The sequence below is a fragment of the Neotamlana laminarinivorans genome, assembly GCF_020523925.1.
GTDB classification, from domain to species: Bacteria; Bacteroidota; Bacteroidia; order Flavobacteriales; family Flavobacteriaceae; genus Neotamlana; species Neotamlana laminarinivorans.
In genome coordinates this window covers 115,343-173,013 of sequence record NZ_JAJAPW010000003.1, presented here as the reverse complement: position 1 = coordinate 173,013, position 57,671 = coordinate 115,343, and the positions used below count along the sequence as shown (strand labels likewise).

Annotated in this window: 47 protein-coding genes (2 of these 47 running past the window's edge); 26 read left to right on the top strand and 21 right to left on the bottom strand. The window is 32.2% G+C overall.

Annotated elements, in window-relative coordinates; all coding sequences use genetic code 11:
- Nucleotides 1–320, top strand: partial view of a VOC family protein gene (locus LG649_RS07485; RefSeq protein ID WP_226542884.1) — the 3' portion only. The gene continues 193 nt to the left of window position 1, outside the view; the window shows 320 of its 513 coding nt (coding positions 194–513); the start codon falls outside the window, past its left edge; its stop codon occupies nucleotides 318–320.
- Nucleotides 321–401: 81 nt separating this feature from the next.
- Here LG649_RS07485 and LG649_RS07480 read toward each other — a convergent pair whose 3' ends face one another.
- Nucleotides 402–2,645, bottom strand: a complete 2,244-nt coding sequence (locus tag LG649_RS07480; protein WP_226542882.1) for a TonB-dependent receptor — start codon at nucleotides 2,643–2,645, stop codon at nucleotides 402–404.
- A gap of 187 nt (nucleotides 2,646–2,832) precedes the next feature.
- Here LG649_RS07480 and LG649_RS07475 point away from each other — a divergent pair, with 187 nt between their 5' ends.
- Complete coding sequence (locus tag LG649_RS07475) at nucleotides 2,833–4,008, top strand: LETM1-related biofilm-associated protein (protein ID WP_226542880.1); 1,176 nt, start codon at nucleotides 2,833–2,835, stop codon at nucleotides 4,006–4,008.
- Nucleotides 4,009–4,023: 15 nt separating this feature from the next.
- On the opposite strand, the gene LG649_RS07470 is transcribed toward LG649_RS07475, so the two are convergent.
- Together LG649_RS07470 and LG649_RS07465 are read right to left on the bottom strand one after the other, a co-directional pair.
- Nucleotides 4,024–4,782, bottom strand: coding sequence for a helix-turn-helix domain-containing protein (locus LG649_RS07470; protein ID WP_226542879.1), 759 nt, complete (start codon nucleotides 4,780–4,782; stop codon nucleotides 4,024–4,026).
- Between the two features lie 48 nt (nucleotides 4,783–4,830).
- Nucleotides 4,831–5,979, bottom strand: a complete 1,149-nt coding sequence (locus tag LG649_RS07465; RefSeq protein WP_226542877.1) for an MFS transporter — start codon at nucleotides 5,977–5,979, stop codon at nucleotides 4,831–4,833.
- A 162-nt stretch (nucleotides 5,980–6,141) separates the two neighbouring features.
- Here LG649_RS07465 and LG649_RS07460 point away from each other — a divergent pair, with 162 nt between their 5' ends.
- Together LG649_RS07460 and LG649_RS07455 are read left to right on the top strand one after the other, a co-directional pair.
- On the top strand, nucleotides 6,142–6,960 hold the full coding sequence (locus LG649_RS07460; RefSeq protein WP_226542875.1) for an AraC family transcriptional regulator: 819 nt from the start codon (nucleotides 6,142–6,144) through the stop codon (nucleotides 6,958–6,960).
- 76 nt (nucleotides 6,961–7,036) lie between these two features.
- Entirely contained in the window at nucleotides 7,037–9,505 is a 2,469-nt protein-coding gene (locus LG649_RS07455) for an outer membrane beta-barrel family protein (RefSeq protein WP_226542873.1), read from the top strand.
- Between the two features lie 73 nt (nucleotides 9,506–9,578).
- On the opposite strand, the gene LG649_RS07450 is transcribed toward LG649_RS07455, so the two are convergent.
- The 10 genes from LG649_RS07450 to LG649_RS07405 form a co-directional block, all read right to left on the bottom strand.
- Nucleotides 9,579–10,664, bottom strand: coding sequence for a hypothetical protein (locus LG649_RS07450; RefSeq protein WP_226542872.1), 1,086 nt, complete (start codon nucleotides 10,662–10,664; stop codon nucleotides 9,579–9,581).
- A 106-nt stretch (nucleotides 10,665–10,770) separates the two neighbouring features.
- Entirely contained in the window at nucleotides 10,771–11,517 is a 747-nt protein-coding gene (locus LG649_RS07445; protein WP_226542871.1) for a hypothetical protein, read from the bottom strand.
- Entirely contained in the window at nucleotides 11,504–12,082 is a 579-nt protein-coding gene (locus tag LG649_RS07440) for an RNA polymerase sigma factor (protein WP_226542870.1), read from the bottom strand. Before LG649_RS07440 ends, LG649_RS07445 begins: the two co-directional genes overlap by 14 nt.
- Before the next feature lie 230 nt (nucleotides 12,083–12,312).
- Entirely contained in the window at nucleotides 12,313–15,309 is a 2,997-nt protein-coding gene (gene secDF, locus LG649_RS07435; RefSeq protein WP_226542869.1) for a protein translocase subunit SecDF, read from the bottom strand.
- A gap of 97 nt (nucleotides 15,310–15,406) precedes the next feature.
- Entirely contained in the window at nucleotides 15,407–16,018 is a 612-nt protein-coding gene (locus LG649_RS07430) for a hypothetical protein (protein ID WP_226542868.1), read from the bottom strand.
- A gap of 75 nt (nucleotides 16,019–16,093) precedes the next feature.
- On the bottom strand, nucleotides 16,094–17,020 hold the full coding sequence (locus LG649_RS07425; protein WP_226542867.1) for a malate dehydrogenase: 927 nt from the start codon (nucleotides 17,018–17,020) through the stop codon (nucleotides 16,094–16,096).
- A gap of 177 nt (nucleotides 17,021–17,197) precedes the next feature.
- Nucleotides 17,198–18,229: a DUF6588 family protein gene (locus LG649_RS07420; RefSeq protein ID WP_226542866.1), complete on the bottom strand. Its 1,032-nt coding sequence runs from the start codon at nucleotides 18,227–18,229 to the stop codon at nucleotides 17,198–17,200.
- Nucleotides 18,230–18,334: 105 nt separating this feature from the next.
- Entirely contained in the window at nucleotides 18,335–20,884 is a 2,550-nt protein-coding gene (locus tag LG649_RS07415) for a TonB-dependent receptor (RefSeq protein ID WP_226542865.1), read from the bottom strand.
- Entirely contained in the window at nucleotides 20,871–21,785 is a 915-nt protein-coding gene (locus LG649_RS07410; RefSeq protein ID WP_226542864.1) for a FecR family protein, read from the bottom strand. Before LG649_RS07410 ends, LG649_RS07415 begins: the two co-directional genes overlap by 14 nt.
- A gap of 68 nt (nucleotides 21,786–21,853) precedes the next feature.
- Entirely contained in the window at nucleotides 21,854–22,375 is a 522-nt protein-coding gene (locus tag LG649_RS07405; RefSeq protein ID WP_226542863.1) for an RNA polymerase sigma factor, read from the bottom strand.
- A gap of 202 nt (nucleotides 22,376–22,577) precedes the next feature.
- Here LG649_RS07405 and LG649_RS07400 point away from each other — a divergent pair, with 202 nt between their 5' ends.
- The 4 genes from LG649_RS07400 to LG649_RS07385 all read left to right on the top strand — a co-directional run bounded on the left by LG649_RS07400 (nucleotide 22,578) and on the right by LG649_RS07385 (nucleotide 25,670).
- A complete protein-coding gene (locus tag LG649_RS07400; RefSeq protein ID WP_226542862.1) occupies nucleotides 22,578–23,636 on the top strand; it encodes a hypothetical protein in 1,059 nt (352 codons plus the stop codon).
- A 64-nt stretch (nucleotides 23,637–23,700) separates the two neighbouring features.
- Nucleotides 23,701–24,486: a membrane metalloprotease gene (locus LG649_RS07395; RefSeq protein WP_226542861.1), complete on the top strand. Its 786-nt coding sequence runs from the start codon at nucleotides 23,701–23,703 to the stop codon at nucleotides 24,484–24,486.
- A gap of 33 nt (nucleotides 24,487–24,519) precedes the next feature.
- On the top strand, nucleotides 24,520–25,110 hold the full coding sequence (locus LG649_RS07390) for a porin family protein (protein WP_226542860.1): 591 nt from the start codon (nucleotides 24,520–24,522) through the stop codon (nucleotides 25,108–25,110).
- Between the two features lie 95 nt (nucleotides 25,111–25,205).
- A complete protein-coding gene (locus LG649_RS07385; protein ID WP_226542859.1) occupies nucleotides 25,206–25,670 on the top strand; it encodes a hypothetical protein in 465 nt (154 codons plus the stop codon).
- A gap of 123 nt (nucleotides 25,671–25,793) precedes the next feature.
- Here the strand turns inward: LG649_RS07385 and gyrB are convergent, their stop codons facing one another.
- Nucleotides 25,794–27,746, bottom strand: coding sequence for a DNA topoisomerase (ATP-hydrolyzing) subunit B (gene gyrB / locus LG649_RS07380; RefSeq protein WP_226542858.1), 1,953 nt, complete (start codon nucleotides 27,744–27,746; stop codon nucleotides 25,794–25,796).
- A gap of 608 nt (nucleotides 27,747–28,354) precedes the next feature.
- On the opposite strand from gyrB, the gene LG649_RS07375 reads away from it, so the two are divergent.
- The 6 genes from LG649_RS07375 (at nucleotide 28,355) to LG649_RS07350 (ending at nucleotide 36,309) form a co-directional block, all read left to right on the top strand.
- On the top strand, nucleotides 28,355–28,621 hold the full coding sequence (locus tag LG649_RS07375; RefSeq protein ID WP_226542857.1) for an Asp-tRNA(Asn)/Glu-tRNA(Gln) amidotransferase subunit GatC: 267 nt from the start codon (nucleotides 28,355–28,357) through the stop codon (nucleotides 28,619–28,621).
- Between the two features lie 2 nt (nucleotides 28,622–28,623).
- A complete protein-coding gene (locus LG649_RS07370) occupies nucleotides 28,624–30,024 on the top strand; it encodes an amidase family protein (protein WP_226542856.1) in 1,401 nt (466 codons plus the stop codon).
- The gene (gene gatB/aspS, locus LG649_RS07365; RefSeq protein WP_226542855.1) at nucleotides 30,024–33,368 is read left to right on the top strand and encodes a bifunctional amidotransferase subunit GatB/aspartate--tRNA ligase AspS; all 3,345 of its coding nucleotides are present in this window, start codon (nucleotides 30,024–30,026) and stop codon (nucleotides 33,366–33,368) included. Before LG649_RS07370 ends, gatB/aspS begins: the two co-directional genes overlap by 1 nt.
- Nucleotides 33,369–33,580: 212 nt before the next feature.
- Nucleotides 33,581–34,372: an aspartate dehydrogenase domain-containing protein gene (locus LG649_RS07360; protein ID WP_226542854.1), complete on the top strand. Its 792-nt coding sequence runs from the start codon at nucleotides 33,581–33,583 to the stop codon at nucleotides 34,370–34,372.
- Between the two features lie 45 nt (nucleotides 34,373–34,417).
- On the top strand, nucleotides 34,418–35,692 hold the full coding sequence (locus LG649_RS07355) for a YCF48-related protein (RefSeq protein ID WP_226542852.1): 1,275 nt from the start codon (nucleotides 34,418–34,420) through the stop codon (nucleotides 35,690–35,692).
- Nucleotides 35,693–35,784: 92 nt separating this feature from the next.
- Entirely contained in the window at nucleotides 35,785–36,309 is a 525-nt protein-coding gene (locus LG649_RS07350) for a DUF2911 domain-containing protein (protein ID WP_226542850.1), read from the top strand.
- Nucleotides 36,310–36,399: 90 nt separating this feature from the next.
- On the opposite strand, the gene LG649_RS07345 is transcribed toward LG649_RS07350, so the two are convergent.
- Entirely contained in the window at nucleotides 36,400–37,095 is a 696-nt protein-coding gene (locus LG649_RS07345) for a DUF547 domain-containing protein (RefSeq protein ID WP_226542849.1), read from the bottom strand.
- 453 nt (nucleotides 37,096–37,548) lie between these two features.
- Nucleotides 37,549–38,178 carry a 7-carboxy-7-deazaguanine synthase QueE gene (locus LG649_RS07340; RefSeq protein ID WP_226542847.1) on the bottom strand — a complete coding sequence of 210 codons (630 nt, stop codon included), beginning with the start codon at nucleotides 38,176–38,178 and terminating at the stop codon, nucleotides 37,549–37,551.
- Between the two features lie 156 nt (nucleotides 38,179–38,334).
- Here LG649_RS07340 and LG649_RS07335 point away from each other — a divergent pair, with 156 nt between their 5' ends.
- The 6 genes from LG649_RS07335 to LG649_RS07310 all read left to right on the top strand — a co-directional run bounded on the left by LG649_RS07335 (nucleotide 38,335) and on the right by LG649_RS07310 (nucleotide 43,996).
- Nucleotides 38,335–39,879, top strand: a complete 1,545-nt coding sequence (locus tag LG649_RS07335; protein WP_226542845.1) for a helicase HerA-like domain-containing protein — start codon at nucleotides 38,335–38,337, stop codon at nucleotides 39,877–39,879.
- Nucleotides 39,880–39,920: 41 nt separating this feature from the next.
- Nucleotides 39,921–40,472: a hypothetical protein gene (locus tag LG649_RS07330; RefSeq protein WP_226542843.1), complete on the top strand. Its 552-nt coding sequence runs from the start codon at nucleotides 39,921–39,923 to the stop codon at nucleotides 40,470–40,472.
- A 14-nt stretch (nucleotides 40,473–40,486) separates the two neighbouring features.
- A complete protein-coding gene (locus tag LG649_RS07325; RefSeq protein WP_226542841.1) occupies nucleotides 40,487–40,852 on the top strand; it encodes a cupin domain-containing protein in 366 nt (121 codons plus the stop codon).
- A 1-nt stretch (nucleotide 40,853) separates the two neighbouring features.
- Nucleotides 40,854–41,693 (top strand): alpha/beta fold hydrolase, encoded by an 840-nt coding sequence (locus LG649_RS07320; protein ID WP_226542839.1) that lies wholly within the window; start codon nucleotides 40,854–40,856, stop codon nucleotides 41,691–41,693.
- Nucleotides 41,694–41,696: 3 nt separating this feature from the next.
- On the top strand, nucleotides 41,697–42,458 hold the full coding sequence (gene rluF, locus LG649_RS07315) for a 23S rRNA pseudouridine(2604) synthase RluF (protein WP_226542837.1): 762 nt from the start codon (nucleotides 41,697–41,699) through the stop codon (nucleotides 42,456–42,458).
- A gap of 152 nt (nucleotides 42,459–42,610) precedes the next feature.
- The gene (locus LG649_RS07310; RefSeq protein WP_226542835.1) at nucleotides 42,611–43,996 is read left to right on the top strand and encodes a glycoside hydrolase family 71/99-like protein; all 1,386 of its coding nucleotides are present in this window, start codon (nucleotides 42,611–42,613) and stop codon (nucleotides 43,994–43,996) included.
- Nucleotides 43,997–44,000: 4 nt separating this feature from the next.
- Here the strand turns inward: LG649_RS07310 and folD are convergent, their stop codons facing one another.
- Together folD and ffh are read right to left on the bottom strand one after the other, a co-directional pair.
- Entirely contained in the window at nucleotides 44,001–44,876 is an 876-nt protein-coding gene (gene folD, locus LG649_RS07305; protein WP_226542833.1) for a bifunctional methylenetetrahydrofolate dehydrogenase/methenyltetrahydrofolate cyclohydrolase FolD, read from the bottom strand.
- 118 nt (nucleotides 44,877–44,994) lie between these two features.
- Nucleotides 44,995–46,323 (bottom strand): signal recognition particle protein, encoded by a 1,329-nt coding sequence (gene ffh, locus LG649_RS07300; RefSeq protein ID WP_226542831.1) that lies wholly within the window; start codon nucleotides 46,321–46,323, stop codon nucleotides 44,995–44,997.
- Nucleotides 46,324–46,634: 311 nt separating this feature from the next.
- Here ffh and LG649_RS07295 point away from each other — a divergent pair, with 311 nt between their 5' ends.
- The 3 genes from LG649_RS07295 to LG649_RS07285 are packed head-to-tail and all read left to right on the top strand — an operon-like array spanning nucleotide 46,635 to nucleotide 50,674.
- Entirely contained in the window at nucleotides 46,635–48,275 is a 1,641-nt protein-coding gene (locus LG649_RS07295) for a DUF1800 family protein (RefSeq protein WP_226542829.1), read from the top strand.
- Nucleotides 48,276–48,278: 3 nt separating this feature from the next.
- The gene (locus tag LG649_RS07290; protein WP_226542827.1) at nucleotides 48,279–49,907 is read left to right on the top strand and encodes a DUF1501 domain-containing protein; all 1,629 of its coding nucleotides are present in this window, start codon (nucleotides 48,279–48,281) and stop codon (nucleotides 49,905–49,907) included.
- 11 nt (nucleotides 49,908–49,918) lie between these two features.
- Nucleotides 49,919–50,674, top strand: coding sequence for an NHL repeat-containing protein (locus tag LG649_RS07285; protein WP_226542825.1), 756 nt, complete (start codon nucleotides 49,919–49,921; stop codon nucleotides 50,672–50,674).
- Nucleotides 50,675–50,687: 13 nt separating this feature from the next.
- On the opposite strand, the gene argS is transcribed toward LG649_RS07285, so the two are convergent.
- On the bottom strand, nucleotides 50,688–52,469 hold the full coding sequence (gene argS, locus LG649_RS07280) for an arginine--tRNA ligase (protein ID WP_226542823.1): 1,782 nt from the start codon (nucleotides 52,467–52,469) through the stop codon (nucleotides 50,688–50,690).
- Between the two features lie 437 nt (nucleotides 52,470–52,906).
- Here argS and LG649_RS07275 point away from each other — a divergent pair, with 437 nt between their 5' ends.
- On the top strand, nucleotides 52,907–54,988 hold the full coding sequence (locus LG649_RS07275; protein WP_226542821.1) for a tetratricopeptide repeat-containing sensor histidine kinase: 2,082 nt from the start codon (nucleotides 52,907–52,909) through the stop codon (nucleotides 54,986–54,988).
- Between the two features lie 7 nt (nucleotides 54,989–54,995).
- Here LG649_RS07275 and ctlX read toward each other — a convergent pair whose 3' ends face one another.
- A complete protein-coding gene (gene ctlX / locus LG649_RS07270) occupies nucleotides 54,996–55,922 on the bottom strand; it encodes a citrulline utilization hydrolase CtlX (RefSeq protein ID WP_226542819.1) in 927 nt (308 codons plus the stop codon).
- A 191-nt stretch (nucleotides 55,923–56,113) separates the two neighbouring features.
- On the opposite strand from ctlX, the gene LG649_RS07265 reads away from it, so the two are divergent.
- Nucleotides 56,114–57,028 (top strand): helix-turn-helix domain-containing protein, encoded by a 915-nt coding sequence (locus tag LG649_RS07265; RefSeq protein WP_226542817.1) that lies wholly within the window; start codon nucleotides 56,114–56,116, stop codon nucleotides 57,026–57,028.
- Nucleotides 57,029–57,196: 168 nt separating this feature from the next.
- Nucleotides 57,197–57,604: a nuclear transport factor 2 family protein gene (locus tag LG649_RS07260; RefSeq protein WP_226542815.1), complete on the top strand. Its 408-nt coding sequence runs from the start codon at nucleotides 57,197–57,199 to the stop codon at nucleotides 57,602–57,604.
- Nucleotides 57,605–57,618: 14 nt separating this feature from the next.
- On the opposite strand, the gene LG649_RS07255 is transcribed toward LG649_RS07260, so the two are convergent.
- A protein-coding gene (locus tag LG649_RS07255) for a polyprenyl synthetase family protein (protein ID WP_226542813.1) crosses the window boundary here: on the bottom strand, nucleotides 57,619–57,671 show its end. Its footprint extends 925 nt past the window's final position; only the last 53 of its 978 coding nucleotides appear in the window; its start codon lies beyond the right edge, outside the window; its stop codon occupies nucleotides 57,619–57,621.

Genomic DNA, 57,671 nt, shown 5'->3' with positions numbered 1-57,671 from the left:
CTTTTGAAATAGCACATTTAGCAACATCAGATGGCATTGGTGTTGAATTATTCTCATTTCCACATGGCGTAAAAGAAGCACCTGAGTTTAATCCGTTTAATACTGGATTATTTCATTTTTGTGTACAAGATCCCGATATTGAAGCTTTAATTGAAAAAATTAAAGAATACGGCGGTAAGCAACGTATGCCTATTAGAGAATATTATCCTGAAGACAAACCGTTTAAAATGTGTTATGTAGAAGACCCTTTTGGTATTGTTTTCGAAATTTATACACATAGCTACGAATTAACATATTCTAGCGGTGCTTACACTAAATAGAAAGGTAAAACAAAAAAGCGTTGGTGTAAAACCAACGCTTTTATATTATAAAAACCTAAAAAAATAATATAGGTGTATTTTTTAAAATCTGTAAGACGCAGTTGCCTTTAAGTTAAAAGGTGTACCAGGAGTAAAATGAATTTCTTCAACCGAGTTTACTTCGTTTTGTAAACGCGATTCTGTAGCAAATTGTGTTTCGTTCCACTCTACATCAAATATATTTTCTACAGCTATTCCAAACGTAAAATTATTAATAGCATAATTCGCATTAAAATCGGTTACAAAATAACCATCGGCTACTATACTATTATCTTCATTTGCCGGTCTATCATCAATAAACCTGTAACGTAATCCTCCTGAAAATCCTTTTAAATTATTAACTGCTAAGCCTCCTGCCATTGTAAAACTAGGAGCTAAAGGAATATAATTTTCACCGTCAGGATCTTCTGTACTTCTTGCGTGAGTTAACGTAGCATCTGTATCTAGAAACAACCAATTGGTTAATTGATAACGCATACCTAAATCTAAACCATAACGTTCTGTTTTTCCACTTGGTTCTACAATTCCTGCATCGCCTACATAAACAAACTCTTGTTCTAAAAACAAATACCAAAGCGCACTGTTTACAACGAGCTTAGAAAAAGGTTTCCAGATTGTTCCTAAATCTGTACCATATGCACGCGGTAAAATATCTTCACCAGTATTACTAACAACTACTCTAGCATCGTTAGAGTGAAAGCCTAATCCTGTTTTTAAATACAACTGCAAATTATTGTTTGCATTATAAAAGAAATTAAGTTTTGGACTAACAATAGCTTTGGTTTCGGCTTCGGCAGAATAGGTTTCCGATAACTTATCGGTATATAAAAACTTAAAATAATCTAAACGTAAAGCTGGAGCAATTGTAAATTTGCCTATTTCAAAATCGGCATTAACATAAGCCGCTGCATTAGTTTGATTGATATCGCCTAACTGAATATTTTCTAAGGTTGTAACTCGATTTAAAGTATGCGACAATTCTGTATCTGTAGTAGCATCATACCTTAATGAAACTCCTGAAGTTAATTTTAATTCTGTACTACCTAAAAAGGTATTATAAATAAGTTCGGAGTTTAACCCAAAAATATCGCGATCTTCCTTTTGTTTTATTTGATCGCCGTTATCTGGATCTTCTAAAAAAAATGTAAAATTTGAATATAGCTCGAATGCATAGTGCGAATAAAAGGCATTAGTTTTTATTGTTCTATTGTTTGATACTTGTTTGTTGTATTCTACATTTAAATTGGTGCGTTGTGTTGTACCTCCTTCGGTATCATCTATAGCTCCAAAACGAGATATATTACCATTATCTACTTCACGCTGTGGTATTTGCCCAGAAGCATCCCATCGGCTTGTGAAGTGTGAAGCTGTTAGCGTAAGCTTATCATTATCTGGCGTGAAAATTACATATTTACCAAATAAATTTACTCTATTAAAATTTTGTGGTGAATCGAAAGGCCCATCGCTTTCTAAATATTCAACCGCAACAAAAGCATTTTTATTTTTTTCGTTTCCTAATAAATCTATCATACCTAAAGTTCTGAAGGTATTAAATTGCCCGATACCAAATGTTACCTCACTACTTTTTAAATAATCTTTGGTAGAAAAATCAACATAACCAGCAGTAGTAAAATCGCCTTCTTTTGCATAATATGGTCCTTTACCAAAATCTATTTTATTAACGGTTTCTGGTATTAAAAAATGTAAATCTGCATACCCTTGTCCGTGGGCATGAGACACCATATTTACCGGCATTCCATCAACCGAAATTGAAATATCTGTACCATGATCTATATCAAATCCTCTTAAAAAAATTTGTTCGGCTTTTCCGCCTCCTGCATGTTGGCCTATAAATAAACCGGGGACTTTACGTAACACATCTTGCGACGAGTTTACAGGGTTTGTACTTAAATCTAACCTAGAAATTGTGCTTAAGGCATTAACCTGCTCTTCTACAATCATTTCATCTAACTTAAATATTTTTTCTTGTAATATTATTTCTATCTTATCAAGATTATAGTCTGGTGTTAATTTTATTATTTTGGTTTGGTAGCCTAACAAACCTATTTTTAAAGAATCGCCTGTTTTTGTTTTTTCTAGAATAAAAACGCCACTTTCTGAGGTATGAGCATGTGCTTTACTACTTAAATTGTAAACATAAACAGATTCTAGTGGTTGGTTTATATCGTTTTTAACAATACCTTTTGTTTGCTGCGAAAAAGCTTCACTGAACATTAATAAAAACGCATAACAAATTAGTTGTACTACTCGGTTTAATAATTTCATTAAATATTGATTGATTAATATTGGTTTTGGTCAAAAGTACTTTCTAGTAATTTTTATTTCAAACATTTAGTTTTTTTTAACTTACTTTTAGCTTCATAAACTTTTGATGCTTTTTTAAAATAAAACTTGCGGAAGCTATAATTCAAAATATTACATTTATACTTTCATAACATTTCAACATAATTACATGAACCCATCGGCTTCTGGTTGGATAAAAAAACTGCTTAAAATTTGTGGTAACACTAGTTCACTTTTTAAGTTAAGTGATGACGCGCTATATAAAAACCTTAGATCATCTGGATTTATTTATGGCAGTAATTTATATGTTATTGAGCATATTATAGAAAAGGGTGATTTAACCGAAGAAGAAATTTGTAAAATAAATTTATGTTTAGCCTTACTCTATACTCATAAAAAAGCCAATATTGAAAATGATTTTGTAGAAAGTGTTATAGATTTTTACAACAGCATAAACGAAACTAAAACCTCTTTTTTTAGAATATTATTAAGTGAAAAAAAAACTACGGAACAACTTGAAAAAATATTCCATAAGCGTATTCAAATAGACACAAATATTTTAACCAAAAACTTTAAATATTTTATTGTTAATGCCTTACTTTTTATTGATGTTTTGGCCTATAAACGCTATTTAGAAAACAAAACAATTTCAACAGATTACCTAACCAAAATCGAAGCTTCAATAGCGTCTATTTCGTTAAATGTTTTAAACTCTAAAGCAGAAAAAAATCAATACGACGAGAGTTTAATTCGCCTTTTCGAATCGTCATTACGCTATTTTAACGAAGAAACTAACGATTACAAACACGCTATATCTCATATAAATACTTCTTTAGAAAAACAATATATGATTGATTTAGCTTGTATGGCAACCTGGACAGATAAAGTTATTGATATACAAGAACAAAAATTTTTAATTTCACTTAGAAAAGATTTAAATCTTGAAAAAGATATTTTAAAAGAATCTATTATAACCATAAACTCCTTTTACACTCAAAATAAAAACAATATTGCCTTATTAAGCTCGAAAAATTTGGTTAAAAGTTTTTACGATAATTCTAGCAAAATGGTAACTAAACTTATTTCTAGAAACAGAAAACGCTTATACCAAGAATTATTAGACAGTAAAGAACTTATGGTTTTGCTTACCCAATCTACAATTCGAGATTTAACCAAAGAGGAACAAAAAAAGGTACAAGAACAACTTTTAGATATTTTTAAAAGCATACCAAGTTTAGCTATTTTTTTACTACCAGGCGGCGCTATTTTACTCCCATTAGTTGTAAAATTTATTCCTAAACTATTACCTTCTGCTTTTGATGAAAATAGAATTGAAGATGAATAATTAACTCATATTTTTTTATTCTGAAGCTTTAAAACTTGATGGACTTACACCCACATTTTGTTTAAAAAAACGAGAGAAGCTACTTAAAGAATCAAAACCTAGTTTAAAGGCCAACTCTTTAGTTGTGATATTGCTTTTTACTAACATGCGTTTGGCTTCGGTAACCTGTCGTTGTTTAATTATTTGTACGGCGGTAAGATTTAATTTTTCTTTTAAAATTTGATTTAAACGCTTTACACTTACTCCTATTTGGTTGGCATAAAATTCGGCATTGGTTTCTTGCAAAAAATGCGTTTCCATAAGTTCAAGAAAAGTAAATACTCGATTCTGATTTAAATCTTGTTCTAAAAAATTATTGTTTTGGTAACGTATTAAATGTAAAAGCAACACCTTTAAAAGCGTTTTTAGCATAATGTATGATGCTGTTTCGCTATAAAACTCCTGCTTCAAAAGAAAAACAACTTTATTTATTTGCTCAATTTTATCAGCTTCACCTATAATAAAATCTGGATATTTATTAAAAAGCGACATCACATCTAAAGCGTATTCAATATCGTCTTCATCAATTAAATCACGCTCAAAATTTAACAAAAAACCTTTATTAGCTTGAAATACTTCAGCTTTAAAAACTTCATTTAATGGTTTAAAATGAATAATCAATTTGCGGTCTTCAAACTCAAAATAAATACCCATAGAGTTTCCTGAGAGTAAATCGTTATTACTTTCAAAATTTTCTGTTAACAGAATTTTATTTTCCCAACTAGGTAATGGCATTTACTTTAAGGCTTTAAAAGCTCAAAAGTAAAAAGAATTTAATCAAGTTTATTTTTTAGCAACATTTCTAAACATAATAAACATGGCACTTGCTATTATTAAAGCTAACCCAACAGCAACAGCAACAGCATAAATAGCTTTATAGTCGTGCGATACATATTCTATAAACGTCGATAAAAATTGCCCACCAAAAACGCCCATTGAAAATAAACCTAAATTTTTGCCTTGTGTTTTCGCTGTGCTTGCCTCAACCATCATGTGGTTTAACAACGGAATGGTAAAACCAAAGCCTACACCAATAAAAATAACAGTTAAAGCTAAAAATGGAATACTAGCGGTTGTTGCTAATACCAAGTAACCTAGCATAAAAAATAGAAACCCTAAAACTACTGTTTTACCATCGCCTAAAAGTTTTACCATTCGTGGCATTTGGCTTGCTGTTATAATTGCAATTAACGAAATTGAAGCCATAAAATAACCTGTTACAGACTCTGTAAAATCAAATGTTTCTGGTAAATATAATGGTAAGGTTACAAAACCAACAAAAAACAACATCATGGCTAAAAGCGATGCTATAAAAATTAGTTTAACTCTGTATTTATTAGTTTCAAGCGAATCGGTAAAAACTTTTTCTGTACTGTTAGTTACATTTGGTTGTGGCAAAGTCCTCAATACAAATACCAAACACAATAGCGCAATTAAGTATATATAGAACGGAAATTGCCAGTTTATTTCTCCTAAAATTCCGCCAATAGCTAAAAAAACTACGCCGCCTAATTCTATGGCCATACCTTGCCATGCAATCATTTTCATCCTAGTTTCTCCGGTAAAACAATCGGCTATATAACCCGTTATCGAAACTTGAACTGCCACTGTTGCGCCACCTAGTAAAATTCTATCTAAAATTAAAATATAATCGTTGCTAATAAACGCACCAACTACACCTAAAATAGCGTAAGGCACCAAACCTAAACTTAATAATTTTAAGCTGCCTAACTTGGGTAATAATCTCCCAATTAAAGGAGCAAATAAAACCACGCCTAACGATGGCAATGTAATTAACCAACTGGGTGAAAACCCTAAATTTCTATGTTCTACAATGCCCGATAATGCTGGCGCAATTACTGTGCCTACCATTATGGTTAAACTACTTACTAATAGTATTGTAAATATGCCGAAGTTTGTTATCTTTTTCATACTGCAAAATTGCCGTATTAAATACAGAAGCACTTTTCAAATTTTCTAAAATGCTTGACTAAAATGGAAATGCATATTTTACATTAATAAAACATTAAGAATAAATTTAAAACCGCATCGCTATCTTTACCATTTTGATTTTAATTTCATCATCTTTTAATTATGCCGGCACCAGAAAACATTGTAATAAAAAATAAAATTTCGTCGCACGAATTTTTAAAAGTTGAACCTTTCGATGTTTCTAAACGCTACACAAAACCTCATAAACACAATAAATATTTAGAATTGGTATTTTTTACCCAAGGAAGCGGGCAACACTATCTCGATTTAAAGGCTTTAGAAATTAAACCCCCAGTAACATTTTTAATTCATAAAGACCAAGTTCACCATTGGAATATTACCACCAAGCCAGAAGGTTATGTTATTATTATAAAACAATCTTTTTTAGAACATATCTTAGACACATCCATTCAAGTTGATCTTAATAAATTAAAAGATTCAGAAAAAATTGATATCTCGAGCAACGACAATGTTTTACCAATGCTCTTTAAAGCATTATGTTTAGAAATGAAACAAAACAATGCTAATACCGAAGTTATTGAAAGTACGTTAAAAGCCATTCTTGCCAAATTAATTTATTATACAAACCATAAAACTTCCACAAATAATCAAGGGCTTGAACAACAATTTTTGCAGCTACTAACAGCAACCTTAAAAAATAGTGTAAACTATTATGCCAAAAAACTTAATACATCTCCCCAAAATTTAAATGCAGTTTGCAAAAAAGCGTTCGAAAAATCGGCTTCTGATATTATTGCAGAATTTATAACAAAAGAAATTAAACGTCAGTTAATATACACTTCTAAAAATGTAAGTGACATTGCTTTCGATTTGGGTTTTAACGACACCTCTAACTTTACAAAATTTTTTAAAAGACATACCAATTTAACTCCATTACAGTTTAAAAAAAGGACATTTTAATTTTTACCATTTATTTTTCAAATACACCAAAAAAAGAGAAAGAAGTCCTGTAAATTGCGCTCTCAAATTAAAACATATGAAAGCCAAACAAAACACCTTACTCTTACTACTAACCCTATTAACCTGTTCCGTTTCTTTTTCCCAAATTACAGGCAAAATAGTAGACGAAAACAATGCGCCGTTAGAATACGCCACTGTTGCTCTATACAACCAAAACAATCAAGAATTAATAACTGGTGTTATTACCGATTTAAATGGTGTTTTTAAAATTGAAAACATAAAAAAAGGCAGCTATTACCTGGAAGCTTCATTTATTGGTTACCAAGTAAAAGCCATAAAAAATATTGAAATTTCAAATGCAACAAAAAACTTAGGCACTATAAAACTAAGCTTAGGAAACAACCTAAACGAAATTGTAGTAGAAGCCGAACGTGCTGCAGTTGTTAATAAAATAGACCGACAAGTTTTTGATGCTCAAAAGTTTAAAAACGCTCAAGGCGGAAGTGGTATAGATGTTATTAAAAACTTACCATCGGTTAGCATAGATGGACAAGGTGATATTAGCGTACGCGGAAGCTCTGGGTTTGTGGTTTTACTAAACGGTAAACCCGTTCAAGGGAATGCCAGTTCGCTAATTGCTCAATTACCTGCAAATGCCATAGAACGTGTTGAAGTGATTACAGCTCCATCGGCAAAATACGATCCTGAGGGTAAAGCAGGTATTTTAAATATAATTACTAAAAAAGGCGCTACAAATGGCGCTTATGGACAAATAAACCTTAAAAGTGGTTTTCCTTCTATTGAAACCTACGACAACGACAAATACCACCAACGTTACGGGCTAGACGCTACTTATAATATTCAAAATGAAAAATGGAATATTTCCTTAGGTGCTAGTTACCAGCGTAACGACCTTGGCGGAAGACGCGAAGGTGATGTTTTTACCATTATTGATAACATTAAAACGCAATTCCCATCGACTGGCGAACGTAGTTTTGATGAAGAAAATTATAGCGGACGTTTTACTGTCGATTTTACTCCAGACAGCACAAACGTATTTTCATTAGGCTTTTTCGCTGGTAAACGCAACAAAGCACGTTTGGCAGATATTGTGTATTTTGATAATCATGCTGTTGATTTAGATGATGAAACTAACCGACTTTACACCTTCCAATACTTTAATCACAACCTTCGAGAACGTAACAGCGATTTTGCTTTAGGAAGTTTCGATTACAAGCATACATTTAAAAACACCGCCCAATTATCTACTTCATTTTTATATGAATACACCCTTTTAGGCGGACCAACTGTAAATCAGAATTTAGGATTTCCAGATAACTCAATTCTATATCAAGATGAATACAACACCAACGACAACCCGCTTAACGGTATTCGTTTTCAAATTGATTACAGTTTTAAACCTTTTAAATTAGGCGCTTTAGAAACAGGTTATCAATACCGAAATTTAGACCATACTGGCGATTTTGTTTACGAAAGAAGAACCGATTTTAATGATGATTTTGCATTGGTTCCAGAGTTTTCGAGCGAAGTAAATTTACAACGTTCTATACATTCGGTTTATACTCAATTTACTGGACAACAAAACAAATGGAGTTATAGCGCTGGCGCCCGAATTGAAGTTATGGACAGAACTTTAGAGCTAAAAGACAAAGCAGGAACCATTGATGAAACCTATAATTACGATTTCACAAAACTATATCCTTCGGCATCATTGCAATACGAAATTAACTATAAAACCAATATAAAAGCAGCTTACAGCAAGCGTGTAGAACGTACAACAACCTTTAAAATGAATCCGTTCCCAGAACGCGAGCACTCTGAAACTTTAGAACAAGGTGACCCAGAACTTAAACCAGAATTTATAGATTTAGTAGAACTTGGTATTACTAAAAAAATAAAAGGTGGTAACTCTATTTTCGCGACAGGTTATTATCGCTCGGTAAAAAACTTGGTAAATCGTGTAAATACGGTTTATAACGATACCATTTTAAATAGAATTTATTCCAATGTTGGTAATGCAAAAGCCGTAGGCCTTGAAATTGGTGCACAATTAAAACCCACAAAAAACTTTAACGCTTTTATAGGCGCAAACGTTTATAATTACAACATTGATGGTGAATTTGATGCGATGCCAGTAGATAGCGATGCCACCATGTATTCTGTAAACTTAAACACAACTTACAAATTCTGGGAGAATGCTTCGTTGCAATTTACTTTTAATTATTTATCTGAAAGAATAACAGCTCAAGGTGAAGATTCGCGTTATTACTCACCTAACTTAACATTTCAAAAATCGTTTTTAAACGATAGATTAACCGCCACTTTACAATGGCAAAATATAGATATGGGCTTGCTCGACACAAACGAACAACGTATAACCACCTACAGAGCAGGCGAATTTTACACCACCACAAATTACATTTACGAAGTCGATATGGTTTTACTAAACCTGTCTTACACCTTTAAAAATGGCAAAAACAAATCTAAATTTATAGATAGTGAATTTGGTAAACGCGAGTTTTAAATTCAATTGACTTTAAAAAAAAAGCTGCCTTAGCAAGTGCTGATTAAACACTTACAAGACAGCTTTTTTTATTTTAATTAATATCAAACCTAACACCTAACGAAATGTTGTTTTGACTAATAACTTGATCGTTAAAAATTGGAGACAAATCGTATTTTGCATAAAACGCTAAATCATCAAAACCAATATAAGCGCTTAAACCGTAAACTAATTTGGTGGTATTAAAATTACCTTTTTGTTTCTCTTTTTTGTTGTCACCGTCAAGGTCGTACTTCAATTTTTGTCGAGCACCAATATTAAATCCGCCATAACCACCAATTCCGAATTTTAATTTATTGGTAGTAGAATATCTAAAATAATCGTCTTTTTCTATTTTTTTTGAAGGCCCAAATTCAAAATGTATTGGAGCAACAAAATTATAAACTGTTAGTTTAGATTTGTCAAGTTCATAGGCAAATTCCTCTAGTACAATGTTACCGTTTTGATTTACAAAATATTGATTTCCTTCAGGTTTTAAACCATTCATTTGTACAGAAAGTCCATATTTTAACCTTAAAAAATTAGTGTTTTTAAACACACGTGTTTTCCACGCCCAACCAATTTCGAAAAAACGTGAACCTCCTATTTTGTATGGTGAATCGTTAAGGCTTTCACCATCAATAAGCGCATTATTTTGTCCAAAAGCAATGACCAAATCGTTAGATGTTCGTTTATCATAAATTCTAGGTTTATCATTACTTGGCTTTCCTACATAAACTAAATCGTCGCTAGTGTTTTCATCTGTGCCAATTCTAAGAATATTAATTTCATCGTCATGTATTTTTACACCATAATCGTTGTCATTTCTTGCCAGTAAATCTATTTTACTATCTACAATAGCCATTCTGCTTTCTATATTTAAAGCATGTTTTTTTGCAGCTTCTTTTTTTAAGGTTTCAGCCTCTGTATTGGTAATTTCTCCTTTTTCTAGTTTAATATTTATAGCTTCAACTTTAGCTTTTAACAATGCACGTTCTTGTTCTTGAACTTTATTTTTCTCTAGTTTTAAAGCTTCAATTTTAATTTGATTTGACGACACCTGAGTACTGTCTTGCGCATTAATTAATTGCGCACTTAACCATAGCGCCAAAAACGCTAAACATTTTGTAATAGTTTGCATAACTGTTCGTTTTTTGAAAATACTGAAGTCATTTCAGTATCTAATTATTGATTTAATTTGATTGAATTTAACTTGTAATAATTATAATTTTCGCTTTCGCTTAAATTTATTCGTTACGTTGGGCAACTGCAGTTTTTACCGTAACGTAACTATCTTTTATAGCCTCAAAAACACGCATTCTAAACGTTTGATCTAATTCTGCTTCAACGTCTTGAAGCAAACTATTAGCATCTACAACACCAGTTTCGCTATTTATTAATTTACTTAATTGTATATCTCGTTGTGCTTGTTTTAAAAGCGCATCAATATCGGCTTCTGTAACTTGTTGGGACTCATTTAATATTTTTATTTGAGCTACAACTGTTTGTATTTTTTGTTCTTCAAAACTTAATAATGCCTTCGGTTGTATTGGTGTTATTGTTTTTATTTCATCAATAGAATCCACTTTCGCGACAGCTGTATTTGTCACTTTAGTTAAAATAGCTGGCTTTAGCTTTTTAACTTTCTGTGCTTTTTTTACGTATTTTTTATTTACTGGTTCCTCTTTATTGTCATTATCCACAATAACTTCATCATCTATTTTTTCGAGCTGTAATTCTTCTTGCTGTGTTACAATTTCTATTGTTTCATCATCAATTTTAACTCCTGTTCCTGTATTAAAAAACTGAGTTGTTATTAATGCTACACCTACCAAACTAGCGGCAACACCCAACCACCAATACAGTTTTTTATTGGTTTGTTTTTCTTCTTTCTCTAAACGATTTGAAAGCTTTTCCCAAGCATTAACCGATGGCTGTAAACTGCGCTTTTCTAGCTTGTTTTTAAACTCCTCTTCATATTTATATGGCGCCATAACTTGTAGTATTATTAATTTTTAAAATTTTGTCTTGAAGCATTTTTCGTGCTTTAAATAATTGCGATTTTGAAGTGCCCAACGAAATATTTAATAACTCTGCTATTTCTTGATGCTTATACCCTTCAATGGCATACATTATAAATACTATTTTGTAACCTTCTGGCAATTCGTCAATTAATTCTTGAATTTGACTGACTTCTATATTTGTATTTATATTATTTTCGGAATTATCATGAATTCCCATATCATCAACCGAAAATTCTACCTTTTTTTGCTGTCTTAAAAAAGAAATGGCTTGCCTAATCATTATTTTACGAATCCATCCTTCAAAACTACCTTGGTTTTTAAAGTTTGATAAATTGGTGAACACTTTAAAAAATCCGTCGAGCATAACACTTTCGGCATGCTGTAAATCTTTTACATAATAACGACAAACGCTTAACATTTTTGGCGCATACAATTCAAACAAAACATGCTGTGCCTCACGATTATTTTTAATCGCTCCCTTAATAAGCTGATTTTCGTTTTTATGTAATTGTATAACTTTCAAAAAAGGTTTCATTTCGCTTTCTATTTATACAGACGCTATTTTTTTTAAAAAGGTTGCTTGGTACTTAATTTTTTTTTTGAATTTAATCATTATTTATTTTAAATGAGGAAATAAGAGCTTGAAGATTGATTGGTTCTCGATACAATTCCTCGTACCTCAGAATCACTCGAACAAACAAATATAACTCCATAAAAAAAGCCCATCATTTTCATGACGGGCTTTCTCTTATAAAGAAAAATAAATTATTCTTTTTTCTTCTTTTTATCTTCTAGTTTTTGAACCGTATCGTACATTATTGGCGTTGCAATAAATAATGATGAATATGTACCAACAATAACACCAACAATTAATGCAAACATAAATCCTCTAATAGAATCTCCTCCAAAAATAAAGATTGCTAATAACACCACTAAAGTAGTAAGCGATGTATTTAAAGTTCTGCTTAATGTACTGCTTAACGATGAGTTTACAACTTTTTCGAACTTCCAGTTTGTATGCTCGTTAAAGAATTCACGAATTCTATCAAACACAACCACGGTATCGTTTAACGAATAACCTATTACCGTTAAAATTGCTGCTATAAACGACTGATCTATTTCCATACTAAATGGCATAAACTTGTATGTTAACGAGAATACACCAAGTACAATTAAAACATCGTGGAATACAGCAACTACTGCTCCTAATGAATATTGCCACTTTTTAAAACGGAATAAAATATATAGGAATACTACAATTAAAGAACCTAAAATTGCCCAGAATGATGCTTGTTTAATATCATCGGCAATAGTTGGGCTTACTTTGTAATACTTCATTAATCCTACCGATTTTTCGGTCGATTCATTAATAAAATCTTCGTAAGAAACACCATTTAAGTATGGTTGTAAATTAGTATAAAGTGTTTTTCTTAAAGCTTCGTCTACCTCTGCTCCAGTTTCGTTTACTTTATATTTTGTTGTAATTTTTAATTGATTAGCATCACCAAAAGTTTTAGCATCTGCACTACCAAAAACATCTGGTTGCGATAATAAATTTGTAATTTCTGAAGCGCTTACATCTTGAGAAAAACGTACTTGGTAAGTTCTTCCTCCAACAAAATCTACACCTTGATCTAAACCATTTGTAAATAAAGCACCTAAACTTACAATAATAAAAGCTCCTGAAGCTATAAATGCAATTTTACGTTTCTTTAAAAATTCAATATTTATATTTCTAAATAAGTTTTTAGTAATACCCGTAGCAAACTCTAATTTACCGCCTTTGTTTGCATACCAATCTATTAATAAACGTGTAATAAAGATTGCTGTGAATAATGATGTACCAATACCAATTAATAATGTAGTTGCAAAACCTTTAATTGGACCTGTACCAAATACAAATAAAATTAAAGCTGTTAAACCAGTAGTAATGTTAGCATCTAAAATTGAAGATAATGCATTACTAAATCCGTCTTGAATAGCTTCTTTTTGTCCTTTTCCTTTGGTTAATTCTTCTCGAATACGTTCAAAAATAAGTACGTTCGCATCAACCGACATACCAATGGTTAAAACAATACCAGCAATACCAGGTAAAGTTAATACAGCACCTATTCCAGATAAGATTCCGAAAATTAACAGAATGTTTAATAACATTGCTATATCTGCAAAACCACCAGCTTTTCCATAGTAAAAAATCATCCAAATTAATACTAATGCTAAAGCAATTAGGAATGACGTTGTACCACTATCTATAGCTTCTTGCCCTAAAGATGGCCCGACAACTTCACTTTGAATAATATCTGCAGAAGCTGGTAATTTACCAGCACGCAAAACGTTTGCTAAATCTATCGCTTCGTTTAATGTAAAGCTTCCTGATATTGATGAGTTTCCTCCTGCAATTGGTCCTGTAGTTACACCTGGTGCAGAATACACAACATTATCTAATACAATGGCAATTTGACTTTGATTAGCATAAGCATTACCTGTCATTTCTTCCCAGATTTTAGCCCCCTTTGCATTCATTTGCATAGAAACTTCTGGTTTACCTGTTGCACCAAACTCGTTACGAGCATCTACAACTACTGCGCCACTTAATTGTGGTACATTTTCACGGTTACCAGCTAAAGCATATAACCCTACTATTTCGCTACCAGCTTCTGGCTTACCAAAAGCAAATTTAGTGTAACGCTTTTCTGCAGGAAGTAACGAGCGTACTTCGGGCATGTTCAAGTAATCAAGAACTTTATCTTTATCTTTAATAGAAAATTGAGCAATAATTGGACCTCCAGGGTATCCTAAACCTTTAATTAAATCTCCTAAAGGATTGTTTTGAGTTGCTACAGCAGTAGAATCTGTTTCTGCATCACCTAATAAATCATCAATTTGAGCATCTGTAGCATCTTCTTCGTCCTGTGGTTCAACTTCAGCAACTTCGGTTTCACCTTCAACAATATCTTGTAAAACACCGTTGGCTTGATCTATAAATTGATAGAATTGTTCTCCTTTATAAGCATCCCAAAATTCTAATTGAGCTGTACTTTGTAATAAAGTTGTTGCTCTTTCTACATCTTTTACACCTGGTAATTCAACTAAAATTCTTCCAGAGTTCCCTAAACGTTGAATGTTTGGAGAGGTTACTCCAAACTCATCAATACGCTTACGTAATACTTCAAAAGCTGAAACGATTGACTCATCTATTTTAGTTTCGATGATGCTTTTTACCTCATCATCACTCATGCTACCATCTATTTCTCCATCTAATTGTTTGGTGTAAAAAATATCTGGAGATGCTAACTTTGTATCGCCTTTTATAGCATCAAAAGCAATAAAGAAATCTTCTAAATAGGTGTTCTGACTATTTTTTTGAAGCTCAGTAGCATCTTCTAAGGCTTTATTAAAAACAGGATCTTTTGTATTATTAGATAGTCCTTTTAAAATATCTTTTACACTAACTTGAAGAATAACGTTAATACCACCTTTTAGGTCTAAACCTAAATTCATGGCTTTAGATTTTACTTCGTTATAAGTAAACTTTGCGATACCAAGGTTAAAAACAGTATCTGTAGCAATTTCTTGTAAATAATTTGCTTCTTCTTGGCTACGCTTTTCGCGATAGTTGTCTTCAGTTTCCGAAATTTTATTGATTGCTATTTCTTCGGCTTCTTTTTCAATTTGATTTGCCTTAAATGTGAAAGACAACTGGTAAATACTTACCAAACCAAATAAAATAGCAAATAACTTTACTAGTCCTTTATTTTGCATGTTTTTGTTTGTTATACCACTTTCGTGGAACTTTAAATTTAATTGTGATTAAGTTTTCTAGCTTTTTAATTGATGAAAGCTTATTTGTTTTGAAGAACTAAACCCAAAATGGTCCTGCCCGAACTTCTGGAATTTTATATGGGTAGTGTATTACCGCTAATGTAATATATTTACTAGCTTGTAATTTTTCTTTGGAAATTGAATTCGCTTCATTTAATATTGAAGCGTTTGAGAATATAACATTTGGGTTAAAAAAATGGTCGCTTTTAAAATCTGTATTTGAAACGTTTACACCATTTAAATCCCAATTATCTCCGTTTGATTTTTGTATTTCATAAACATCAAAGTTACAAGCAATATCTTCGTTATTTTCTGGTAACGAATTTGTATTTGAAGTTTTTTTGAAATCTATAATTAAATCTCCTTCTGAAGATAATTTTTCTTTTATGCTAGATACATTTGAAGCCGTGTAATATGCAATTCTTAACGTACCTTGAGCATCTTTAGTTACTTTAACTTGAGTTGCTCCCAACTCTTGAAGCTTATCTTTTACAGATAAAACAATATTTGCAACCTCTGCAGTTTCAACACTAACATTTGTAAATTGTAAAACTATCTCTTGATTTGGCACAATGGTTTGCTTTTGCGAAACCATACCCAAAATAGAGAGCACAACAACTAATATACTTATGTAGTGTTTTTTAAACATCTGGCAAATATAAAAAAATAAAGACTGTATTTCTACAGTCTTTATTAAATATATAAAAATGTGTTAATTTAAATGTTACACATCTAATAAACCATTGGTTTTCTTAACACCTTCAGCACTTTCTTGCATATGTGCTTTTTCGGCATCACTTAATGGAATGTCAACAATTTTTTCAATTCCATTTTTACCTAAAATTACAGGCACACCAATACAAATATCGCTTAATCCGTATTCTCCTTCTAAGTAAGTAGAACAAGGGAACATTTTCTTTTGGTCGCAAGCAATAGCTTGAACTAAACCACTTACTGCAGCTCCAGGAGCATACCAAGCAGAAGTTCCTAACAATTTAGTTAAAGTTGCACCACCAACTTTAGTATCTGCCGCAACTTGCTCTAAACGTTCTTCGCTTAAAAATTCTGAAACTTTAATACTGTTTCTTGTTGCATGACTTGTTAATGGAACCATACCTTTATCGCTATGCCCACCAATTACCATACCATCTATATCGCTAATAGGAGCTTCCATAGCTTCAGCTAATCTGTATTTAAAACGTGCAGAATCTAAAGCTCCACCCATACCAATAATTTTATGCTTTGGCATATCTAAAGATTTATGAGCTAAATACGTCATAGTATCCATTGGGTTACTAACCACAATAAGAATCATGTTTGGTGAATGCTCTAATAAACTTGTTGCAACCGATTTTACAATACCTGCGTTAATACCAATTAACTCTTCACGCGTCATTCCTGGTTTACGAGGAATACCCGATGTAATTACACAAATATCACTATCTGCAGTTTTGCTATAATCGTTTGTTACTCCTGTAATTTTAGTATCGAAACCATTTAACGAAGCTGTTTGCATTAAATCCATAGCTTTACCTTCTGCAAAACCTTCTTTAATATCTAACAATACAACTTCTGAGGCAAAATCTTTAATGGCAATATATTCTGCACAACTAGCACCTACTGCTCCAGCACCAACAACTGTTACTTTCATTTTTTAGTTTGTTTAAATTTATTATTAATTAGTTTATTACTTAAAATCAAGTGAGGCAATTTACGAATTTAAACCCTGTTTATAAAAAAAGTGCAAGATTAAATCTTGCACTTTCTGGAAAACTAAATAAAACTAACTAAAAAATAAATAATCATTTCATAATGAAAAAACTAGATCTTACCTAAAGCCAAAGTTAATACCTAAGGCAAAGGCGTTATATTCTGATAGGTGATATTCACCGTTTAATCTAAAAAATCCTAATTTTAATTTAAAACCAACTGTTCCTCTAACCGAAGCTATGTCGCTTGATACAGAAAATGGATCTTCAATGGTTTCGGAAAAAAATGGGCCACTATTTATAGTATATGTTCCTAATAGATCGGAGTTAGATTTTCCTTTTATATAACCTAAACCACCATAAAAATTAATAACAGGTAACTTTGTTGAACCAATTAACTGAAACAACCATGTATTGGTTTCGTTTTCAATTTTTTGGTTATCTCCATTTACACCAGATGAGTCTGTAATATCGTAAGAACCATTTAAGTGTGTGTAAGCAACCAAACCTGAAATAGCTACTGGTAATAATTTATCTGCTGGTAACCATTTGGTAAATTCCATTTGTAAACCAGCACCATACATATTTATAGAAACATCATCGTTTTCATATTTTGGCACAAACCTACCTTTTAGCTCAATTCCATGACTTAACCCCACTGCGCCTTGAATAAAAGCTGTAGGCAATAAGTTTGCTGTTGCATCACCAATACCAGAAGGTAATGTTATTGTTTCTTCTTGCTCACCAAAAATTGGGTCTTCATAGGTAATAATAATATTCACATCCGATTCATTCTCACCAAGAGCAGAAGCTACATATTTAGAATTTACACCATCTTCAAAATCAATTGTAAAATCTTGGTCTGCACTATTGTAATCTTCTATATTCATTAAAAAAGACTGTTGATCATCTTTAACTATAACAGCGTTTGTTACTAAAGAAATCTCAAATCCTCCCAATGGTTTTGCATCGGCAGTATTAAACCAATTCGCATTCATACTATGCATTAAACCATTAGTTGCTGGCTTTAAATAATCGTCTGCGAAACGCTGAGCATTATCTGTTCCTGCAACCAAAAGCCCATCTATATCCTGAGCTACTGATAATGAAACTGTTAAGCATAATAGAATTAAAAGTGATATTTTTTTCATTTATAATAGATTTGTGGTACAAACATATATCAAAAAAAGATAAAAAACAACCTTTTATCGGAAAAAAATGCTTTTTAACGATAATTTAATGTGGAATTTGATCTTTTAAAAGGTTATTCTAAGGCTTAAATTAGGCGTTAAGCCTAATGACTGATTATCAACACATAAGGTTTCATCGCTGTTTTCAGGGTTTAACTCAAAATATCGATTTACAATATTTTTTTTATCAAAAACATTTAAAATTCCTATGCGAAAATTCCCTTTTAATGTTTTTGAGATATTAAAATTTGAATTAAGGGATGCATCTAACCTAAAATAATCGTCTACATTTTCCTGATTTGGCGCATCATAATTTACAACTGTAGTGTTTCCATCCTGAACAGTTTCATTTCCTTGCACAGGTTGTGTGTAAGGTTGACCAGAACGCCAGATGCCTCCAACAGATGCTTCTAAGTTTTTTAAAATATTATAATTGAAGGCCAAAGACACAGAATGTCGAATATCTAAATTATTAGGAAATACCGATGGCGTTATCGTTTTAAATTCATAATCATTCTTACTAAATGTATAACTCAGCCAGGTGCTATATTTTGTTGCTGTTTTATTAACCAAAAACTCCAAACCTCTGGCTTTATAATTTCCGTTTGCGTTTGCGTATTGAAAATTATTGTAAAACCCTTGGTTAGATGCCGTAATACCATCTACTATTTTATAAAAGCTTTCAACATCGAACAGCCAATTACTTTTATTAAACTCGAAACCCAATGAAACCTGTTTACTTTTAGATATTTTTATAAGTTGTTCGTTGGCAAGTGTCCATCGCCTGTTTTCAACTCCTAAAAAATCATCTTGAAAATCTATTTTTTGTTTTGTTGTTTGATTTTTAAACTCGCCTTGAAGCTTTAATGCAAACTGGTTTGATATTTTTTGCCTTAGGTTTAATCTTGGCTCTACTAGAAAGCTATTAAATTTCTGAAAATAATTACCACGAACCCCTAATCGCAGATACGTGTTTTTTTTATTATACTCTATTTCGGTAAAAGCCGCATGATTTAACAATACATCTTTGGTAATTCTATCGTAAGATGGCGCACTAACAGTCGTTTTATACAATACACCTATTTCGTTAAACGCATAACCCGCCAAAACATTTAAGTTCTCATTTATTTTAAGCCCGCTTTTCAATTTTATTCCAGTTTCTAAAACTTCGTTGGCTTGATTTAAACTTTGGTCGGTTTCAACACGATAATTTAAAGCTTCTACATTATATTTTGAATAAAACCCTGAAATTTCGGTTGAAAAACGATTCGTCCAATCAGCATTCCAGCTACCACCAAAACCTAAATTTTCTTGTTTTAAATTACTTGTTTTCGATTCGGTTTCTCCGTCTGAATTTTCGAAACTTTCGGTGTAATCCAGATTATTATAAATACCAATAACATTTGCTCTAAGCTTATGTTTTTCATTAACATCGAGTAATATTTTCCCCGAATAATCGTAAAATAAAAAATCTGAAGATTGCTGAGCATCACTTATGTTTTCACTATTAGTAGTTAACTCGCTATCTTGAAAACTTTTTTCGAAATATTGATTATAAGTTGGCGAACTAAAAGCATCGGTAAATGAACGACGACCAGATACATGAACGGCTAATTTTTTGTTTAACGGAATTTGCAAATACCCATCGGCATGCAATAAATTTGCACCAAAACCTCCAGAAACAGTTTCATCTATAATATTTTTGGTAAACATATTTATGGTGCTCGACACACCATCGCTAAACTCGCTAGACGTTCCGTTTTTAGTAACCTCAACTTTCTCGATTAAATAAGGATTATAAGCCGAAATTAATCCAAAAAAGTGTCCTGAATGGTACATTTTAATACCATCCCAAATCATAAGATTTTGGTCGTTGGTACCGCCACGAACATTTATATTCGCAATACTTTCGTTAACACTTTCAACTCCTGGAAGCGCCTGTATAGACTGCAAAACATCTGGTTCTGTTAAACCAGGAAGTGTACCAAATTTTTCGGTATTTAACACCGTGCTACCATCTACTCGTTTTTGTAAACCAGTGGTTAAAAATTTCGAGATTAATATTTTGTTAAGCGCTTCTGTTTTTTCAGCTAATACAATATTGGAGCAAACTGATTGATTTGTTTTACGTAAATCGATAGCTTTTATTTGAACAGTTTCAAAACCTAAATATGAAATTTTGACTGTTGAATTCACAGGAACATCTTTTAACTTAAAATCTCCATTAGAATTTGTTATCACTCCTTGTTGAGTATTTACAACCTGAACTGTTGCTCCCATTAATGGAAAACTATCTGTTTCAGAAAGTACAATACCACAAATATTTATGGTTTTATTTATTGAAGAAATTGTAATGTAGCGTTCATCAAGAATTTGAAAATTGAGCAGTGTCTCATCATTTAAACCATCAATAATACTTTGCAATGAAGCTTCAGAATTTGGTTTTTCAACAAAAACAGCATCAATATCGTTTTCAGAATACGAAAACTTAACATCAAAATTTTCTTCAAGTTGATTTAACACCCTTATAAGTGGCAGTCTTTCTTGTGCAAAAGCATTAAAAGAAAGCAAACTAATAATAAGAACAATATTAAAACACTCTTTATTTAGCTTCATAATTATAAAACTCCACGTTATTATCGTTTATTTTATAACTAAGCTTTAACGGAATAGTTACCGATTGCAATGCAATATTTAAGTTGTTGTGTGTAAAACTTCCAGAAAACAACGCGTTTGCGTTTATGCTATTTGTAGAAACATTAATATTATATTGATTCTCTAGCTCGTTAACTACTTGCCAAAGCGGTACATTTTTAAAACTAGATTCTTGCCGCAACCACGACGGCGCATTTTCATTTGCATTAGCCACAGTAACTACTTTGTTATCAACAATTCTAAACGTTTCTCCAGGTTTTAAAACTACTTTATTTTGACTTGAAGTTACACTTACAGAACCTTCGTAACAAGTAACCTCAAAATAATTAGCACGTTGTTTTACATTAAATTGCGTACCTAAAACCTGTACATTTCCTGCCTCTGTTTTTACGGTAAATTTTTGTCCTTTGGTTACTTTAAAATAGGCTTCACCACTTAAATTTAAATTACGTTCGGTTTTCCAAGTTTTTTTATTGTAATCGAGTGTTGATTTTGCATTTAAAACCACCTCGCTTTCATCGGGTAAATTAAATGTTTTTGTTTCGGCAATTTCGGTGTTAATACTTTTGGTATTGTTAAAAAACAAGAAATAAGACGATGTTAAAAGCACAACTAAAATAGCAGCAACTCTTAAAAATTGTTTTATCTGTAATGGTATTACTTTTGGGGCATCCTTTTTAAAACTTCTCGTTTTAAAATCGGCTAAAGCTGCTTGGGCATCAACTTTTGGTGCTTCAATTTGTTTAGCATAAAACCCTGCTTTTTCTAAAACCGAAAAATCTTCATTTGGATATCGTTTTTTTATATCGGCTGTAGAAATTTCGCCTTCAAACCATTTTAATATGTCTTGTTCTTTATTCATCTTTTTAAGGCTTTCATCTTTTTAGACACTCTAATAATTGTTTACCCTACAGTATTTTGTAATTAATTTTAAAAAGAAGCACCATCCAAATTCTGCCTCAAAATTTTTAATGCCGCAGACATTCGTTTTTCAACTGTTTTTTGCGATATATTTAATAATTCTGCTATTTCTCGGTATTTTTTTTCTTCAATTCTATTAAGTAAAAAAACTTCGCGCTGCTCGGGTGTTAAATTAGATATAACCCGCTCTAGTTTTGTTTTAAACTCTTCTTCCTCTAATAAATACTCCGGATTTTGATTTGTGATATCCTGGTATGGCGCCGCTTTCGCGTAATTAAACACCACTTTTTGATGCCTAATCGTGTTTAAAAACAAATTATTAACGGTTGTAAACAGGTATGTTTTGGCTTTAGTAAATTCAATTTTAGAACAGTTTTCCCATATTTTAGAAAATGCATCTTGTACATAATCTAACGCAGCTGCCTTATCGCCACATTTATAAAAAGCAAAATTATTTACCGATTGTATATGTTCTATATAAAAGGTATTAAATTGCGTCTCCTCGCATAAATTAGACTTAGGGTTGCTCATAAATTTTTAATAAATTAACGACCTCGCAAAAATATGACAAAAAACTTTATTACATAAACACCTAAAAACCAATAACAAAACAAAATTTTTACTTTTTTTTCAAAAAAAATGGTAGGGTAATTTTAATTGTAATTGTCTTAAATACAGAAACAGCAAAATTGCTATGAAAAAGATAATTTTAAAAACCCAAAAAAAGACAATCATGAAAAATTTAAAATTTTTAACTTTAATTATTTTAACCTCAATTTTTACCCTTACATCATGTCAAGATGAAATTGATGTTGAAAACGGAGATAACCCAAACACAAACTCATCAACCTCTCCAACTGCTAGTAACCTAGAACGTTCATCGATGTACGATGGTAGTTTTGATGATTTTATTGATGGCGTATCATGTTCTTCAATATTATTCCCATTCACCGCAACAATAAATGACACTCAAGTAACTTTAGTTAGCGAGTCCGATTACAGTTTAGTACTAAATATTTTAGGTGAATTTATTGCAGACGACGACAGCATCGAGCTTCAATTTCCATTATCAGTAAAATTAAGTAACTATACCGAGGTTGTTGTAACAAACCAAACGGAATATGATGCTATAATTGATGCTTGTGAAACAGCCGAAGAAAACGCAGAAGATGCCATTTCTTGTATAAACATCGATTTTCCTGTTACGCTTTTAACTTACAATGTAAACATTGAACAAACTGGAAGTGTAGTTCTAGAATCTGAACAAGAACTTTATACTTACATGAGTAACATTAATGAAGATGAATTCTTTGCTGTAAACTACCCAATTACTGCAACTTTAAATGGCGATAGCGATACCGTTATTGAAATTTCTAGCGATGCCGATTTACAATCTAGTATTTCAGATTGTTTAGAAAATGAAGACATTGAAGATGAAGCTGAAGAAAACGCTGAAACCTTAGAAAATATTTTAGTAGATACTACGTTTAAAGTTGAATCGTTTATAGAAACAGGTATCGATAAAGCAAACGATTATATTGAATACACAATAGATTTTAGTAACGATTTATCTTGTACTGCAGAAAACACAGTTAACACATTAATCGCTGATATTGAAGGAACTTATGAAGTAACATCAAGCACAGAAGTATATTTAAACTTAACATTTTCGGCAAACGCTTCTTTCGAGTTGTTAAACCATACTTGGGAAGTAACAAGTTTTTCAGAAAGTTCAATTGCATTACAAAGCACAACTAATGCAGCTGTAACGTTAGTTTTAGAAGAAATTTAAGACTTAACTAAATATAATTCAGCAGCTACTTTTATTAAGTAGCTGCATTTTAAATAAAATAAAAATGAAACATAAAATAGTTCTTGCCTTGTTAGTGTTAACAGTGTTATTTTCTTGTGAAAGTGATGATTCTACAAATAACAACAACGAAACAACAAGCGTAAACGTAGCTACAAATAGGCAAGCAACAGGAAGTTCAGCAAACGACTTACTATCAGATAACGCATTTAAAAGCTTAATTGTAGAAATTGTTTATGTTGACGGTTTCGAGCCAACCGATGATGGTATTAACAACTTTGTTTCATTTTTAGAAAGCAGAATCAATAAACCCGATGGTATAACAATAGAAAAACGATCTATAGACTCACAAGGTCAAGATGTTTATAGCGTTGAAGATATAGCCCAAATAGAGCGTGAAAACCGAAAATATTACAATACTGAAAACGAAATAGCCGTATGGGCCTATTTTTCTGATGGAAGCTCTGATGCCGACTCAGAAGAAGACAATACTGTGGTTCTTGGTGCTGCTTATTGGAACACATCTTTTGTTATTTTTGAAGAAACTGTGCAAGATTTAAGTGGTGGTGCTTTTCAACCAGACACTTGGTTTTTAGAAGCTACTGTAATTAACCATGAATTCGGACATATTTTCGGATTAACCGATTTGGGTTCGCCCTTACAAAGCGATCATGAAGACGAAGACCACCCAAACCATTGTGATGTTGAGAGCTGCTTAATGTATTGGTCTACAGAATCATCAGTAAGAGTTTCAAACATGACAAATATGAACACTGTACCAGAGTTAGATTCGCAGTGTATTGCCGATTTACAAGCTAATGGCGGTAAATAATTTTATAATATCAACCCTAAATTTATATAAAAAATGAAAACAATTATATTAAGTATTTTACTAACCTTTGCCTTTATATTTAATACTAACGCTCAAGACAACGATATACCTGAAAGTAATTTTGGCTTAAAAGGTGGTTACAATCTTGCTGCCGTAAGTTTTGATGGCGATTCCGAAACTGGACAACGTCACGGCTTTAACGCTGGTATTTACGCAGAATCTTTTATTACTCAAGGTGCTGCTTTACAAATAGAAATTCAATATTCGCAACAAGGTTACGAGATCAAAGACAGTAGTGGTACTTTTACTCAAAAACTAGACTATATAAATGTACCTTTAATGCTTAAAATTTATCCAGACAACAACTTTTTCTTAGAGGTCGGTCCACAAGCAGGTTATGCTGTTTCGCACAAAGAAGAATTTGATAGCAGTTTTAATGTTTTTGATACATCACAAGAATTTGAGCCAGAAAGCTTCGACTGGGGCTTTAATTTTGGCGGTGGTTTTAAAACCAACAGTGGTGTAAGCTTAGGCGTTCGCTACCATTTAGGTATGGGAAGTATTTACGAAGAAAACAACCCTAAAAATAGAGGTTGGCAATTTACATTAGCTTTCGATTTATAAAATTTTAAAAAAAAGCGTAGGGTAAAAAAACTTTAAGGTGTCTTACTAATGAAGGCCACTAAAACGGCAATTTTTAAACTTTAAAATTACAAATTATGAAAGTTATAAAATCATTAGTAAGCATTTTAACCCTTGTTATAACAACAAGTTTAACTGCACAAGAAACAGAAGCTACAACAGAAGTTGCAAGCGAAACTACAATTTCTAAACAAGATTATTACACACAGCGCGCAGCCCAAGATGCCAAATTCGAACAAGAATTTAAAGCCTCAAGCAATGATGAAGAAGAAACATTTTGGGAAAAACAAGAAGCTTACGAAAAAGACCTAAAGAAGCGAGATAAAAAAGCCTATCGAGCATACATGAAAGGTAAAAAAGCAGCTTACGCAGAACATTATGAGCATTGCGATAACCATTGTCATCATAGCGAACATTATTACCATCACGCAACATATTATTACTACAGATACGATAGTTATTATTACAACCAACCACGTAGAAGCACCATTGGCATTAGCTCAAGAGTTTCTACACCACGAATAAGTGTTGGTTTATTTTAAAATATTAAATGTTTTCCCCAAATTTTCATTTTTAATATTGGTTTACAACAAAAGAGACTATCTTGAAATAAGATAGTCTCTTTTTAATTTAAAAACACTCAAATAAACTTAAGAAAATGATATTTACGCGTCAATATTAGCGTAAACAGCATTTTTCTCAATAAATTCTCTACGAGGTGGAACCTCGTCGCCCATAAGCATAGAGAATATTCTGTCGGCTTCTGTGCCGTTATCTATATTCACTTGGCGAAGCGTTCTAAACTCAGGATCCATTGTAGTATCCCATAATTGTCCCGCATTCATTTCACCAAGACCTTTGTATCGTTGTATGTTAACGCTACCACCAAATTCTTCAGAAATAGAGTCACGCTCGTCATCATTCCAAGCATAACGCTTTTTAGCTCCTTTTTTAACTAAGTAAAGTGGTGGTGTTGCAATGTAAACGTGTCCTGCTTCAATTAATTCTTTCATATAACGGAAGAAGAACGTTAATATTAAAGTAGCAATATGCGAACCATCAATATCGGCATCACACATAATTACAATTTTATGATAACGTAATTTTGAAAGGTTAAGCGCTTTACTATCCTCTTCGGTTCCAATAGTTACACCAAGTGCTGTAAAAATGTTTTTTATTTCTTCATTTTCAAACACTTTATGTTGCATTGCTTTTTCAACATTAAGAATTTTTCCTCTTAATGGTAAAATAGCCTGAAAGTTTCTATCTCTACCTTGCTTCGCTGTTCCACCTGCCGAATCTCCCTCTACAAGGAATACTTCGCATTTTGCAGGATCTTGTTCTGAACAGTCACTTAATTTACCAGGTAAACCACCAATACTCATTACCGTTTTACGCTGCACCATTTCGCGAGCCTTTTGGGCTGCATGACGCGCTTGTGCAGCAAGAATTACTTTTTGCACAATGGTTTTAGCATCGTCTGGATGCTCTTCTAAATAATCGGTAAGCATTTCGGAAACCGCTTGACTTACAGAAGCAGATACTTCACGGTTACCTAATTTTGTTTTTGTTTGTCCTTCAAATTGTGGTTCGGCAACTTTTACCGATACAATTGCGGTTAAACCTTCACGAAAATCGTCACCTGCAATATCGAACTTTAACTTATCTAACATACCAGATTCATCGGCATACTTTTTTAAAGTGTGAGTTAAACCACGACGGAAACCAGATAAGTGAGTACCTCCTTCATGAGTATTAATATTATTTACATAGGAGTGTAAATTTTCGGCATACGATGTATTGTAAACCATAGCAACCTCAACAGGTACGCCATTTTTTTCACCTTCGAAAGCAATCACATCTTTCATTAAAGGCTCTCGGTTACCATCTAAAAACTTAATAAATTCCTTTAAGCCTTCTTCAGAATGAAATGTTTCTCCTTCAAACTCACCATCTTCTTTAGTAGATCTTTTATCTATTAAATGAATAGTAATTCCTTTGTTAAGATACGCCAACTCGCGCAAACGACTTGCTAAAGTATCGTAACTATATTCTAGTGTTTGCTGAAAAATTTCAGGGTCTGGTTTAAACGTAACAATGGTTCCTGTTTTATCAGACTCACCAACCGTTTTTACTGGATATAGTGTTTTACCTCTTTCGTATTCTTGTTCCCATATTTTACCTTCACGATGTACAGTTGCTTTTAAATGCATGGATAATGCATTTACACAACTTACACCTACACCGTGCAATCCACCAGAAACCTTGTAAGAATCTTTATCGAACTTTCCTCCTGCTCCAATTTTAGTCATTACAACCTGTAAAGCAGATACACCTTCTTTTTTATGTAAGCCTACAGGAATACCACGACCATCATCTTCTGTGGTAATAGAGTTATCTTCGTTTATAATTACTGTTATGTTATTACAATGTCCAGCTAAAGCTTCATCAATAGAGTTATCTACAACTTCGTAAACTAAATGATGCAAACCACGTACACCGACATCTCCAATATACATCGATGGACGCATACGTACGTGCTCCATTCCCTCTAAAGCCTGAATACTATCAGCAGAGTACTGTCCTTTTTTCTGCTCGTCTTTTGCTTCTTCGCTCATTTTGTTATTTTATCTTAATTCGTTTGGGTTAAATTTATTCTTAGACAAAAAAAGATGCAATTTTAGCATCTTCGTAAGGCAACCAAATATACAAAATAAAAGCCCTTTTAAAAAGCTTTTTATCGACACTACAAGAAATTTATCAACAATTGTTAATTATAACAAAAACCTCTTAAAACAACTAAAAACAAGCTTAAATAGAGTTTTAGATTATTTTCTTTATTAATAAAAACCGTAAAATTACCAAAACTAGCTTAAACTGCTTATATTAAAATTAACTAATAAATATTATTCTTACAACGTAAGTTAAAAGTTTCAAATTAACACCAAATAACAAAGAGCTATTTATCAATATTACATAATTAATAAAAAGACATTAAGAATAAAACCTATTTCTGTTAATTTCGCAATATCTGTTATTTCATTTATAAATACCATGCTTAATCGCTTATTTCTCCATATCTTTGAGGCAATTAAAAATTAATGAAAAACAATAACAACAATAATAATTTCAACAATCCTATTTTTTAGGGTTTGGAAGGTTATTGTTTAAATATATATAAGCCTTCCGGTTACGGAGGGCTTTTTTTAATACTAAAAGAATTACCATGAGTAAATTAATGACGGTTGATATTTTATCGAGCATTAAAGGTGCAAAACCGAGTGAGGCTGTTAACAAATTGTTTGATGACATTAAAAATGCTGAAATAAACAGCGAAGCATCCATCAACTTAAACAAAAACAGTGTTTCGCTTCAAGATTTACGCGACGATGTTGTTATAGAAAGTTCTGCCTTAGAAAAGCAAATCATCATTGAAAATTTCCCAAAAGAAAAAAACGGTTATTTAGTAGTTTCTAAAGTTATAGAAGAATAAAAATGAGCTCACAAATACTAAAAATACACCAACAACTGGTAAACAAAGAAATAACTTGCACCGATTTGGTTCAAGAAAAATTGGAGCTTTTAAGCCAAAACACTCTCAATACTGTAAACAGTTTGCTAAGCGATAAAGCCTTAAAATTGGCTGCAAAAGTAGACAAAAAAATTGCCAACGGCGAAAACATTGGCCTTTTAGAAGGCATCCCGTTTGGCATTAAAGATGTTTACATGGTGCAAGGTACAACCACAACGGCAAGTTCTAATTTGCTAAAAAATTACAAATCGGCTTACACTGCAACAGCCATTCAAAAATTGTTAGATGCCGGAGCTATTCCTTTAGTTAAAGAAAACTGCGATAGTTTTGGCCATGGTTCGTCTAGCGAAAACACCATTTTTGGTGCTGTAAAAAATGCTGTAAACCCTGAACTTGTTGGCGGTGGTTCTAGTGGTGGTTCTGCTGTAAATGTTGCTAAAGATTATACCGTATTTTCTATAGGTGGCGATACCGGTGGTTCAATTCGTCAACCCGCTGGTTACAACAATATTTATGGACTAAAACCAACTTATGGGCGCATTTCTCGCTACGGCATTATGGCCTACGCATCGTCTACAGATTGTGTTGGGCCAATTGCAAAATCGGTTGAAGATATCCGCATTGTGCTTAACGTTATGAGCGGAAAGGATGTTAAAGATCAAACCACTTACGCTTCCGCGGAAATTGATGCAGACACTATAAAAACTTCCGAAGACATAAAATCAGTAGGATATTTTAAAAACTTTATTGAAAGTGATGCGATTTCACCTGAAATTAAAGCCGATTTTCTTTCAGCTATAGAAAAAATAAAAGCCAAAGGCATCGAGGTAAAAACTTTAGATTTCTTCGAATCGAATACTTTAGTATCTACATACTACACCTTAGCCATGGCCGAAACAGCCTCTAACCTATCGCGTTTAGATGGCACCAACTATGGCAACCGTATTGAAGCAGAAAATTTAAAAGAAACTTACGCTGTAACACGATCGGAAAATTTTTCTGAAGAAACAAAACGCAGAATTGTTGGTGGCAACCAAGTACTTTCTCAAGGGTTTTCGGATGCTATTTATTTAAAAGGCTTAGCACTTCGCGATGCCATTGCAAACAACTTTGAAGACGATTTTAAGAAAGTAGACATTATACTTTCACCAGTTACACCAAATACACCGCCTAAAATTGGCGATAGTTTAAAAGATCCGCACGCCATGTATTTAAGCGATGCTTACACCGTTGGTTTTAGCCTTGGGCAATTACCAACTTTAACCGTGCCACAAGGCACAGAAACCGGCTTACAAATTACAGCCGCCAAACAAAACGACGAACTTGTTTTGAAGTTTGCTAACTTCTTAAAAGACACGATATAATGGAGCTAGAACAATTAAACCAACTGTTAGATAAACACGAGCTAGAACTTGTTATAGGTTTAGAAACTCACGTACGTTTAAATACAAAAACAAAGTTATTTTGTTCTTGTCCGAACCAAGAAATTGAAACACCAAACCAAAATATTTGTTCGGTTTGTACAGGACAAATGGGTGTTTTACCAGCAATAAACAAAGACGCTGTTACTAAGGCCATTTATTTTGGAAAAGCTGTAGAATCATCGTTTAAAAACGAAGTTATTTCTTGGGACAGAAAACATTACGAATACCCAGACAACCCAAAAAACATACAAATTACGCAGTATCACAACCCGGTAATTCCAGACGGAAAAGTATCGTGTTTTCGTAACGACGGTAGCCAATTTACCGTAAGTTTAACGCAAGTACATATCGAGGAAGATGCCGCAAAATTAATGCACGAAAAAAAGGTATCGCTAGTCGATTTTAATAAAGCCGGCGTACCGCTAATTGAAATTGTTACCGACCCATGTATTCGCCATATCGAAGATGCTTCAACTTACGCGCAATACATTCAACGTATTGTTCAAAATCTAAAAATTTCTGAAGCTAACTTAGAAAAAGGTGAATTTAAATCGGATGTTTCTGTTTCACTTCGTAAAAAAAACAGCAACGATTTAAACCCTCGTACCGAAATAAAAAACTTAAACTCGTTTAAGTTTATGGTTGATGCTTTAAAAGAAGAAGTTGAAAAACAACTTAATTATTTTATTGAAAACAATGCGTTTAGGCCAGACCAAACCACCGTGCTTTTTGATGCCGATTTAAAGCAAACTAAAACCATGCGTAAAAAGGAATTCGAGGCCGATTACCGATTTATTTCGGAGCCCGATTTACCTTTTGTAAACATAAAATCGGTTATCGAGAGCATTGATGTCGATTTAAGCGCTTTACCTTTTGCTGTTGAATCTATTTTAATTGGCGGCGGCGTTTTACCGCAAGATGCTAAGTTTTTTACAGCCGATAGTTTACGTTCTGAAACTTTTGTAGCTATAAATAACGCATTACAAGATCCATCGTTTGTTGCAAAAACATTAACCAATAATGTAAAGGCCGAAGATTATATTAAAATTGAAAATATTCAAGATTTCATTACTATTTTCAGTTTGTTTAAAGCTGAAAAAGTAACTCCAGTTTTAGCTCAAAACGCGATACAATCGTTGTTAGATGATCCGAAATTCGATTACAAATCTTATTTTGAAGCGAATACCATTTCCGAAGAAAAAATACAAGATGCTATTGCCAAAGTTATAAGCGAAAACGAAGCTATTGCAACCGATATTAAAGCCGGAAACCAAGGAAAAGCAGGTATTTTAGTTGGTAAAGTTATTGGCATTATTGGTAAAGGCGCTTCGGGTAAAGTAATTCGCGAAGGTATTTTAAAGCAGTTAGCCGGTGACGGAAGCACGGAGACCGAAGACGGAAGCACAAGTAATGTCAAGCTGAGCGCAGTCGAAGCTAATAAAACTAGTAAACAACAAGAAGAAATTCTTCCAGAAATTCCGCTTGTTATAAAAGATGAATATCGTACACATTTAATCACCGATATTAACGAAGACAACATTAACGCAGAAGTTACTTTTTCTGGCTGGGTTTCTAGTGTGCGCGATCATGGTGAGTTAATGTTTATCGATTTACGCGATTCGAGCACCGAAATTTTCCAAGTGCGCTTAAGTCGGGAGTCGTTTGCAAATTTAGACGAACTTGTTAAATTAAAACCCGAATCTGTAATTACAGTTTCTGGTAAAATTGTACAACGTAAGGAAGACGATTACAACCCAAGTTTACGTACCGGTAAAATTGAATTAGAAGCCAGCGATTTAGATATTTTAAACCTATCTAGAACCTTGCCTTTCGAAATAAAACGCGCTACAAAAACTAACGAAAACGTACGTTTTCAATACAAATATTTAGATCACAGAAATAACGATGTACGTCGCACAATTGTTAATCGCCACAAGGTTATAAAATTAATGCGCGACATTTTAGACGATGAAGATTTCTTAGAAATTGAAACGCCAATTTTAAGTGCCGGAACCGATGAAGGCGCCCGTGAATTTATTGTGCCTTCTCGTAAACAAGCCGGTGCATTTTATACTTTACCACAAGCACCACAGCAATTTAAGCAAATGCTAATGGTTAGCGGCTACGAAAAGTATTTCCAGTTAGCACGTTGTTTTAGAGACGAAGATTCTCGTGGAGACCGCCAACCAGAATTCACGCAATTGGATATTGAAATGGCCTACGCTAGCATGCAACAAATAATAGATTTAAACACTAAAATGTTTAACACTATTGTTAGCAAAATTTATGGTAAAAAATGGATTTTACGTCCGTTTGAAGTGTTAACCTATAAAGAAGCTATGGATTTTTACGGTTGCGACCGTCCAGATTTACGCTTTGGCTTAAAACTGCAAGACATTACAGATATTGTAAAAGACACGACTTTCCAGGTATTTAGTAAACCTATTGAAGATGGCGGTATTGTTAAATGCATAAAAGTATCGGCTAAAGAGCAAGGTAAAAAACGCTTATCTAAAGGACAAATAGAAAAACTTACCACGCTTGCCCAACAATATGGTTTAGGTGGTTTAGCTTATATTATTGTAAACGAAAACGACTTACAATCGCCTATTATTAAATTTTTAGGTGAAGACATTGCTAGCAAAATTATTGAAACAACAAATGCACAAGTTGGCGATATCGTATTTTTCTCTGCCGCCGATTATGCTACAGCAAACAAGGCTTTAGACGCTGTTCGTCAAGAATTAGGAAGCATGTTAAAATTAATTAACCCTAAAGAATTACGACCTGCTTGGGTAATTGATTTCCCAATGTTTGAAAAAACCGATGAAGGTCGTTGGACGTTTACCCACAACCCATTCTCGATGCCAGCTGTTTACGACATAGAAAAACACATGAATGGCAAGGAAGAAGAAATAGGAAGCATTATCGCACAGCAATACGATTTAATACTTAACGGTTACGAAATTGGTGGCGGCTCGGTACGTGCGCATAAACCTGAAATTTTAGAGGCTACTTACAAAAACATGGGCTACAACAAAGATGAAATGCTTAAAAGCGTTGGCACCATGTACAAAGCATTCCATTACGGTGCGCCACCACATGGTGGCATTGCTTGGGGTGTGGATAGATTGATGATGATTTTAGAAAAGAAAACCTCTATTCGCGAGGTTATGGCTTTCCCTAAAACTGGTACTAGCGACGATTTACTATTTGGAGCACCTTCCTTACTTTCTGATAAAAAAGTAGAAGAAATGAACGTTAAAGTGATGAGAAACAAATAAAAATAGTCTAAATATTTTCTATAAAAACCCTGGCTTTTGGTTAGGGTTTTTATTTTCAAAATAAACAGAAACACAAATCTTCATTTTAATTAAAACATAAAAAAACTTAATTATTTAACCTCTTCGTCTGCTCTTACTCATTTTTAAAAATCTTTTTTAAAATTTTATTATATCTTTAAAAAAATTAAAACCTGAACATTAAAATTATCCCTGTGAAAGTAACCATAATAGGCTTTGGAAATATTGGAAAATATCTCGGAAAATGGATTATGAACGATTCTAATTTTCAATTAAGATATGTTGTTGCAAGAAAAGAAGTTAACGACCCAGAATTTAATTTGAAAGACCAGCCAATTGATTTTAGAAAAGAAATTACTTCAGATTTAATAGAAGACACCGACATTATCATTGAATGTGCAAACAAAGATGTAGTTACACAACTACTCAAATTTGATGAATTAGATAAAATTGGCAAAAAATTAATTGTAATTAGCACTGGTGGTCTTTACCAAAACAAGGCTGCTTTAAACACATTAAAATATTGCGAAATAATATTACCGGTTGGTGCCATTGCCGGTTTAGATGCTATAAAAGCTGTAAATGATGAAATTAAAGCAATAAATATTAAAACAACCAAACACCCAAAAAGCTTAGAAGGCGCTCCATTTTTTGATAGCTCAAACATAGATTTATCATCAATTACATCAGCCGAAACTGTTTGGAAGGGCAAGGTAGATGAAGCCATAAGTATGTTCCCAAAAAACATTAATGTTGCTGCAAGTATTTATTTTGCATCAAAATGTGAAGATTTAACCATAAATATTGTTGCCGACCCAAATGCAACTAGCAATATGCATGAGATTACGTGCGAAGGCGATTTTGGAAAAATATACACACGTACAGAAAACAAACCAAGTCCAAGTAATCCAAAAACCAGTTTTTTGGCCGTAAAAAGTGTAGTTAGTATACTTAGAAATATGCATTCTAATGTAAAAATTAATTAATATTAAGCAGCCAAAACCACTTTGCAAAAAACCTAATTCTTGTACATGAAAAATATTCTAATTTTAATGCTATTAACCTATAATATAACCCATGCTCAACTTTCGTGGGAAGCACTTCCAGATGCAATATCTAACCCAAACGGGCAACGTTTTGATGATATTTTTTTTCTCAATAATAATTTAGGGTGGGCTGCAAACGGATACTACGCCGCCATTTATAAAACAACTGATGGTGGGGCTAGTTGGACACAACAATTATCAGAAAGTGATTTAGGAGGTGATTACTATTTTAGAAATGTTGAGTTTTTAAATGAAAATATTGGTTTTGTTGGTACACTAAATAGTACATTACTAAAAACTGAAGATGGTGGAAATACGTGGAATATTATAGACAACATAACACCCAACCCACCTGCTATTTGTGGTTTAGAAACCATTGGAACATCTACAATATACGGTTGCGGAGCATACTTTACCCCGGCCCAAATTATAAAATCCACAGATAGTGGTAACACCTGGGTTACTACAGATATGTCTGCTCATGCTAATGCCTTAGTTGAAATAAAATTTTTAACAGAAACTACAGGCTTTGTTGCTGGACGAAATGCTCAAGGAGCTACTCTGTTAAAAACCACAGATGGTGGCGTAACTTGGACCGAAATATTTAATTCAGGAATTCAAGGTGAATATCTATGGAAATTACAAATATTAACTAACAATCCTAATATAATGTTTGGTTCAATATCATCTGTGTCGCCACATCCTGGTAAATTAATAAAATCTGAAGATGGTGGCATAACCTGGCAAATGTACGATGCTCCAGAAACCAATATACAAGCCGTTGGATTTATTTCTGAAACACGAGGCTGGATGAGTGGCCATAACACAAGAATACATGAAACTAATGATGGTGGACAAACATGGACAGACACAGGTATTGGTAGTAATTTAAACCGAATTATTATTTTAAACTCTAGCTTAGCTTATGCTAGCGGCACAACACTATACAAATTAGACGAAACCACCTTAAGCAATACTACATTAGATTCTTCTGAAAAATTTAACCTTAATGTATCTTTAAAAAACAACCCTGTCTACAACATTTTAGAGATTGAAATTGAATTTATTTCCAATGATAATTTACTAATAGAGCTTTATGATGCAAACGGTAAATTTATTGAGCAACTAACAAGAGATAAAATTATAAATGCTAATAAAAAATCTTATAATTTTGATGTATCACACCTCAATAGTGGGCTTTATATTTTAAATTTTCATAATAATAACGGTAGGGTATCTTATAAAATTTTGAAAAATTAATTTTTAAACTTTAACACTAGCTTTAATTATTTATAATTACTTTAAGATTAATTACACTTACTTTTACTTTAAGTAAATTTAAAAAAATAAAAATGAAAAAATCAACTCTAATAGCAAGTATTGCATTTGCTTTCGTTTTACTTTTGAGCACAAATACTTTTGCTCAAAAATTCTCTAAATTAGATGCTAGTCCACTAGACATTGCTTATTTAAGAGCAAGCCGTAATGAAACACCAACGGCAAAAGTAATTTACAGCCGTCCGCAATTAAAAGGTAGAAGCTTAGACAAATTAGCCCCTAAGGGAAAAGTTTGGAGAACTGGAGCCAACGAAGCTGCAGAAATTAAGTTTTATAAAGATGTTAATTTTGGAGGAAAGCCTGTAAAAGCAGGAACTTATTCGTTATACACCATTCCTGGAGACAAAGAGTGGACTGTAATTTTAAGTAATGACACTGATGTTTGGGGTGCTTATAATTATAAAGACACCAATGATGTGGTTCGTGTAAAAGCTCCTGTACAAAAAGGAGAATCGGTTGAAGCTTTTTCTATTGCTTTTGATGCTGGAAAAATGTTTTTAGCCTGGGACACAGTACGTGTAGCCGTACCAGTTAACTAACATTTTATAATAATAAAACACATAAAAAAAGCCTTGAAATTCAAGGCTTTTTTTATGTGTTTTATTATGAGGTACTACCAACAATATACATTAATGGTATAAATTCCAGTTATAATCCATATAATCAATAGTACTATTTATAGTGATTTCCTTATTGTAATTTTTAATAAACTCTATTACAGATTGCTTATCTCCACCAAAGTCTTTTATGTACCAAAAAAATATTTTAGAAACCTTACAGTATTTTGGACCTATTTTATTTTTTGTCTCATCATTTAAAAAGTTCATTGTAGCAAAATTCAATTCTACTTCAACATTATCCATTGAATAAGCTTCTCTGCTTAAAATAGGTGAAGAAATGGCTGTGGTAAACAAAGCAAAATGAACTCTAGGGTCTTCAATTTTTCTAATAATTTCATCTTTAATAAAATCTAAAGATATTTTAGTACCGTTAAACTCTACGTTATCCTTTTTTAAATAATCTTCAATGTAGGTAATACTCTTGATAGGATAATTTTCTGCAAGAATTTTCACTAAATTAGCGTTATACAAATTAATCCAAAAAGCTTTATATTCGCTTTGAGACCAACTAGCATTTGGAGAGATTTTAGAAAAGCTTTTAGTTATTGCATTTAAATCATCCATATTTTTTATAACCTTATCGTAATCTACAACTCCTTTACTAGACACATGGTCTTTTAAAAAATCGTTGTATTTAGTAAAGTCAAAAGTTTGAGCGATTCCATTTAAACTAAAAAGAATTAATAGTAGGTATAAATGTTTCATTTATTTTCTATTTGGGGTTATTATAGGTTAAGTGTCAATTTTTATTAATTCGACACAAATGTTAAAAAATTAACGCGACAAATATAAAATAGTATTTTTAAAAAAAAATGTTTAACAACTTTTTTTATGTTAAATTAGATAACCCTTCAGTTTTTAAGGAAATAAACATCAAACTTGTAATATTTTACTTCCATTTTAAAGACCTGAAATGTTTGATTTTCAAGAAATAATCTTTCTTTTAAATAATTATACAAATTTGTTTCCTCAGTAAAATAAACTTATGAAACTGCATCAAAACTATAAAAGCTTAGATGATTTTTTTCGGGCATTAAAAATTATATACTTAATAGATTAAAATTAAATTACAGCTACATATATATGCTGTGTATTAACATGTAACATAATTTAACCAAAAAGCAATTAAAGGCTAATGTTTCAACTTCGATACGCGTACTAAGGAATATTTAAATACTTATGTGTTTGTAAGGATACTTTCCACTTCGGGTTTTGCATTACATAATCTACAATTAATGGCACAACCTTATCTCGCTTACTCCATTCTGGCTGCAAATACAATATACAATCTTTATTTACCTTAGCAGCTTGCTCTTCGGCGAAGCGAAAATCATCTTTATTGTAAACAATAACCTTTAATTCGTTTGCTCTTTCCGAAACTTCTTCTGTTGGTAACTTCATTTTTTTAGGCGATAAACAAATCCAATCCCAAACACCTGTTAATTTATACGCCCCAGAAGTTTCTATATGTGTTTTTAAACCTTCAGCTTTTAGTTTAGTGGTTAATGGTTTCATATCCCACATCAACGGCTCACCGCCAGTTATTACAATAGTGTCACTATAGGTTTTAGCATTTTTTACAATTTTATTAATCTCGGTTGGCGGGTGTAAATTTGCGTTCCAACTCTCCTTAACATCACACCAATGGCAACCTACATCACAACCTCCTATTCTAATAAAATAAGCGGCAGTTCCTTTGTAAAAGCCTTCACCTTGTATGGTGTAAAACTCTTCCATTAAAGGCAACATTTCTCCTTTATTTACCAATTCTTGCACATTGTTTTTCATAGGCTGCAAATATACACATTAGTTTTTCGAAACACTTAAAGATTGACTTTCAAATTATATTCATAAAAACTATTACTTTGAACTTTATATATACTTTAAACACAAGCATTTTTTTTCTTGTTTATTTTTCGTGTATTTTTATGCAAATTTTAAATAATGAGCAAAAAGGAAACTTTTTTTAATTACATAGTAGAAGGTAATACAACTAAAGGAGAATTTATTCCTGTAGGATCTGCTATGTTAGACGGCGAAACCATAACTAATGCACATGTAAAAATTCCGCTTAAAACCATGAATCGACATGGATTAATTGCTGGAGCTACAGGAACCGGAAAAACAAAATCTTTACAAGTTTTAGCCGAAAATTTAAGTGAAAAAGGCGTACCTGTACTACTAATGGATATTAAAGGTGATTTAAGTGGCATTGCTCAACCTAGCTCTGGGCATGTTAAAATTGATGAGCGCCACGAAAAAATTGGATTACCATTTGAAGCCAAATCGTTTCCTGTTGAAATTTTAACCTTATCGGAACAAAACGGTGTACGTTTACGCGCAACAATTAGCGAATTTGGCCCAGTTTTATTATCTAGAATTTTAGATTTAACCGAAACACAATCAGGAATTGTGTCAGTCATTTTTCAATACTGCGACAACAACAAATTACCTCTTTTAGATTTAAAAGATTTTAAAAAAATACTACAATACGCTACTCAAGAAGGCAAAGAAGAATTTACCGAGGCTTACGGCCGTATTTCTACTGCTTCAACAGGAGCTATCCTCAGAAAAATTGTTGAACTAGAACAACAAGGTGCCGATTTATTTTTTGGTGAAACCTCTTTTGATGTTCAAGATTTACTTCGTGTAAACAATGAAGGGCGCGGTTATATTAATATTTTAAGGCTTACAGATATACAAGACAAACCAAAATTGTTTTCAACATTTATGTTGAGTTTGCTTGCAGAAATTTATTCTACATTCCCAGAACAAGGTGACAGCGACAGGCCTGAATTAGTAATGTTTATAGATGAAGCCCATTTAATTTTTAAAGAGGCATCAAAAGCACTTTTAGATCAAATTGAGAGTATTGTTAAACTTATAAGAAGTAAAGGTGTAGGCTTATATTTTGTAACCCAAAACCCAACCGATGTACCCGAAGAAGTTTTAGGACAATTAGGTTTAAAAATTCAGCACGCATTACGCGCTTTTACTGCTAAAGATAGAAAAGCCATAAAATTAACAGCTCAAAATTATCCCGAGTCTGAATATTATAACACTACAGAAGTTTTAACCTCTTTAGGTATTGGTGAAGCTCTTGTTTCTGCTTTAGATGAAAAAGGCCGACCAACACCACTAGCCGCAACCATGATGCGAGCCCCAATGAGTAGAATGGATGTTTTAACAAACAATGAATTAAACACCTTACTATCAAACTCTAAATTGGTAAAAAAATATAATGAAACCATAGATCGTGAAAGCGCTTACGAAATGCTTAACGATAAAATAAAAGCAGCCGAAGCCGAAGAAGCCAAAGAAAAGGCTAAAAAAGAGCAAGAAGCCATTGAAAAAGCTGCTGCTAAAAAAAGAAAAACTACAACTAAAAGACGTACCAGCACAAGAGTAAACCCTGTAGTAAAAGTGTTAACAAGCGCAACTTTTATTAGAAGCGTTTTTGGCATTTTAACTAAAGTAATGAGTAAATAAGCTTAACAGCAAATAACTATAACACTAATACCAATAATTTAATGCGAAAGTTAATTTTCGGCACCATTGCCCTATCTTTAATGTTTGTTAATTGTAAAAACGAACAAGATCCTTTTTTAGTTGAAAAACAAAATGTTGGTTTACTAACCGACTCTACACAAGTAAAAGAGCTCAAAACTATTTTTGCAAACGATTCTATTTCACAGTTTGAAAGCGGCGAAGAGTTTTCAGGTGATATAAGAACAATTGAAATTTTTGAAAAAGGCGGACAAAAGCTTTTAGTATTAACTCCTGAACGTATTTTAGACTCTACCTCAGTTATAAAAACTGTTCAAATTATAGATGCTCGCTACAAAACCGAAAAAAATATTTCTACGTTAAGTACGTTTAAAGATATAAGCTCAACCTACAAAATATCTAAAATCAGTAACTTAATTAATTCTGTTCTAGTTACAGTTAACGAGTTAAATGCAAGTTTTGCAATTAGTAAAGAAGAACTTCCAGCAAATTTAAGATTTGATATGAAGCTAAAAATAGAAGAAACCCATATTCCTGATAATGCCAAAATAAAATATTTTTTCATTAACTGGTAATTACATTGTAGTTTATGAGTAAAAAATATATTATCCAAAACAACCCTTTTATTGTACCAACCACCGATGGCAAAACCATAAAAGAACACTTTGGAAATGCAACCACTGGTGGCTCTAAAATCAGTATTGCTCATATGATTGCTCCTGCAGGTTGGAGTGAACCATTCCAAATTCCAGAATTTGATGAATACACCTTTATTATAAAAGGCAAAAAACAATTTATAATTGAAGACGAGGTTGTAACTTTGCAGGCAGGACAATCAATTAAAATTCAAAAAAATACTAGAGTACAATATTCCAATCCCTTTAACGAGGATTGCGAATATTTAGCTATCTGTTTACCCGCTTTTTCAATAGATTTAGTGAATAGAGAAGAATAACATGAAGAAGATAATAAAAAAAACACTACCTAAAATTATTGGAACTTCGCTTAATACGCTTAGCCATATTGCACCCAAATATGCTAGCACGAAGGCATTCGATATTTTTGTAACACCCAGAGCAGGACGCTTGCTAGATAAGCATCATGATTTTTTAAATACCGCCATTCAAGAAAAATTAAAGTATAACGATTTAGACATACACACTTATAATTGGCCTGGAGAGGGTAAAACTATTTTACTCGCACACGGCTGGGAAAGCAACAGCTACCGCTGGAAAGTTTTAAAAAACAAATTACAAGAATACAATTACAACATTGTTGCTCTTGATGCCCCTGCACATGGAAAATCTGGAGGCACTAAATTTAATGCCATATTATATTCAGAATTTATAAATGTAGCTGTTAATCATTTTAAACCTAGTATAATTATTGGGCATTCGGTTGGCGGAATGGCTTCTATTTTCTTTCAACATAAATACCAATATAAAAACTTAGAAAAACTAGTACTACTTGGAGCGCCTTCAGAGTTTACTAAAATCTTTAAAGGCTATGTAAAAATGCTTAATTTTAATAGTAAAATTGAAGATGGACTTAATCAATTAGTCGAAGATAATTTTGACAATAAAGGCACCTATTTTTCATCTGCAAATTTCACAAAAAAAATTGAAGCAGAAGGCTTAATTATTCATGATAAACATGATAAAATTGTTGGTTACGATGAAGCCAAACTTATTGCGCGACACTACAAAAATTCAACATTAAAAACCACCGAAGGTTTTGGCCATGGCTTAAAAGACGATAGCATTGATGATGCCATAATTAACTTTATAAACAATTAACTTTTGAGCGATAATTTAACACGATTAAATAAATTCTTAAGCGAAGTTGGTTACTGCTCAAGGCGAGAAGCCGATAAACTAATTAATGCGGGTAGAGTAACCCTAAATGGTGTTGTGCCTGAAATGGGAACAAAAGTTTCACCTAACGACGTTGTTGCTGTAGATGGTGAGATAGTAAAAAACACAAAAAAAAGTTTTGTTTATCTAGCTTTTAACAAACCTATAGGCATAGTCTGCACTACAGACACAAATATTGAAAAAGACAATATTATTGATTTTATAAACTATCACAAGCGCATTTTTCCTATTGGAAGATTAGACAAGCCTAGCGAAGGCCTAATTTTATTAACAGATGATGGCGATATAGTAAACAAAATTTTAAGGGCCAGTAACAACCATGAAAAAGAATATGTTGTTACAGTTGATAAGCCTATTTCGCAAACATTTTTAGAACGTATGCGCGGTGGTATTTACCTAGAAGAACTTAAACAAACTACAAAAAAGTGTAAAGTTGAAAAACTAAGCACGTATAAATTTAAAATTATTTTAACTCAAGGCTTAAACAGACAAATTAGGCGTATGTGTAGTTATTTAAATTATGAAGTACAAACTCTAAAGCGGGTTAGAATAATGAATATTAAATTAGATATGCCCATTGGCAAATATCGCGAGTTAACTAATGACGAATTTTTAAATTTAAACAAGCTACTTGCAGACTCATCTAAAACCTTTACCCCAAAAAACTTAAACAGAAGAAAACCTTAAAACTTATTACTGTAACTTTTAAATATTCAGTTTATCGATTTTATTTGAAGTATTAATCTTACAAATTGATAATTTTATCGATTTTTATTTCGTTTTGTCGGTTTTTTAATTTTTAAACTCATACGTTAGAAAAAATTAAAATACTGATAAACATGACTTTAACCAAAAACAATATAATAAAATTAATACTTTCTTCAATTATAATTTTTGCAGTTTCATGTAACAAAGAGGAGATAGGCTTTAGTGAAAAAAACGATACTAACATATATATTATCCCAGAATATAATGAAACCTATAACGATTCTATTTTAAAAGCGGTATTACACGAAGAGCTAACTATATTAAACACTTCTTTTCTAAAAGATGCCACTACAAAATCTGATGGTGAAATGGAAATAGACAAATCCAACCCTAAAAAAGTTTATGTACATTATTTACCTTGGTTTCAATCGAAGGATTATGATGGTTATTGGGGGCAACATTGGACAATGACCAACAGAAACCCTGATAATTTAGACCAAAATGGTTTACAAGAAATAGCTTCATATTACAACCCTCTAATTGGTCCGTATTCATCATCAGATCCAGATTTACAAGAATACCATTTTTTATTAATGAAACTCTCTGGAATTGATGGTGTTATTTTTGATTGGTATGGCAGTAGAGATATACATGATTACGGGTTAATTAAACAAGCTACCGAAACTTTTATACCTAAACTTGAAAATGTTGGGTTAGATTTTTCAATAATGTATGAAGACAGAGTGGCTTATATTAATATAGATGGTAATGAAAGTACACCTGTTGAAAGGGCTAAAAAAGATTTTAATTACATAAAACAAGAATACTTTACCAGTTCAAATTATTTAGAATTTAACGGAAATAAAATAATAAGCGTTTTTGGTCCACATTATTTAACAAATGCACACGAATGGGGTGCTATTAACAGTGTTTTTAATACCTCAGATACACCTTCATTAATTTCTTTATGGGGTTTAAGTAATAATTTAGGAGGATATTTTAATGGTGAATTTTTATGGGTAGCTCCAGACCATTTAGCAGCTCAAGATTATTTTTATAATACTTATGCTAATACAAATGAAATAAACATTGGATCAACCTATCCTGGATTTAAAAGTTATTACGCCGAAGGTGGCTGGAGCGATGGTATTAATAATTGGGAATTACCAGAAAACAATGGATTAACCTTTATTGAAACTCTAAACAACTCTAGCTTAAAAAGCGCAGATTTTATACAATTAATTACTTGGAACGACTTTGGAGAAGGCACAATGCTGGAGCCTACAGCACAATTTGGTTATAAGTATTTAACTATGTTACAAGAATATACAGGATCTAAATTTGATGAAAATGATTTAGCTACGGCTACAAAATTATATAATGCAAGAAAAACATATAACAATAACCCACGAATTCAAAACATTTTGAACAATAGCTACATTTACATGAAACAATTAAAAATAAACCGAGTAAACAGAATTTTACAAGCTATTGATAGATATCACGAATCTATATAAAATACTATCCGTGACGCTCTCTAGCTAGCAAAGTGTTTTTTAACAACATGGCAATAGTCATTGGTCCAACACCACCAGGTACTGGAGTAATATAGCTAGCTTTTTTGCTAACGCTTTCAAAATGCACATCACCTGCAAGGCGGTAACCGTTCTTTTTGGTTTGGTCTGGTACACGAGTAATACCAACATCTATTACCACAACATCTTCTTTAACCATATCGCCAGTTAAAAACTCTGATATTCCTATTGCTGCTACAATAATATCCGCACCAAGTGTAATATCTTTTAAGTTTTTTGAACGACTATGAACCACTGTTACCGTAGCATCTCCTGCCTTTCGTTTTTGGCTCATTAAAATACTCATCGGGCGACCAACAATATGGCTACGCCCCATAACAACAACATTTTTACCCGATGTTTCTACTTGGTAACGTTCAAGCAATTCCATAATACCATATGGTGTTGCAGGTAAAAAGGTTGGTAAATCTAAAGCCATACGACCAACATTTGTAGGATGAAATCCATCTACATCTTTATCAGGATCTATGGCCATTAAAACTTTTTGCTCATCAATTTGATCAGGCAATGGTAATTGAACAATAAAGCCATCTATACCATCATCTTTATTTAATTTATTGATGGTTTCTAACAATTCTTCTTCCGAGGTATATTCGGGTAACTCAATAAGTGTTGATTTAAAACCTATTTTTTCGCAAGCTTTTACTTTAGCATTCACATAAGTCATACTAGCACCATCACTTCCTACTAAAACTGCAGCTAAATGTGGTACTTTTTCTCCTTTAGAAATCATTGCAGATACATGTTCTGCAATTTCATTTTTAATGTCGTTACTTACTTTTTTACCATCTAAGATTGTCATAAATTTTCTCGCAAAGGCGCAAAAGACGCCAAGTTTTATTTATTATTATATTTATGCTTCGACTGCGCTCAGCATGACACTTCTAACTTCAAACTTCTAACTTCTAACTTCTAACAAATTAACGCATATTCTTCATCATTTGCATCATCTTTTTGCCGCCACCGCCTTGCATCATTTTCATCATCTTACTCATTTGGTTAAATTGTTTCAATAACTGATTAACCTCTTGAACAGATGTTCCAGATCCTTTTGCAATACGCTTCTTTCTACTAGCATTTAATACTGAAGGTGTTGAGCGTTCGCCTGGAGTCATAGAATGTATAATAGCTTCAATACCTTTAAACGCATCATCATCTATATCTACATCTTTAAGCATTTTTCCAGCTCCGGGTATCATTCCCATAAGGTCTTTCATATTACCCATTTTTTTAATTTGCTGAATTTGCTTTAAGAAATCATCGAAACCAAATTGGTTTTTAGCTATTTTCTTTTGAAGTTTTCTTGCTTCTTGTTCATCAAACTGTTCTTGAGCTCTTTCTACAAGTGATACAACATCACCCATACCTAAAATACGATCGGCCATACGCGATGGATAGAAAACATCTATCGCTTCCATTTTCTCACCTGTACCAATAAATTTAATCGGTTTATTTACTACAGATTTAATAGAAATTGCTGCACCACCACGAGTATCACCATCTAATTTGGTAAGAATAACACCGTCGAAATTTAATACATCATTAAAGGCTTTAGCTGTATTAACAGCATCTTGTCCTGTCATAGAATCTACAACAAACAATGTTTCTTGAGGTTGAATAGCTTTATGAATGTTCGATATTTCGGTCATCATTGCTTCATCTACAGCTAAACGACCAGCGGTATCTATAATTACAACATTATGTCCGTTTGCTTTTGCATGTGCAATTGCTGCTTTCGAAATAGCCACCGGATCGTTATTTCCTCTATCGCTAAAAACCTCAACATCTATTTGATCTCCTACAACATGCAACTGATCTATCGCCGCAGGACGATATACATCACAAGCCACTAATAGTGGTTTTTTGGTTTTTTTATTTTTTAAATAATTAGCAAGTTTACCAGAAAAAGTGGTTTTACCCGAACCTTGTAAACCCGACATTAAAATTACACTTGGCGAGCCAGATAAGTTTATACCAGCCGCATCGCCACCCATAAGTTCGGTTAACTCATCCTTAACAATTTTCACCATTAATTGCCCTGGTTGAAGTGTTGTTAAAACATCTTGCCCAAGTGCTTTTTCTTTAACAGTATTAGTAAATTGTTTGGCTATTTTAAAGTTAACATCGGCATCAAGTAAGGCACGTCTAACTTCCTTTAAAGTCTCTGCTACATTAACCTCTGTTATACTTCCATGCCCTTTTAATACGTGTAAGGCTTTATCTAATTTATCGCTTAAATTATTAAACATAATGCTCTTTAAATTTTAAGAATTGCAAATTTAGTAATTTGATGTTTAATTTTTGATATTTCAACCCATAAAGTGAGCAAAAAGAATTCTTTTAAACTTTGTACATCATTGTATATCCGTATATAATTGATCGACCATTTAACACTTTTTTAAAAAAAATCAAGTTTTATTGTTCTAGTAACATCTATTTATAAATCATAGACGTATATTTAAGCAATTAATCCTCCCTCAACATATTTCATAAAATATAAACATTTTTGTTCCATATTTTTTAAAGCCTTATAATATAACATAACCGAAAATTATTTTTTATGGCGTCATTAAATCCGCTTACAAGTAATTTAGACCAACGAAAAGCTAAACATCTACTTAGGCGAGCTACTTTTAATTTTTCAAAAAACCAACTAAATAGTTTTATTGGGTTAACACCAGAAAGTGCTGTTAATAGTTTATTTACACCTACTACTAACACTCTTGCTGAACCTTACGATCCGCTCCCTGCAGATGCACCAGATGGTTTTTGGACATCGGCAACTGCATTACCAAATTCTTTTGATAATCAACCCAGAAAGCGAGCTATAGTAACAGGATGGTGGTGGTATAATGCCATGAACGAAACAAGTTTAAAACACAAATTATCGTTTTTTCTGCACACCTGTTTTACCGTTGCCAAAGACGATGGCGCAGGAGCCGCAACGTATTATTATGACTATTTACGGTTACTTGATTTTTATGCTTTTGGTAGTATAAAAACTTTAGCTAAAAAAATGACCTTAGATAACGCCATGCTAGAGTATTTAGATAATACTAGAAACAACAAAAACAACCCTAACGAAAATTACGCCAGAGAATTTTTAGAATTATTTACAATTTTAGAAGGAGAACAAATTGGCGCAGGAAATTACACTAACTATACAGAAATAGACATACAACAAGCCGCAAAAGTACTTTCTGGTTATAAAAAACAAGAAGATAGGAGTATTATTGATGCTGAAACTGGCCTACCAACAGGCTATATAAATGAAGAACTTCACGATACCGATAATAAAACTTTTAGCGCTGCTTTTGGAGGCGCAACAATTACAGGCAGAGAAACACCTACTGATATTTTAGATGAATTAAGCGACTTTGTAGATATGGTTTTTTCGCAAGAAGAAACAGCTAAAGCATACTGCCGAAAATTATATAGATATTTTGTTAAGAGTAATTGGGATGAAGAAGTTGAAACCGATATTATTACTCCTCTGGCTCAAGAACTTATAAGTAACGACTATAATATTGAGCCCATTGTAAAAACCTTATTATGTAGCCAGCACTTTTATGATGCAGATGATACAGATTCTTCAGATGAAATTATTGGTAGCATTATAAAAAACCCTATGCAACACCTCTCTGAAATGTGCGCCATGTTTAATGTTACTTATCCTGACCCAAATACCGATGCCTTAAATTTTTATAACACGTTTTTTTACAGGTTTATACACAATGCCTATTTTTCGTATGCCGGTATGGGATTTTTTAGTCCAGAAGAAGTTGCTGGATATCCCGCTTATTACCAAGAACCACTTTACGACAGAAACTGGTTTTCGTCTAACACAATTATAGGTAGATACAGACTCGTGGAAAGCTTCATTGCTGGAGAAAATACCATTAGCAATGGTGATACTTATGCGCTACTCGATACCGTAAAATTTGTTGAAGATAATATTGTAAACGCCTCAGATCCAGTTTTACTCGTTACCGAAATTGCCGATTTATTATACCCCGAAGCTATAGACGAAGACAGAACAAACTACTTTAAAAGTTTTTTAGTAGAAGAAGGCTTTCCTGACTATTATTGGACAGGTACCTGGAACAACTACTTAAGTTCCAACGACAATGTAACCGTAAAAATACGCCTCGACGCCTTAATTACAGCTATGGTTAATGCTGCCGAATTTCAATTAATGTAAACTATGAACAGACGTAACTTTATAAAACTTTCGGCAACTGCTTCTGTTATGGGCTTAACACCTATACAGCTTCAAGCCGCTTTAAAAACGTTTACTCCTTATTTAGAATGTCCCGATATTTCTAACCGTAAACTTATTTTAATAAACTTAGCAGGTGGTAATGATGGCCTAAACACTGTTGTTCCTTTAAACCAATACGATCTTTACAGCAACTTACGCCCCACTATAAAAGTACCTATTTCTGGAAGCAACAAATACTTAACCCTAGATAGCACATTGCCAGACAACCAACAAATTGGGCTTAACCCTGCTTTAACCGGCATGAAAAGCTTATACGATAAAGGTTGGCTTCGTGTTTTACAATCGGTTGGCTATCCTTCGCAAAATCGCGGACATTTCACTTCAACCGATTTATATTTATCAGGAAACGACGGTAATAGCTTATTAAACGGTGCAGAAACAGGCTGGATGGGACGTTTCATGGAACTGTATTATTCCGATTTAATTGTAGAATCATATCCGTTAGGCATTCAAATAGGCTCAAACAATACATCTTTAGGATTTCATGGGGAAGAAGCTCATGGCTTATCAATAAATTTAACACGACAAGATGCCGCAGGTTTTTATTCTGTTTTAAATGGTTTAGCAGGCGAGCCACCGTTAAATTTTCCAGATTCAGATTATGGCGATCAACTTCGCTTTTTAACAGATACAGATTCTTTAACCAACACATACGCCCAGTATATTTCTGCCGCTTTTGAAAAAGGTGAAAACACCGTAACATACCCAGATACCGATTTATCAAATCAACTAAAAACTGTAGCTCGCTTAATTAGTGGCGATTTAGGTACTAAAATTTACTTAGTTCGTATTTCTGGTTTTGATACGCACGACGCTCAAGTTGAAGACCTTGGCGGTGTTAATGGCTCACACTACAACTTATTATCTAATTTATCTGAAAGTGTTGAAGCCTTTATTACAGATTTAGATCGACAAAACCTATCGGAAGATGTAGTTGGTTTAACTTTCTCAGAATTTGGAAGAAAAGCTAAAGAAAACGGTAACATGGGAACCGACCATGGTGAAATTGCACCAATGTTTGTTTTTGGTAAAGCTGTTGAAGGTGGCGTATCTGGTGAAAACCCAGATTTAACTGAAGCTACTAGCTACAACAACTACCAATTAAAAACCGTACAATTTGATTATAGACAAACGTTTGCTACGCTACTTCAAAATTTTATCGGGGCAGATAATTCTATAATTGATGCCACATTTTTTAATCATACACTTAACGAAAGCTTCAATAATTTAAAAGTAGAAAACTTAATAAAAAGCGCCTACGATGTTACAACAGGCTGTGTTCCTATAACCAACAATCCTTTAGGAGAAGATAAATTATGGTTGGTTTACCCAAACCCCTTCAGAACCACTGTTAATATTTCTGGCGTTAATGTTGTTGAAAGCATTTCATATAGAATTTATAGCGCCTCTGGTGTGCTATTAATTGAAAGTACTGATTTAGTAGATGAAGGCAAAGTAACCCTAAATTTATCTCAATTTAGTGCCGGTATTTATTTTTTCGTTATTCTATCTGGCGATAAAAAAGAAGTACATAAAGTGATAAAAGTATAACCATGAAGCACATGAATTTTTTAAAAGTTTCTTTCTTGGCTATAGTATTATGCTTCTGTATGGTTTCATGCAATAAAAACCAACCAGAATATGATATTACAAGTGAACCATCAACACCTGTAGAATATAAATGGTGGATTTTGACTCATAAAAACTATCAAAAACCAGGTATTTATTTATATGATGAAGAAACCGGTTTAATAGAATTAGAAATTAGCTTACCAGACGATTTACAATCGCCACACGCCCTTGCTTTTGACGGAGAATATTTATGGGTTGGCGGAAACGGAGAAAACGAATCAATGTACCAAATAAACCCTGAAACTGGCGAAGTGGTTAACACCATTACTAATATTATTACTGAAGGTATTGCAATTAAAGATGATTACATTTACTACTCCAACCTAAATACCATTAATATTATTACAAAAAACGGTAATTTTGTTGATGCTATAGAAACAGAAAATACAGCATTAAATATTTCTGACATTGCCATAAGTGAAAGTAACTTATATTATTTGCGTTATTCTGAAACCGAACCCGTTGTAAAATTAAACTTAGACTCTTTTTCTGAGACTCCAATAACAGGCTTAACAACTTCTGGAACATATTGTTTAGCTTATTTTGATTATGAACTTATTACAATTTCTGCGCTAAACGAAATAAACCATAATAGCATACAAACAGGAGAAATTTTAAGCAGCACCCCAACAGTATTTGAAGGTTGGATAACAGCCATAACACCTCATATTATAACAGAAAATTAGTTAAAATCAAATACTACATACGCTCAGGCACATTTATTCCTAATAAGCTAAAGGCATTTTTTATGGTATTGGCTACAACATAGGATAATTGTACTCTAAATACTTTTTCTTGCTCATTATCTGCACCAAGAATTGACACATTTTGATAAAATGAATTAAACTCTTTTACCAAATCGTAGGTATAATTTGCAACCAAAGCGGGACTATGGCTTTGTGCAGCATTTTGCACTACTTCTGGAAATAACTGTATTTGTTTTAAAAGCTCTTTTTCTTTTGAATGCAGGACAATAGACGCATCCACCTCTTTAGATTCCTTTAAATCAGCTTTTCGCAAAATAGATTGAATTCTTGCATAAGTATATTGAATAAAAGGCCCTGTGTTACCTTGAAAATCGATAGACTCTTTCGGATCGAATAATATGCGTTTTTTAGGATCGACTTTTAATATGTAATATTTTAAAGCGCCTAAACCAATGGTTTTATAAAGTTCTTTTTTCTCGGCTTCAGAATACCCATCTAGCTTTCCTAACTCTTCCGAAATTTCTTCGGCCGTAGTTGCCATATCCACTATTAAATCATCTGCATCAACAACAGTACCTTCGCGGCTTTTCATTTTTCCGCTAGGTAAATCTACCATACCATAACTTAAATGATATAAATTTTCGGCCCAATCGAACCCTAATTTTTTCAGAATTAAAAACAATACCTGAAAGTGATAATCTTGCTCGTTACCAACGGTGTAAACCATACCGCCAACATCTGGATAATCCTTTACTCGTTGTATAGCCGTACCAATATCTTGAGTCATGTAAACAGCAGTACCATCGGCTCGCTGTACAATTTTTTCATCTAAACCATCTTCGGTTAAATCACACCAAACAGAACCGTCTTCTTTTTTATAAAAAACACCTGTTTTTAAACCTTCGGCAACAAACTCTTTTCCTAATAAATAGGTATTGCTTTCGTAATAAAGCGTATCGAAATCTACACCTAAATTGTTATATGTTTGGTTAAACCCGTCGTAAACCCAATTGTTCATTTTTTGCCAAAGCGCAACCACTTCATCATCGCCAGCTTCCCATTTACGCAACATGTCTTGAGCTTCTAATAAAATTGGAGCTGTTGCTTTTGCTTCCTTTTCATCGGTACCAGAATTAATAAGGTTTTGTATTTCCTTTTTGTATTCTTGGTCGAACTTCACATAATAATTACCAACTAACTTATCTCCTTTTAAGCCTGTACTTTCTGGTGTTTCGTTGTTACCAAAACGCTTCCAAGCCAACATACTTTTACAAATATGTATACCACGGTCGTTAATAATTTGAGTTTTATAAACTTTTTTACCCGAAGCCTTTAAAATTTCGGCAACACTGTAGCCTAATAAGTTGTTTCGAATGTGTCCTAAATGTAAAGGCTTATTTGTGTTTGGTGAAGAATACTCTACCATAACAGCTTTTTCATTAGCCCCAGGAGAAACAAAACCAAATTGGGTTTCGTCTTTTATTTTATTGAAAAAATCGATGTAATAACTTTCGTTTATTTCAATATTTAAAAACCCTTTTACAACATTGTATGCCTTTACATCATTAGCATTTTCAACTAAATAATCACCAATTGTTTCACCAATTTGTACTGGATTTCCTTTAACAAAACGTAACATAGGAAAAACTACAACAGTAATATCTCCAGCAAATTCTTTTCTGGTCGCTTGAAATTCTACAGTTTCAATATCAATACTATATTTAGCTTTTACAGCTTCTTTTACAAAATTTGTTAAGGTATCTTGAAGACTCATTGCAAAGTGTTTTTTAAGCTCGCAAATATAGTAAGTTTTTACGGTTTTTGTGTAGTAATACTTTTTTCATAAACTTAAAAAAAGCTCTTTTAAAAACCACGTTAAAATATAAGATTTTTACTGCAATTAACTTTTTAATAGAAAAAAACGATATTTTTTATATTATTTATACCAATAAATCAATTTAATACCTTTTTTAAAGCCACGGTTTTCATTTACATTTCATCGATGCTTTTTATCTAATATATTGACGTTAAAACGTAGAAATTAGATTTTAAGAGTTCAATTTTCATTTTTTTGTTATGTAATGCTATTATAATCCCACTAAATGTGGTCAACAATTAAAAAGATTAAAATTACAGCTTAAACGCATTTTTATTGTCCCTCAAATACTAATGCTAATAACCCATTATGAGTATAATGTAAGGGATAATTTTATGAGGAAAAAAGGTTTATTTTTTTTACTTTTTATCAGTTTTGTTGGATTCTCTCAATCTAAAGACAATGACATTGATAGTCTTGCTATTGAACTTGCTTTTCAAGAACAAGACTCATTAAAGGTTAAAACGTCTTTAAAACTAATAAAATCTTTATACGAAATTGGGTCGTACGATCGTGCATTGCAATATGTTATTGAGAGCGAAAAACTTTCGAACACCCTGAATTATAAAGATGCTCAAGCAAAAATTTCTTACTACAAATCTTTAATATACGATAAAAAAGGCGACTACATTAATGCCATTAGTGGTTTCTCGAAAAGCAAAGACTTATTTAAAGCTTTAAAAGATACCATAAACATAGCTAAGGTAAACAACAGTATTGGAGTTTTAGAAGTTAAAAAAGGCAACTACAATACAGGTATGCAACATACACTTGCAGCTATTAAAGAATTAGAAAGCACTAATTTAAATAACGAACTTAATATTGCATATACGAATTTAGGAAACTGCTACTATCAATTAAACGATACAGATAAGGCTATAAATTATTTTACTAAGGCTTTAAATATACAGAAACAATTAAATAACACAACAGACGAGGTTAGTACAAATTTTAAACTTGCGGAATTATATTCAATAAAAAAAGAACATAGAAAAACAATAGAGGTTTACGAAAACTTACTTGCTAATGAAGCTATAAACAAATCTGATTTAGCACATATATATCCAAAAATAGGTAGCGAATATTTGAAATTTAACGATTTTGAAAACGCAACTAAATATCTAGTAAAAGGTTATAATTACAATGTAAAAAATGAACGATCTGATGACTTTCTGGAGGTTTTAAATAGCCTAGGAGAGCTTAACATTAATAAAAAGCGCTTAAAAATAGCAGAAAAGCAACTTAAACAATCTGGCGCTTTAGCAAAAGAATTAAATAATGAAAAAGAACTTCTTAGACATTATTTATTAATGAAGAAATTAGATTCTATAAAAAAGCGCTTTGACAAAGCTTATTTATGGCAGCAAAAATACTATGAACTAAACACAAGTATATTAAAAAAACAGAACAAAATATCTAACGAATTAGTAACTGGCAATCTAAACATAGTTGAACACTCTAGTTTTGATAGCTTAATAAATGAAAAAGAAACCTCTGTAGTTGAAATTAAGCCTACAGAAAACGAAATAGAAAATAGAGAAAACTACAATAAACTTAAAATACTATTTTACGGTTTGTTAGCTGCATTAGCTATTGCATCTACCTTTTTAATATTAATGTATATAAAACGTAACAACTCTATTAAATATACACAGGAATTAGAAGAGAAAAACGTTAAAATAGAACTACAAAATCAAGCGTTTTTAGAGCAAACTAAACATTTAGAAAATGTTAATAATGTAAAAGACAAGCTTTTCTCAATTGTATCTCACGATTTAAAAGACTCCTTATCATCAATAACTGGATTTATTGAATTATTACGAGATGGCTCGTTATCAAGAGAAGAATTTGAGAATTTAATACCAGAACTCAGTGAGAATGCTAGTAATGCATCATTATTAATGTTTAACTTACTTAATTGGTCTAAATCTCAAATGCAATCTTTAGAACCAAAACCTACTCTTTTTGATATTCAAGAAGTTTTTGAAGAAAAAGTTAGAATTATTGAAACCAGATTAGAAAGCAAGGGCATAACTATTATTGATCATTCTTTAAGAGATTTTGTTTACGCCGATAGAAGCATGATTGAAATTGTTACACAAAACCTACTAGCCAATGCTTTAAAATTTAGCAAAACTGGTGATACCATTACGGTTGCTAACCATATAAGTAATGGTAGTTGTATTTTTAGTGTTAACGATACTGGTGTAGGCATATCCAAAAGCAATATTGACAAGCTTTTTAAAAGCAATACCTTTACAACTAATGGCACCAATAACGAAAAAGGAACCGGTTTAGGATTGTCTATTTGCAAAGAAATGGTTGAATTAAACAATGGAAAAATTTGGGTAGAAAGTACTTTAGGTGTAGGTAGTACTTTTTATGTTGAGCTCCCTAAAAGCAAACCTAAACGTTAATTATTATTTACCCTTTAGGCAAAAATACTTCTGCCATCATACAACGTGCACTCCCCCCTCCACAGGTTTCAACAATATTTAAATTTGAAAATAAAATTTTACAATGCTTTTCTATAATTTTTATTTGAAATGATGTTAACGCGCTGTAAGCAGACGCACTCATTACCAAATAGCGGTCATTATTTTCACCTTTAACCTGCAACATATTACCCGCAAATTGAGCAACTTGCTCTTCTGTAATATCTATAATTACCTTATTATCCTCTTTTAAACTTTTTATAACAGCTTTACGCTCTTTTTTATCATCAATGCTTCCTAAGCATATTATTGCAAAAGTTTCTGCAACGCACATCATTACATTAGTATGATAAATTGGTTTTCTTTTACTATCTACAGTTTGATAGGCCGTAAAAATAATTGGTGAGTATTCAAAATCCTCACAAAATTCTATAAACAAATCTTCGTCTGCTCTGGCTGATAGTGCACAATAAGCTTTTCTGTTTTTTCTGTCTAAAATTATACTTCCTGTACCTTCAAGAAAAATACCTTCGGTTTCGGCACTAGTATAATCTACAATATTGTTTATAACATAGCCTTTTTCTTCAATAGTTTCAAGAATATCTTCTCGTCGTTCTAACCTTCGGTTTTCAGCAAACATAGGATATAAAGCAACATCGCCATTTTCGTGAAAAGATACCCAGTTATTCGGAAAAATTGAGTCTGGTGTATCGGTTTGCTTATTATCATTTACTACAATTACATTAACGCCCACATTTTCAAGTTTTTTTACAAAATCATCAAATTCCTTTTGGGCTTCAGTATTAATATTATTAACAGATATAGATTCTTGAAAATAATTATTAACAACCGTTTGCTCATTTAATCGAAAATTTACAGGGCGCACCATTAAAATGGTATTTGTAGTTTGGTTCATTTTTTAAAAATTTGAAATGTAAAATTAAAGGAATTATATATAAGTTAAAACGTTATTTTAATTAGAATTTATCTGATGTAATTTGTATATTTAAATAATTAGTTGTTTGCTAATAATAAAAAAAAAGCTAAAACACGATTTCTCTCCCTTTTTAGTGTTTTCAACTTAATATAACCAATTCGTAACCACTCATGCAGCATTTTAAAAATATTGCTACATTTTATAAAGCTATAAATATAGAGCCACCAAAAAACACATATTTTGATGTTAGACGCTTTGAAGACAACATGACTAATTTAAGTAGTATACTTAATCCTGTAAAACATAACTTTTTTGGCATTTCATTAAAACTAGATGGAAACGGAAAAGCTATGTATGGGCCATTTACTAAATTACTTAATGATCCATCGATAATGGTTAACACACCGTTCCAAATTATATCTTGGGATATTACTTTAAACTGGAAAGGGTATTACATTATTTTTACAGAAGAGTTTATAGCTCAATCTAAACTTTTAAATTCTGTGATAAACGAATTTGACTACTTCAAACTAGATAAAGCTATACCTTTTGAAATCACTAAAAAAGAAGCATTAAAATTACTAAAAACTTTTGAGGATCTATATGAAGAAAATAACAACAAAACATTATATAGCACAGAAATAATAGAGTCTCAGCTTATTGTTTTACTAAATTTTGTAAAACGCTTATACACTAAACACATTAATTTAAATCAGGTTACCCATAATAGTAAAACAGAAACAAAAAGTTTATTAAAGTTTCAATCGTTGTTAAATTCTAGTTTTGAGAAAAGTAACACAAGTTATACCAACAACACACACTCACCTAGCTATTATGCAGAATTGTTAGCTATTCACCCCAACCATTTAAATGCCATAATAAAACAAACAACTGGTAAAACCACAAAATCTCTAATAAATAACCATATTATTAATTTAGCAAAATCTAGACTTATACAAACTACATTAAGCATAAAAGAAATAGCCTACGAATTACACTTTAAAACCCCGAATAGTTTTAGTAGTTTTTTTAAAAAATATACCAATTTAACCCCAAATACATATAGAAAAAAACATAGCCTTTAATTTTTATACTTTTCTATTTGAATTTCTGATTTTTAATTTGCTTTTTTTACTAATATTTGCTTATATTTAAGTTTAAACCTACAAAAAATACATTTTGTAGATATAAAATACATTTAATCGAATAAATATGATTTAAAAATTACAAACTAACCTACTTAACCTACTTACATGAATATCTTAAACAACGACCCAAAATACCGTTTAATACGTTCTTACTTTAAAGCCCTAGAAATAAATAATGCAGAAGCTATTAGCAATTTATTTAGTTCTACAGCAAAACTTACCCGACCAGATCAAACCTACAGTTATCCTTATGGAGTAATTGGAAGGGATAAAATCAAAAAATACTGGAGTAAACTATTCTCTGAATATAATTTTTCTGAATTTTCTATAAAAGAAATTGAAAAAGTTAACGAAGACAACAGTTTTGTTGTGCAACATACTGGCAAAATGAAATTATTAAATAAGCTTGGTGAAAATAAAATATTAAGCTTTTCAAGTTTTGTATTTAATGATCAAGGAAAAATTGAAAAATTTGTTGAAATATTTTATCCTCTGGTAAAAACAGAATTATAAAACAATTTGTGTTTTTATTTTTTTCTATCAATTACATAACTCACCATAAGTTTTAGTGAATTTTTAA

What these genes read in the sequence shown, in the direction of transcription:
- LG649_RS07480 (WP_226542882.1), bottom strand. Translation starts at nt 2,645, where the DNA reads ATGAAATTATTAAACCGAGTAGTACAACTAATTTGTTATGCGTTTTTA.
- LG649_RS07475 (WP_226542880.1), top strand. Translation starts at nt 2,833, where the DNA reads ATGAACCCATCGGCTTCTGGTTGGATAAAAAAACTGCTTAAAATTTGT.
- LG649_RS07470 (WP_226542879.1), bottom strand. Translation starts at nt 4,782, where the DNA reads ATGCCATTACCTAGTTGGGAAAATAAAATTCTGTTAACAGAAAATTTT.
- LG649_RS07465 (WP_226542877.1), bottom strand. Translation starts at nt 5,979, where the DNA reads ATGAAAAAGATAACAAACTTCGGCATATTTACAATACTATTAGTAAGT.
- LG649_RS07460 (WP_226542875.1), top strand. Translation starts at nt 6,142, where the DNA reads ATGCCGGCACCAGAAAACATTGTAATAAAAAATAAAATTTCGTCGCAC.
- LG649_RS07455 (WP_226542873.1), top strand. Translation starts at nt 7,037, where the DNA reads ATGAAAGCCAAACAAAACACCTTACTCTTACTACTAACCCTATTAACC.
- LG649_RS07450 (WP_226542872.1), bottom strand. Translation starts at nt 10,664, where the DNA reads ATGCAAACTATTACAAAATGTTTAGCGTTTTTGGCGCTATGGTTAAGT.
- LG649_RS07445 (WP_226542871.1), bottom strand. Translation starts at nt 11,517, where the DNA reads ATGGCGCCATATAAATATGAAGAGGAGTTTAAAAACAAGCTAGAAAAG.
- LG649_RS07440 (WP_226542870.1), bottom strand. Translation starts at nt 12,082, where the DNA reads ATGAAACCTTTTTTGAAAGTTATACAATTACATAAAAACGAAAATCAG.
- secDF (WP_226542869.1), bottom strand. Translation starts at nt 15,309, where the DNA reads ATGCAAAATAAAGGACTAGTAAAGTTATTTGCTATTTTATTTGGTTTG.
- LG649_RS07430 (WP_226542868.1), bottom strand. Translation starts at nt 16,018, where the DNA reads ATGTTTAAAAAACACTACATAAGTATATTAGTTGTTGTGCTCTCTATT.
- LG649_RS07425 (WP_226542867.1), bottom strand. Translation starts at nt 17,020, where the DNA reads ATGAAAGTAACAGTTGTTGGTGCTGGAGCAGTAGGTGCTAGTTGTGCA.
- LG649_RS07420 (WP_226542866.1), bottom strand. Translation starts at nt 18,229, where the DNA reads ATGAAAAAAATATCACTTTTAATTCTATTATGCTTAACAGTTTCATTA.
- LG649_RS07415 (WP_226542865.1), bottom strand. Translation starts at nt 20,884, where the DNA reads ATGAAGCTAAATAAAGAGTGTTTTAATATTGTTCTTATTATTAGTTTG.
- LG649_RS07410 (WP_226542864.1), bottom strand. Translation starts at nt 21,785, where the DNA reads ATGAATAAAGAACAAGACATATTAAAATGGTTTGAAGGCGAAATTTCT.
- LG649_RS07405 (WP_226542863.1), bottom strand. Translation starts at nt 22,375, where the DNA reads ATGAGCAACCCTAAGTCTAATTTATGCGAGGAGACGCAATTTAATACC.
- LG649_RS07400 (WP_226542862.1), top strand. Translation starts at nt 22,578, where the DNA reads ATGAAAAATTTAAAATTTTTAACTTTAATTATTTTAACCTCAATTTTT.
- LG649_RS07395 (WP_226542861.1), top strand. Translation starts at nt 23,701, where the DNA reads ATGAAACATAAAATAGTTCTTGCCTTGTTAGTGTTAACAGTGTTATTT.
- LG649_RS07390 (WP_226542860.1), top strand. Translation starts at nt 24,520, where the DNA reads ATGAAAACAATTATATTAAGTATTTTACTAACCTTTGCCTTTATATTT.
- LG649_RS07385 (WP_226542859.1), top strand. Translation starts at nt 25,206, where the DNA reads ATGAAAGTTATAAAATCATTAGTAAGCATTTTAACCCTTGTTATAACA.
- gyrB (WP_226542858.1), bottom strand. Translation starts at nt 27,746, where the DNA reads ATGAGCGAAGAAGCAAAAGACGAGCAGAAAAAAGGACAGTACTCTGCT.
- LG649_RS07375 (WP_226542857.1), top strand. Translation starts at nt 28,355, where the DNA reads ATGAGTAAATTAATGACGGTTGATATTTTATCGAGCATTAAAGGTGCA.
- LG649_RS07370 (WP_226542856.1), top strand. Translation starts at nt 28,624, where the DNA reads ATGAGCTCACAAATACTAAAAATACACCAACAACTGGTAAACAAAGAA.
- gatB/aspS (WP_226542855.1), top strand. Translation starts at nt 30,024, where the DNA reads ATGGAGCTAGAACAATTAAACCAACTGTTAGATAAACACGAGCTAGAA.
- LG649_RS07355 (WP_226542852.1), top strand. Translation starts at nt 34,418, where the DNA reads ATGAAAAATATTCTAATTTTAATGCTATTAACCTATAATATAACCCAT.
- LG649_RS07350 (WP_226542850.1), top strand. Translation starts at nt 35,785, where the DNA reads ATGAAAAAATCAACTCTAATAGCAAGTATTGCATTTGCTTTCGTTTTA.
- LG649_RS07345 (WP_226542849.1), bottom strand. Translation starts at nt 37,095, where the DNA reads ATGAAACATTTATACCTACTATTAATTCTTTTTAGTTTAAATGGAATC.
- LG649_RS07340 (WP_226542847.1), bottom strand. Translation starts at nt 38,178, where the DNA reads ATGAAAAACAATGTGCAAGAATTGGTAAATAAAGGAGAAATGTTGCCT.
- LG649_RS07335 (WP_226542845.1), top strand. Translation starts at nt 38,335, where the DNA reads ATGAGCAAAAAGGAAACTTTTTTTAATTACATAGTAGAAGGTAATACA.
- LG649_RS07330 (WP_226542843.1), top strand. Translation starts at nt 39,921, where the DNA reads ATGCGAAAGTTAATTTTCGGCACCATTGCCCTATCTTTAATGTTTGTT.
- LG649_RS07325 (WP_226542841.1), top strand. Translation starts at nt 40,487, where the DNA reads ATGAGTAAAAAATATATTATCCAAAACAACCCTTTTATTGTACCAACC.
- LG649_RS07320 (WP_226542839.1), top strand. Translation starts at nt 40,854, where the DNA reads ATGAAGAAGATAATAAAAAAAACACTACCTAAAATTATTGGAACTTCG.
- LG649_RS07310 (WP_226542835.1), top strand. Translation starts at nt 42,611, where the DNA reads ATGACTTTAACCAAAAACAATATAATAAAATTAATACTTTCTTCAATT.
- folD (WP_226542833.1), bottom strand. Translation starts at nt 44,876, where the DNA reads ATGACAATCTTAGATGGTAAAAAAGTAAGTAACGACATTAAAAATGAA.
- ffh (WP_226542831.1), bottom strand. Translation starts at nt 46,323, where the DNA reads ATGTTTAATAATTTAAGCGATAAATTAGATAAAGCCTTACACGTATTA.
- LG649_RS07295 (WP_226542829.1), top strand. Translation starts at nt 46,635, where the DNA reads ATGGCGTCATTAAATCCGCTTACAAGTAATTTAGACCAACGAAAAGCT.
- LG649_RS07290 (WP_226542827.1), top strand. Translation starts at nt 48,279, where the DNA reads ATGAACAGACGTAACTTTATAAAACTTTCGGCAACTGCTTCTGTTATG.
- LG649_RS07285 (WP_226542825.1), top strand. Translation starts at nt 49,919, where the DNA reads ATGAATTTTTTAAAAGTTTCTTTCTTGGCTATAGTATTATGCTTCTGT.
- argS (WP_226542823.1), bottom strand. Translation starts at nt 52,469, where the DNA reads ATGAGTCTTCAAGATACCTTAACAAATTTTGTAAAAGAAGCTGTAAAA.
- LG649_RS07275 (WP_226542821.1), top strand. Translation starts at nt 52,907, where the DNA reads ATGAGGAAAAAAGGTTTATTTTTTTTACTTTTTATCAGTTTTGTTGGA.
- ctlX (WP_226542819.1), bottom strand. Translation starts at nt 55,922, where the DNA reads ATGAACCAAACTACAAATACCATTTTAATGGTGCGCCCTGTAAATTTT.
- LG649_RS07265 (WP_226542817.1), top strand. Translation starts at nt 56,114, where the DNA reads ATGCAGCATTTTAAAAATATTGCTACATTTTATAAAGCTATAAATATA.
- LG649_RS07260 (WP_226542815.1), top strand. Translation starts at nt 57,197, where the DNA reads ATGAATATCTTAAACAACGACCCAAAATACCGTTTAATACGTTCTTAC.